Consider the following 55,945-nt stretch of genomic DNA (forward strand, 5'->3'; position numbering starts at 1 on the left):
GGTTCCGGCTCAGCTGCGCCTACGACGCCGCGGGGGACCGCCGTCGGGCGCGCGCCGCGATGCGGGACGCCGTCGGCCTGTTCCGGAAAGGCTGAATCCGCTGGAGGGCGGTGCATGACGCGTCATGCACCGCCGGTTGCAGCCGTATGACGGATTCGCGATAACCTACTTTCATGGCTTCTTCTGTCACGCGCGCCCCTCAGCTCGGAACCCTCCTGACCGCCATGGTCACACCGTTCACCGACGACGGCGCAGTCGACTATCAGAAGGCAGCCGAACTGGCGGAGCACCTGGTCGACAACGGCTGCGACGGCCTGGTCGTCACCGGCACCACCGGCGAGACCTCCACGCTGACCGACGAGGAGAACCTCGGCATGTTCCGGGCGGTCAAGGAGGCCGTGGGAGACCGCGCCGTGATCATCGCGGGTACGGGCACCAATGACACGGCCCACTCGATCCAGCTTTCCCGACGGGCGGCGGACCTGGGCGTGGATGCGCTGCTGGTCGTCACCCCGTACTACAACAAGCCCAGCCAGGCCGGCATCCGGGCCCACTTCGAAGCCGTGGCCGACTCCACCGACCTGCCGGTGATGCTCTACGACATCCCGGGCCGCTCCTCCGTGGAGATCGCCCCCGAGACCATGATCCGGCTGTCCGAGCACCGGAACATCGTCGCGGTGAAGGACGCCAAGGCCAATTTCGCGTCGGCCACCCGCGTCATGCGTGAGACCGATCTGGTCTTCTACTCCGGCGACGACGGGCTGACTCTGGAATGGATGGCACTGGGCGCCGTCGGTCTCGTAGGTGTTACCACGCACGTGGCCACTGCCAAGTTCCGGGCCCTCGTCGACGCGGTCGCAGCGAACGACCTTGCGACGGCCCGTGCGCTCAACTTCGAGTTGGAGCCCGTGGTCCGCGCCACCATGACCCGCGCCCAGGGCGCGGTATCGGCCAAACAGATTCTTCAGTGGCAGAACGTCCTGCCCAACTCGCGTGTCCGGCTGCCCTTGGTGCAGCTGGACGATGCCGAGCAAGCCATCATCCGTGAAGACTTGGCGGAGGCCACATGGGTCCTGGGGTAGAACATCCTGGAATCCGTGCGGTTGCCGCCGGAAAGTAGCCTGAAATGACCCAACTTGCTTTTGACCACCTCACCACGCCTCCGGCCCTGGCGAAGGACACCCTTCGCATCGTGCCGCTCGGCGGACTCGGTGAGGTGGGTCGGAACATGGCCGTCTTCGAGATCGGCGGCAAGCTCCTCATCGTGGATTGCGGTGTGCTCTTCCCGGAGGAGACCCAGCCCGGTGTCGATCTCATCCTCCCGGACTTCAGCTACATCGAAGACCGTGTGGATGACATCCTCGCCGTCGTGCTCACCCACGGTCACGAGGACCACATCGGTGCCGTGCCGTATCTCCTGCGCCTGCGCAAGGACATCCCCCTGGTCGGTTCTCAGCTGACGCTGGCGCTCGTCGAGGCCAAGCTGGTCGAGCACCGCATCCGCCCTTACACCTTGGTGGTGGAAGAAGGCCAGGTAGAGCAGTTCGGACCGTTCAACTGCGAGTTCGTGGCCGTGAACCACTCCATTCCGGACGCCCTGGCGGTGTTCATCCGCACCGCGGGCGGCACCGTGCTGCACACCGGCGACTTCAAGATGGATCAGCTGCCGATGGACGGCCGCATCACGGACCTCCGTCACTTCGCCCGCCTCGGCGAGGAGGGCGTGGACCTGTTCATGTCCGACTCCACCAACGCGGAGGTCCCCGGTTTCACCACCGCGGAGAAGGAGATCGGCCCCACCCTGGACCGGGTCTTCGGCCAGGCCAAGAAGCGCATCATCGTCGCATCCTTCTCCTCGCACGTGCATCGCGTGCAGCAGGTGCTCGACGCCGCGGCCAAACACGGGCGCTCCGTGGCCTTCGTGGGCCGCTCCATGGTGCGCAACATGCAGATCGCCGCGAAGCTCGGCTACCTGGAGGTGCCAGAGGGCATCCTGGTGGACATCAAGAACATCGACAAGGTGCCGGACGAGAAGATCGTCCTGATGTCGACAGGTTCGCAGGGCGAGCCGATGGCCGCACTGTCGCGCATGGCGAACGGCGACCACCGCGTCTCCGTCGGCCAGGGCGACACGGTGATCCTGGCCTCCAGCCTCATCCCGGGCAATGAGAACTCCGTGTTCCGTGTCATCAACGGCCTGCTGAAGCTCGGCGCGGATGTGATCCACAAGGGCAACGCCAAGGTGCACGTCTCCGGCCACGCCGCCGCGGGCGAGCTGCTGTACTGCTACAACATCCTCGAGCCGGTGAACGCGATGCCGGTGCACGGCGAGACCCGGCACCTGATCGCCAACGGCAAGATCGCGGAGGAGTCCGGCGTCCCCACGGAGAACATCGTCCTGGCCGACAACGGCACGGTCGTGGATCTGCACGACGGCCTCGCGAACATCGTGGGCCAGGTCGAGGTCGGGTTCGTCTACGTCGACGGCTCCAGTGTCGGCGAGATCACGGATGCCGATCTGAAGGATCGCCGAGTCCTCGGCGACGAAGGATTCATCTCCATCATCACGGTCATCAACCGCAGCACCGGCAAGGTGGTCTCGGGCCCCGAGATCCATGCCCGCGGCGTCGCCGAGGATGATGACGTGTTCAAGGAGATCATTCCCAAGATCAACGCAGCACTGGAAGAGGCAGTGGCGGACCGCAAGGACCACACCACCCACCAGTTGCAGCAGGTGGTACGCCGGGTCATCGGCACCTGGGTGAACCGTAAGCTGCGCCGTCGCCCGATGATCATCCCGGTGGTCCTGGAAGCCTGAGTCTCAGACGTTCTTCCGGTCAGCCGGATTGAGGTGGACCCTGCCGATTCCGGCGGGGTCCACCGTCGTTTAACGTGGATTTCGCCGGTCATGGCGCCCAGGAGAGCCGACGAGGTCCTGGAAGAGCCGGAAATCCGCGGTTTGGAGACCCTTCTGCGTTAGCGTTGGAGCATGGCGACTCGTACCCCTTCTGCGCCAAAAGGCACCACGAAAAGCAAAAGCACCGGTTCTTCGGGCCGTTCCACCACCAGTCGGAGCGGAACCTCGAAGTCGGCAGCGGCCCGGCATCAGAACGCCGGAGCCGCTGAGCAGCCCTGGCTGATCCGTGCCCTGGCGGGAGCATATCTGGGCCTGGCCCATGCCGTCGGCGCGGGGGTGCGCAGGATCGGACGGGACGTCAGCGGGATGGACCCGGACCTCCGGCGCGACGGCGCCGCGCTCTTCAATCTTCTGCTGGCGGTCTTCATCGCCACCTTCGCCTGGTGGGGTCTGAGCGGTTGGCTGCCGACGATCGTCTCTTCCGTGGTCAACGGCACCTTCGGCTGGATGACGTACCTTCTGCCGCTCATGCTGGCGGTCTGCGGCGTCAGGCTTTTCCGCCACCCGGAGGACACTCGCGGCAACAACCGGATCGGCATCGGGTTCATCATCATGACCGTGGCCGGTTCCGGTCTGGCCCACGTGATCGGTGGGCAGCCCAGTCCGTTCGACGGTTTCGACGGTGTGCGTCGCGCGGGCGGCATGGTCGGGTTCCTGGTGGCCTCTCCCTTGGCGGCTGTGCATGCCGCACTTCCCCTGGTGCTGTACGCGTTCCTGGCCTTCACCTCGCTCCTCATCGTGACCGCGACGCCGTTCACCGCCATTCCGCGCAGGATCCGCGACGCCTATGAGCATCTGATGGGCATGGACCTGCGGCAGGACGAGGGGGCGGACGCCCACGACCGCAGCTACCTGTACGAACACGACCGGAAGCCGGTCAAGGCCGCACGTAAGAAGCGGCTGTTCGGCAAGGACAAGGATGAGGACGGGCGCTCCGTGGACGGCTACGCGGGCGACGAGGCCTTCGAGCATGCGGTGGTCGACGACGCCGAGGCCGCGACCGCCGTCGTCGAGGCGCTTCCCAAAGCACTCGCGGCCCCTGTCGTCCCGCCGGGCGTGCGGCGCCCCACTCAGGCGGAGGTGGCACGGGAGAAGATCAAGGAGCGCCAGGGCCTGGGTCAGGAGCCGAACCCTGACGACACGGCGACGCAGGCTCTGCCCGCCGTCCAGGCGGCTCCTGTCTTCAATGTGGAGGCCCAGAAGGCCCCCATGCCGGCCCCGATTCCGCAGCGCACGGAGCAGCTCTCCCTGGCAGGGGACGTGACGTACACCCTGCCCAACGCCGACTCCCTGGTGGCCGGCACCGTTCCGAAGGAGCGCACCGAGGCCAACGACGCCGTCGTCGCCGCTCTCACCGACACGCTTCAGCAGTTCAATGTGGATGCGGCCGTGACCGGATTCAGCCGTGGGCCGACCGTCACCCGCTATGAGATCGAGCTCGCCCCGGGCACCAAGGTGGAGCGCGTCACGGCGCTGTCGAAGAACATCTCCTACGCAGTGGCGAGTTCCGATGTGCGCATCCTGAGCCCCATTCCGGGCAAGAGCGCGATCGGCATCGAGATCCCGAACACGGACCGCGAGACGGTTTCGCTGGGCGATGTACTCCGGAGCCAGAACGCACGACGCACGGAGCACCCGATGGTCATGGGTGTCGGCAAGGATGTCGAGGGCGGGTTCGTGGTGGCCAACCTCGCCAAGATGCCTCACATGCTGGTCGCCGGTGCCACGGGTGCCGGTAAATCGTCCTTCGTGAACTCGATGATCACCTCGATCCTCATGCGTTCCACTCCCGACGAAGTCCGCATGGTCATGGTGGACCCGAAGCGCGTGGAGCTCACCGCCTATGAAGGCGTGCCCCACCTGATCACCCCGATCATCACGAACCCCAAGAAGGCTGCGGAGGCCCTCCAGTGGGTGGTCCGGGAGATGGATGCCCGCTACGACGATCTGGCCAACTACGGGTACAAGCACATCGATGACTTCAACAAGGCCGTCCGTGCCGGCAAGGTGGTGCCTCCACCGGATTCCAAGCGCGTCATCAAGCCGTACCCCTATCTGCTGGTGATCGTGGACGAGCTGGCCGACCTCATGATGGTCGCCCCCCGCGACGTCGAGGACTCGATCGTCCGCATCACGCAGCTGGCCCGTGCGGCCGGCATCCACTTGGTGCTGGCCACCCAGCGGCCCTCCGTGGACGTGGTGACGGGTCTGATCAAGGCCAACGTGCCGTCCCGTATGGCGTTCGCGACCTCCTCGGTGACCGATTCCCGCGTGGTCCTGGACCAGCCGGGGGCCGAAAAGCTCATCGGACAGGGTGACGCGCTCTTCCTGCCCATGGGCGCTTCCAAGCCGATGCGTGTCCAAGGTGCCTGGGTCAGCGAGTCGGAGATCCACAAGGTCGTCGAACACGTCAAGGGCCAGCTGCAGGTCAGCTACCGCGAGGATGTGGCGGTCGAGGCGCCGAAGAAGCAGATCGACGACGACATCGGGGACGATCTGGACCTGCTGCTGCAGGCCACTGAGCTGGTGGTCACGACCCAGTTCGGGTCCACCTCGATGCTGCAGCGTAAGCTCCGCGTGGGTTTCGCCAAGGCAGGTCGCCTGATGGACCTCATGGAGTCGCGTGGCGTTGTCGGCCCGTCTGAGGGTTCCAAGGCACGTGACGTGCTGGTCAAGCCGGACGGGCTCGCCGCAGTGCTGGCCACCATCCGTGGAGACGAGGTCCCGGCGGTGCCGGACGACCAGTCCCAGGCTCTGGCGGACAATGCGAATGCAAACCATCAGATGGGCGACTACGGCGTGGACCTCGTCCAGCAGGATCTGGACTCCCGCGCGCAGGCGTCGGACTACGGCGATGATGACGACGACGAGGGTGGAGAGGACGCCTGGCAGCTCACCGGGCGGTAGCCTTGGGAAGGTGAGCAGCCCCTCCTCCTCGCAGGTCTGGAACCTGCCCAACATCCTGACCATGCTGCGGATCGTCCTGGTCCCTTTCTTCGCCTGGTTCCTCCTGGCCGACGACGGGGCCCAGGGGCCGTGGCGCTGGGCGGCGCTGGCCGTGTTCGTGGTCGCCATGTACACGGACAAGCTGGACGGTGACATCGCGCGGGCCCGAGGCCTGATCACCGACTTCGGCAAGATCGCGGACCCGATCGCCGACAAGCTCCTGACCGGTACGGCGTTCGTGATCCTCTCCGTGCTCGGACAGATCCCGTGGTGGGCGACGCTGATCATCCTGATCCGTGAATGGGGAATCACCCTTTTGCGCCTGGTCGTGATCCGGTACGGAGTCATCCCGGCCTCGAGCGGTGGAAAGATCAAGACGGTCCTGCAGACCGTGGTGCTGTTCCTCTACCTGCTGCCGTTCACGGCGCAGTGGCAGTGGCTCGGAGTGGTCGCTTTCATCCTCCTGCTTGCGACGGTGGCGGTGACCCTGGTGACCGGCCTGCAGTACATCCTGCAATCGATCCGGCTGATCCGGGCGGGTTCCCGTGACTGAGCGGGGGAGTGCTGCAGGCCCTGCCGTGGAGCAGGCGGTTCGCGACGCCGTGGAGTCGGCACTCTCGCTCGGGGTGACGGTGGCGACGGCCGAATCGCTCACCGCAGGTCTGGTAGCGGCGCGGCTGGCCGATGTGCCCGGTGCTTCGGGGACGCTCCGTGGGGGCGTGGTCTCGTACCACAACGACGTCAAACGCGATCTCCTGGGCGTCTCGGCGGAACTTCTGGCGGAGCGGGGTTCGGTGGACGCGGACGTGGCGCGGGCCATGGCGGCGGGAGCGCGGGTCGCGTGCGGCGCGGACCTGGCGGTGAGCACCACGGGGGTGGCCGGCCCGGATGCACACGATGGCAAGCCCGTCGGCACGGTCTACATCGGTGTCGCGGACGCCTCAGGAAGTGTCGCTCATGCCCATCACTTCGTGGGCGGACGCCCGCAGATCCGTGAGGCGGCGGTGCGCGCCGCCGTCGTGCACTTACTGAGTGCTCTCCGTGAGTTGCCTGGGAAATGAGCCCAGGGGAACAAAAGCCGGTGGCCGGAAGTTACTTTAGTGTCGCCACCACACCGGTGGTGGCCATAGGATGAAAACAGACCCAAGGTCTGCATGAAGGAGCAAGCGATACACATGGTGAAGCAGCCCGTATCCGTGAACGGCGTGGTCCGCTGGAAGGATGTGGGCCTCCTCGATCCGGCACAGCACGAAGCGAAGGAGCGCAAGATGGTTGTCCTGCGTCACGAGATCGGTGATGTCCTCCGTGATGTCCGTCAGCGCCAGGGACGCACTTTGCGGGAAGTCTCGCACAGCGCCCGAGTGTCGCTTGGGTACCTGAGCGAGGTCGAACGCGGTCAGAAGGAAGCCTCCTCGGAGTTGCTCTCCTCGATCTGCTCCGCCTTGGATGTTCCCCTTTCCAGCATGCTCCGCGAGGTCAGTGACCGGGTGGCTGTGGCTGAAGGCCTCGCCGTTCCGGATACCCTTCCTCAGGATTTCGCTCAGCGTTACGGACACGGTCTGGGCGACGAACTGGAACTCGTCGGAAGCCGCTGAGAACGGCCCCGGACATCGAGAGGCCCCGGTGGTGCATTCGCACCGCCGGGGCCTCCGCCGTTTCCGGTGCGGCTCAGAGCCCGTCGCGCTCGTAAAGGCTGTTGAGTTTGCCGAGGTTGGCCGCCAGCGCTCCAAGCTCCGTGGTGTCCCATTCGCCCAGGCGCTGCCGGAAGATCTCCCGTCGCGCATCCTGCACCCGGGCCATGGTGGCTTCGCCCTCCGGGGTCAGTTGCAGCAACTGTGCGCGGCCATCGAGCGGGTCGGCATCCTTGGAGACCAGGCCGAGGCCCATGAGGAAGGTGATCTGGCGGCTGACCGTCGGCTTCCCGACCCCGATGAGAGCGGCGAGCTCCGTCAGGCGGATCGGTCCTTGGCGGCGCAGGATCGAGAGCAGCCCGTAGGCCGACGGGTCCATGTCGGGGTGAACCTGCCGGGAGAGCCGCAAGGAGACGGCGCGGCCACGCCGCCACAGCAGGCTCATCTGATGCTCGACGGCGTGGATCGCCTCATCGAGGGAATCGCCGGCCGGGGTGTCCGCTCCGCTCTCGGGGGCGGGCGCTCCCTCGTCTCCGGGACCGGTGGGTGCGGCTGTGCTCATGAGTCCATTCTACGGAGCGGCCCATCCGGTGGATTCCGGACCCACCGGACGGGGCGCGGTCCTCGGGCGTGAGAAGGTGGACGGGTGCGACGATCCCAGTTCTGGCAGTTGATGGAAGACGAGTTCGGCACGGCCTATGCCCATCATCTGGCCGGCAGCCTCGCGCTGCGTGAGCTGGGCAGCCGGACGGCCCAGCAGGCCATTGCCGAAGGCCGTGACCTCCGGTCCGTATGGATCGCCATCTGTGACGCCCAGGACATTCCTCAGGAACGCCGGCTGGGCAAGGATCCCAAGGCCGCCAAACGCGACTGAGCCGACACGAGGGCGGCAACACGCCGTCCGGGTATTCGAATAGTTGTTCGAATGGGGTTACGCTTTTCTCAGAGAAAAACGCGGTCTGATTGTCCACATAGGGTGGCCTGGCGAATTTTTTGTCAGTCCTCGCTCCTATTCTCGACAGTGAAGTCCTCGGGTGACCGCCCGGGGCTGTTCAGGACTCAGGTCATCATCGTCGCGGCCCCGTGGCCGCGCATGAAGCAAGGGGTATGTCATGGCGGCAGCAGCACCGGATCGGGCCAAGGCGCTTGAGGCGGCACTCGCCCAGATCGACAAGCAGTTCGGCAAGGGTTCCATCATGCGTCTGGGTGACGACACCCGGGCGCCCATCGAAGTGATCCCCACGGGTTCCATCGCGATGGATGTGGCTCTGGGTATCGGAGGCCTGCCGCGTGGCAGGGTCGTCGAGATCTACGGTCCGGAGTCCTCGGGTAAGACGACCGTGGCACTGCACGCCGTGGCCAACGCCCAGCGCAGTGGCGGCCTCGCGGCCTTCATCGACGCCGAGCACGCCCTGGATCCCGAGTACGCGGCGAAGCTCGGCGTGGACACCGATGCTCTCCTGGTCTCCCAGCCGGACACCGGTGAACAGGCGCTGGAGATCATGGACATGCTGGTGTCCTCGGGCGCCCTGGACATCATCGTCATCGACTCCGTGGCCGCCCTGGTGCCACGTGCCGAAATCGAAGGCGAGATGGGCGACAGCCATGTCGGTCTCCAGGCGCGCCTCATGAGCCAGGCGCTCCGTAAGATCACGGGCCGTCTGAACCAGACCAAGACCACCGCCATCTTCATCAACCAGCTGCGTGAGAAGATCGGCGTCTTCTTCGGTTCTCCCGAGACCACTACCGGTGGTAAGGCGCTGAAGTTCTACGCTTCCGTGCGCATCGACGTCCGCAGGATCCAGACCCTCAAGGAGGGTGCGGATTCCGTGGGCAACCGGACCAAGGTCAAGATCGTCAAGAACAAGATGGCCCCGCCCTTCAAGACCGCCGAGTTCGACATCATCTACGGTCAGGGCATCTCCCGTGAGGGAGGCATCATCGACATGGGCGTGGAGCACGGCATCGTCAAGAAGTCCGGTTCCTGGTACACCTATGACGGCGATCAGCTCGGCCAGGGCATGGAGAACTCGCGTCGGTTCCTGCGGGACAACCCAGATCTCGCCGATGAGCTGGAGCGTTTGATCAAGGAGAAGCTGGGCGTCGGTCAGAGCGCGATGGCCGCCGAGGACGAAGACCCGAAGCTGAAGGCCGTTGACGGACTCTGACGACCGGTCCGGACCTCAGGACGCGGTATCCAGGAGCCTCGGTATGCAGATACCGGGGCTCCGGCCCGCTTCCGGGCTGAATCGGCCGAGTGGTCCGGCCCGCGAGTCCCTGCCGTGGACCTCAGGGGAAGCGGAAGTTCGGCGGGATGACCGTGAACCCGCCCGGGCTCCCGATAGGGGCAGGGTGCGTGAGGAGACGGTGATCTCTGACGCGGCAGAGGTCGCCGTAGCAGAGGTTCCCGCAGCGGAAGAGGACCGGGACGCTGACCCTGTCTCGGTGGCCCGTACCATCGTGCTCCGGCAGTTGAGTGCGGGGCCGCGGACCCGGCATCAGCTGGCCCGGAAACTCAAGGACCGGGAAGTGTCCGAGGACGCAGCCAAGATCGTTCTGGACCGCTTCGAAGAACTCAAGCTCATCGATGATGCTGAATTCGCCGCGCTGTGGGTACGGAGCCGGGCCGAGAACCGTCACCTCGGCTCAGCCACGCTGCGCCGGGAGCTGCGAGACAAAGGCGTCGCGGAACCGCTGATCGAGCACGCTCTCGAACAACTGAGCGCGGACAGCGAACGTGACTCGGCCCGGTATCTCGTGGCGCGCAAACTCGCCCGTGTGGATTGCGCTGCTCTCGACCGGAAAGAACGCGACAAGCACACCCGCCGGTTGGTGGCCATGCTCGTGCGCAAGGGGCACTCGCCGGGGCAGGCGTTCGGCGTCGTCGCTGAAGCACTCAATGGCGGAAGCGAAAGCTGGGAAGACGAGCGCTGAGGCTGCCCACCCCGCCCTGCGGGCGCCCAGCCGGGCCGGTACCCTTGAAAGGTGAGCATGACCATCCCTTCCCCGTCCTCAGCTGTTCCCGGTGCCCAGGATTCCGACACTTTGGATTCCGACGTCCAGGATCCCGGTGCCGCGCCGTCGTCGAGTCCGCGCACCTATCAGGTGAGGACCTTCGGCTGTCAGATGAACGTTCACGACTCTGAGAGGATGTCGGGCCTTCTGGAGGACGCGGGAATGGTCCCCGTGACGGAGGGGCTGGCCGATGTGATCGTGTTCAACACCTGCGCCGTGCGCGAGAACGCGGACAACAAGCTCTACGGCCACCTCGGCCAGCTTGCGCCCCTCAAGGAGAAGAATCCGGAGCTCCAGATCGCAGTGGGCGGGTGCCTCGCCCAGAAGGACCGCGAGACGATCCTGCAGAAGGCGCCCTGGGTCGACGCGGTGTTCGGAACGCACAACGTCGGTTCTCTGCCGGCGCTGCTCGAAAGGGCCCGGCACAACTCCGCTGCGCAGCTGGAGATCCTCGAATCACTCGACGTCTTTCCATCGACGCTGCCGACGAAACGGGACTCGGTCTACTCCGGGTGGGTGTCCATCAGTGTCGGATGCAACAACACCTGTACTTTCTGCATCGTGCCCTCCCTCAGGGGCAAGGAACGCGACAGGCGACCGGGGGAGATCCTTGCGGAGATCCAGGCTTTGGTGGACGACGGCGCCATCGAGGTCACCTTGCTCGGTCAGAACGTGAACTCCTATGGCGTCGAATTCGGTGACCGGCAGGCGTTCAGCAAGCTGCTGCGGGCCTGTGGCCAGATCGAGGGCCTGGAACGGGTGCGTTTCACCAGTCCGCATCCCGCAGCATTCACCGACGATGTCATCGACGCGATGGCCGAGACACCCAATGTGATGCCCCAGCTGCACATGCCGCTGCAATCCGGCTCCGACAAGGTGCTCAAGGACATGCGCCGTTCCTACCGTTCCACGCGCTTCCTCGGCATTCTGGACAAGGTCCGTGAACGCATCCCGAACGCTGCGATCTCGACAGACATCATCGTCGGCTTCCCCGGGGAGACCGAAGAGGACTTCCAAGCGACCCTCGACGTGGTGGAGCAGTCGCGGTTCGCCACCGCATTCACCTTCCAGTACTCCAAGCGTCCAGGGACCCCGGCGGCGGAGCTCCCGGAACAGCTTCCCAAGGCGGTGGTGCAGGAACGATACGAGCGTCTGGTCGCGTTGCAGGACCGGATCGCTGCCGAGGAGAACGCCAAGCAGGTGGGCCGGGAAGTGGAGGTCCTGGTGACCGCCCAGAGCGGCCGCAAGGCTGAACAGACGCACCGGCTCAGCGGCCGTTCCAAGGACCAGCGCTTGGTCCACTTCAGTGTTCCTGAGGGAGCCGAGACGCCGCGTCCGGGCGATCTCGTGACGGTCACGATCACTGAGGCTGCGGCTTTCCATCTGGTCGCCGACCCGGGGTCGCCGGAGGAGTACACCGTGCGCCGCTCACGGGCAGGAGATGCCTGGGACCGTTCGCAGGCGGAGTCCTGCGGTGTGCCCGGACCGGGCACCGCTGGGACCGTGCCAGGCAAGGGCGTGCTGCTCGGCATGCCCAAGCTGCCGGCCCCCGTTCGATGACCCTGGACACCACGCACGGCAGGGGCAGGGGTGCCTCCGAACCGGATGGCGGTTGCGATGCGTGAGGCTGCGCTGCTCCCGGTGCTCGCCGTCGTCGGAGCTACCGGGACCGGCAAGTCCGAACTGGGCCTGGGGCTCGCAGAGCGCTTGAACGGCGAGATCATCAATGCCGATGCGATGCAGTTCTACCGTGGCATGGACATCGGGACCGCGAAACTGAGTGAGGCCGAAAGGCGGGGCGTCCCGCATCACCTGCTGGATGTCCTGGACGTCACGGAAGAAGCCAGCGTCGCGGACTTCCAGGCCGAGGCGCGCGAGCTCATCAGGCAGATCAGGGACAGAGGACGGGTCCCCATCCTGGTGGGTGGCTCCGGCCTTTACCTCCGTGCCGCGCTGGACGTGCTCGAGTTCCCGGGCACGGACGCCGCGGTCCGCCGACGTCTCGAATCCGAAGCCGCTGAGCGCGGCTTGGCACCGCTACGGGAACGGCTGCACGCTGTCGACCCGATCAGCGCAGAGCGGTTGCAGGATGAACGCCGGGTGATCCGTGCCCTGGAGGTGTGGGAGGTTACGGGTCGTTCTTTCGGTTCTTTCATGCCTCAGCGGCAGTACCTTGAGCCTGCGATCCAGATCGGTCTGGAAGCTGACCGGGAGCTCTTGAAGGAGCGATTGGCGTTGCGTGTGCACCGCATGGTGGATCACGGGCTGGCCGATGAGGTGCGTCGCCTGGACGCTCAGGGACTCAGAGACGGCAAGACCGCGGGACGCGCGATCGGCTATGCGCAGTTCCTTGCGGCCCAGGACGGCCTGATGAGCGAGGCGGAAGCGGTGGCGGACACCGTCGTCGCCACGCGCAAGTTCGCCCGGCGACAGCTCACCTGGTTCCGGGCGGATCCGAGAATCCATTGGCTCGACTGGGCCGACCCGGAATTGCTGGAACACGCGTGCACGATACCCTTGGAGCATGACTGAAACCCTCGCCGCGCAGGCCTCCTCCCTTCTTCCCGGGCTCCGGGGACTGGACTTCGCCAAGGGCCACGGAACGGGCAATGACTTCGTGCTCGTGGCCGACCCCGAAGGTGAGCGGGATTTCAGTGCGGAGCAGGTGGCGGTGCTTTGCGATCGTCACCAGGGGATCGGCTCCGACGGCCTGATCCGGGCCGTACCGTCCCATCTTCTGGCCGAGGGCCGGGTCCTTCAGGAGCTTGAGCCCGAGGCCGAATGGTTCATGGACTACCGCAACAATGACGGCTCGATCGCGGAGATGTGCGGCAACGGGGTGCGGGTCTTCGTCCACTTCCTCCTGGAGTCGTCCCTCGTGGAACTGCCGGAGGGCGGGAGCCTGAAGATCGGCACCAGGGGCGGCGTGAAGGTCGTCACGCGCGTGCCTGGCGGCTACGCCGTCGACATGGGCCCGTGGGGGTTCATCCACCCGGCGGAGGCGGCCGAACGGGCCATGGATTCAATCGTCACCACCCGGGGCCTTGAAGGAGAACGCCCGGCTCTTTCCATCACGATGGGCAATCCGCACACCGTTCTCGCGCTGGCCGGTCTCGATGAACTCGAGGCCCTGCCGCTCACTGAGGTCCCCACGGTCCATCCGCTGCCGCCTAACGGCACCAATGTCGAGTTCGTGGTTCCTTCCGAGCCTCTCGTGCAGGACGGCGTCGGGCACATCACCCTGCGCGTCCATGAGCGCGGCGTGGGGGAGACCCAGTCCTGCGGCACCGGAGCCTGCGCCGCTGCGGCGGCGATCCGCTACTGGGCCGGCACGAGCGCTCCCGCCCAGTGGCAGGTGGCCGTGCCCGGCGGCGTCGTCGGGGTGACCTTCCTTCCGGCCTCCGACGACGGCGAGCACGTCGTCCTCAGCGGCCCCGCCGTCCTGGTCGCGCGGGGCACTCTGGCGTAGCCGGCGCTCAGCGTGCGCGCTGGACGTGCAGGATGCGGAAGGATTTCGCCGTCGAGAAACGGGATACGCCGAAGTCTGCGGGGAGAGCGTCGGCCAGCCACTTCTGCAGCGAATCAGAGCCGAGGTTCTTCTGAACCACCAGGTAGGCCTCGCCGCCCGGAGTGAGCCGGGGAAGCCAGTGCAGCAACAGCTCGTGCAGTTCGTTCTTGCCGATCCGGATCGGTGGGTTGGACCAGATCAGATCGAAACCGAGCGCAGGGTCCACATCCTCGGGACGGACCGCCGTGACGTTGCCCAGGCCGAGCAGGCCGGCGTTCTCCTGGGTCAGGGCCACACAGCGCTGATTGACGTCCACCGCGGTGACGTGTGCGGCCGGTGACTTGAGCGCGAGGGTCAGGGCGATCGGTCCCCATCCGCAGCCGATGTCGAGGAAAGAACCGTCGGCGGCGGGTTCCGGGGCCCCGGCCAGCAGCACGGCCGTGCCCTTGTCGACACCATCAGGGTTGAAGATGCCCGTGGACGTCCGGAGTGAGCGGTCCTGACCGTCGAGATGTACCCGGAGGTCCTTCCGGACGAACTCGCCGGCGGGCTCGCTGCTGAAATAGTGTGCGGACTCCATGGATTCAAGCCTAATGTGTGAGACGCCCGGTGCGAGCCCGGTTGGCCGGGGACCCGGCCTGCCATGGCCGCTCGTCCGAGGGCCTCGTCCCGCCTGCTATCATGGATGGATGCTGTCTTTCCTGTAATCGTGTCCCGGCCCGCGACCGAGAACCTCTGTTGAGGATTCCCGGACCACGCCCCGCGCCGGTAGACCTCCGCAAACCAGACCCTGGCGGTGCGGTATGACAGGAATCCCTCTCTGCGGTGAGATCACCTCGACGCTCCGGAGACGACTTCAGATCCCTGACGCACCCCTTCCCATCCCGTCCCACGATGTCGGAGCAGCCGACTAGCATGGGACTGAACGCTTTGAGGGAGACCATGACTGAAAACACTCATTCCGGTTCCGAGTTGAGCCCGGAGGAGATGCAAGCCGTCATCGAGCGCATCCTGGCCACCGAACAGGCCGACTCCGGGACCGACCGCGGCCGTGTGCTGGGCGGAAAAGCCCAGGCGCTGTCGGTGCTGGAGAAAGAACACAGCGAGTTCGACGGCGAGCAGCAGGAACTGGCGGAACGCCGTGCCCTGCGCCGCACCGCCGGGCTCTCCACGGAGCTCGAAGACGTCACCGAAGTCGAGTACCGGCAGCTGCGCCTGGAGCGCGTGGTGCTTGCAGGGCTCTGGACTGAAGGCACCTTGGCCGATGCGGAGAACTCCCTGCGGGAGCTCGCCGCACTGGCTGAGACGGCCGGTTCCGAAGTTCTGGACGGTCTCGTGCAGAAGCGCGCCAAGCCGGACCCCGGGACCTTCCTGGGTTCGGGCAAGGCTCTGGAGCTTCGGGACATCGTGATGGCCACCGGCGCGGACACCGTGGTGGTGGATTCAGAGCTGGCGCCGTCCCAGCGTCGTGCTCTGGAAGACATCGTCAAGGTGAAGGTCATCGACCGCACCTCGCTGATTCTGGACATCTTCGCCCAGCATGCCAAGAGCCGCGAGGGCAAGGCCCAGGTGGAACTGGCGCAGCTCGAGTACCTGCTGCCGCGCTTGCGCGGCTGGGGCGAATCGATGTCCCGGCAGGCCGGCGGCCAGGTCGGCAGCGGCGGCGCGGGCATGGGGTCTCGTGGTCCCGGCGAGACCAAGATCGAACTGGACCGCCGGAAGATCCGCAACCGCATGGCCAAGCTCCGCAAGGAGATCGAGGGCATGAAACCCGCCCGGGAGGCCAAACGCGCCAATCGCAAGCGGAACGAGGTGCCGTCGGTCGCGATCGCCGGTTACACCAACGCCGGGAAGTCGTCCTTGCTCAACCGTCTGACGGATGCGGGCGTCCTGGTGGAGAACGCGCTGTTCGCCACCCTGGATCCCACGGTCCGCCGGGCTCAGACGCCTGACGGCATCACCTACACGCTCGCGGATACCGTGGGCTTCGTCCGTTCGCTGCCGACGCAGTTGGTGGAAGCATTCCGTTCGACGCTGGAAGAGGTCGCGGACGCTGATCTGATCCTTCACGTCGTCGATGCCTCCCACCCGGATCCGGAAGGCCAGATCGCCGCCGTCCGGACCGTGTTCACCGAGGTGGACGCACGAAAGGTGCCGGAGATCATCGTGCTGAACAAGGCCGATGCCGCGGATCCCTTCGTGCTGGAGAGGATCCGTCAGCGGGAGCCGCGCACCATGGTCGTCTCCGCTCGCACGGGTGCCGGGATCCCGGAACTGCTGGAAGAGGTCAGCCGTTCCATTCCGCGGCCCGATGTCCGGCTGGAGATTCTGGTCCCGTACCAGCGTGGCGATGTGCTGAGCAAGCTGCACGAGGGGGAGTCGGAGATTCTTTCGATCGAACATCTCGGAGAAGGAAGCCGAGTGAGCGTCATCGTCCGTAAGTCCCTGGCAGCAGAACTGGAGCAGTTCGTCATCCATGAGTGAGGCGTCCAAAGAGCAGGAGACCGGGAGGGACACGCCCGCCGTCGAGCGGGCGCTGTCCCTCCTGGACACCGCCGTCGGCGGGATGGGTGGCCAGAGCCGCCCCGGTCAGCACGAGATGGTCCGGCAGGTCGCCACCGCCCTGGAGGAGCAGCGTCATCTGCTGGTCCAGGCCGGGACGGGGACGGGCAAGTCACTGGGGTATCTGGTGCCGGTGCTCGATGATGCGATGCGCAATGGCAACCGTGCCGTGATTTCGACGGCCACGCTCGCCCTCCAGGCGCAGATCATGGGCCGGGATCTGCCACGCCTGCTCAAGGCGCTCGACCCCGAACTCCCGCGTCCGGTCCGTACGGCGCTGGTCAAGGGCCGTTCCAACTATCTCTGCATGCACAAGGTGGCCGGAGGATTCCCGGAGGAGGATCCGGCCGAGGACCAGCTCTTCGGCATGGGCGGTGACGGGGCGCTTTTCAGTTCCAGCACCGGCCCGAGCCTGGGCAGCGGGCCGGGCACTCAGCTGGGCCGTGAAATCCTGCGACTGCGTGAGTGGGCTCAGGAAACCGATTCGGGGGACCGGGACGAATTGACCCCCGGTGTCTCCGAACGGGCCTGGCGTCAGGTCTCGGTGACCGCTCTCGAATGCCTCGGCCCGCAGAAGTGCCCCATGTCGGAGGAGTGTTTCAGCGAGCGTGCGCGCGCGGTCGCGGCGGAGTCCGATGTCATCGTCACCAATCACGCCATGCTGGCGATCAACGCCTTCGAAGGTGTCGCCGTGCTGCCCGAGTACGACGTCGTGGTGGTCGACGAGGCGCATGAGCTTCAGGACCGGGTGACGGGCGCCGTCACCGGACAGCTGTCGGAGGCCATGGTGACCGCGGCGGCACGGGCCGCGCGGCGTCACGCCCATATCGACGTCGATGCCCTGGATGCGTCCGCACGGGGTCTGGAGGCCGAGCTCGGGTTACTGTCCACGGGTCTTCTGCCGCGCGGGCCTGAGGAGCCTTTGGCTCTGGCGATCGACGCCGTGCGCGAGGCGTGCCGAGCCGCCTTGTCGGATTCGAAGCCCGAGCAGGGGCAGTCTCCGGATGGTGCGCTCCAGGCCGCCAGGTCCCGTCTGACACAGCTTCTCGAGGTCAGCGAGCGGCTCCTGGTCGCGGCCGAACGCCAGGAGGTGGTCTGGCTGACCCGCAGCGGCACGTTCGAACCCGGCGCCGGTTACCGGCCGGCCGAGGACGATGCGCCGGCCACTGTAACGGTCGCCCCGTTGAGTGTGGCGATGAAGCTGCGTGATGGACTGTTCGACGGGCATACCGCGATCCTGACCTCGGCGACCCTCGCGATCGGCGCCGCGTTCGAGCAGGCGGCCGGTGAGGTCGGGCTCAGGGGTCCTGGGGCACCCGATTGGACCGGGGTGGATGTGGGTTCCCCGTTCGACTACCCGCGCCAGGGCATGCTGTATGTGGCACGTCACCTGCCCAAACCCGGCCGCGGCATCTCGTCGGAAGCGTTGGATGAGGTCGTGGATCTCATCAAGGCGTCCAATGGGGGAGCGCTGGGGCTTTTCTCCTCGCGGCGTGCGGCGGAGGAAGCGGCGGAATATGTGCGGGAGCGCGTGGACGTGCCGGTGCTCTGCCAAGGGGAGGCGACCATGAGCTCCCTGATCGACGAATTCGCGCAGGACCGGGACAGCTGTCTCTTCGGCACCCTCACACTCTGGCAGGGTGTCGACGTACCGGGCGACTCCTGCCGTCTGGTCATCATGGACAGGATTCCGTTCCCTCGTCCTGACGACCCGCTCAACACCGCACGGTCCCGGGCCGTGGCGCAGAACGGGGGCAATGGCTTCATGGCCGTTTCCGCCAGCAGCGCGGCCATCAAGATGGCCCAGGGGGCCGGCCGCCTGATCCGCTCCACTGCGGACAAGGGGGTCGTGGCTGTTCTGGATTCCCGGCTCGCCACCGAACGTTATGGCGGGTTCATCCGGTCCACGCTCCCGCCGTTCTGGGCGACCGTGGACCGTGCCGTGGTGCTGTCCGCACTCAGCAGGCTGGCGACCGCGTCGACCTCGTGACGCGAAACGACCGGGTGGCGAGAGCCACCCGGTCGTTCTGATTCCCGGTGAAACCGGCTGATGCACCTCTGAGAGGGTGCCTGCTCAGAGGGAGCGCAGCACCGATACCACCTTGCCCATGACGGTCGCGTGATCGCCGAGGATGGGCTCGTACTGGGTGTTCTGCGGCAGAAGCCAGGTGTGGCCGTCGCGTTGCCGGAAGGTCTTCACGGTCGCCTCGTCGTCGAGGAGAGCGGCCACGATGTCGCCGTTCTCCGCCGTGTTCTGCCGCCGGACGACCACCCAGTCGCCGTCACAGATGGCGGCGTCGATCATGGAGTCACCGGCCACCTTGAGCATGAAGAGCTCGCCGTGGCCCACGAGTTGCCGGGGCAGCGGCATGACGTCCTCCACCTGCTGATCGGCGAGGATGGGACCGCCGGCCGCGATCCGGCCGACGAGCGGCACCATCGCCGCATCCGAGGCCGTGCTCAACTCTGCGACGACCGAGAGGGATCTTTCGGGCGACGGCGCTTGCGGCCGCGCCGAGGTCTCCAACGTGAGCGGGATCAGGATCTCCATGGCGCGGGGCCGCTTGGGGTCCCTGCGGATGTACCCGAGGCGTTCCAGCTGACTGAGCTGATGGGTCACGCTGGACAGGCTGGCGAGTCCGACGGTGTCGCCGATCTCCCGCATGGACGGCGGATAGCCATTGGACTCCACCGAGCGCTGGATGGTCTCGAGGATCTTCTTCTGCCGAGGAGTGAGGCCGCGGCTGACTGTCGGCTTGGTCTGTGCGGGCCCGTTCGATGAGGTCCTGGCCATTCTCACTCCCTTGCGTCGCCGGTCCGGACCCCGAGGGCCGGAACCGATTGCGTCCCTTGTCATTCCCGCATCGCGTCACTCCGGCGCGCCTTCGGCGTCGGAATCCCGCGGTGCCGGGTGCTCGTCTGCTGCCTGCCGGGCCGCTGGAAGGCGGTCCGGAACCGAGTTCCCTGGGACTTTCCCCAGGGACTGAAATTTTTGTCAGTCCCGTTTGATGTGCTTGGTCCAGCAGCGAACATCCTGATCCCAACGCTAGGCGAGCGGGGCGTTCGAATCAAACATTTGTTCTAGCGAGTCTTGACAGTGTTCGTAGCTGTGTCCTAATAATAGATTCAACAGGGTTCGAATACATGTTCGAACACGGCTGGATGAACGGCATCGGGTGATCGAACGAAGATCCACTGATGGCGGGATGGAAGCCCGCAGGGCGGGTGGAAGCGAGGAAGAGAAATGTCTGCACAGGTTGTCATGCCGAACGTGGCCCAGCTTGCTCCGCGTATGCGTCTGACCCGACGCGGAAGGTTCGTATTCTTCGGGCTCCCCGCTGCGCTGCTGCTCGCCACGCTGCTCACCCTCGCGCTGGGAGCGCTTCTGTCGCCGGCCAAGGCGAGTGACTCCTCCGATTCCACTCGGCAGATGGCAACCATCGTCGTTCAGCCGGGGGACACGCTGTGGAACATCGCCGAGCGCGTCGCACCGGGCAGGGATCCTCGCGACGTCGTCGGGGAGATCGCCAGCCTCAACGGTCTGGACGCCTCGCAGCTGAAGGCCGGTCAGGATCTGTTCATTCCGTCCAAGTGATCGGTCCGTGGCGCTGAACCGCCCCGGTTCGTTGACGGGCTTCTTCGGCGGCCGGCTTAGAGCTTGACCAGCTTCTTCGGCACTCTTCTTCGGCGATGTGCCGCGAAGCAGTCCGGCGGTCCGCTCCGACGCTGCGGCAGCGGGCTGTGACATTCCGAGCGGGGGCCGAGCGCCGCTGAGTGCTTTGTGATGGCGGGGGAGCAACAATTCCAGGCATCGGAACTGCTCAAACTAGACTGTATGGGTGAGCGAACAACTGGAACGCCTGGCAAAGCTCCCCTTGCGTGAGAATCTCAGGGGGATCAGCCCTTACGGTGCACCGCAGATCGATGTGCCCGTTCTTCTGAACGTCAATGAGAACACCCATGGCGTGCCTGCTCCCGTTGTCGAGGCGATCAGTGCAGCGGTGACCGAGGCGGCCACCACTCTCAATCGGTATCCGGACCGGGAGTTCACCCGTCTGCGTTCCGCTCTCGCCGAGTATCTCGGGCATGGCCTGACTCCGGAGAACATCTGGGCTGCCAATGGCTCCAATGAAGTGCTCCAGCAGATTCTCCAGGCGTTCGGCGGTCCCGGTCGGACCGCGCTCGGATTCCCTCCCACCTACTCGATGTACCCGCTGCTGGCCAGCGGGACCGACACGGGCTACCTCAAGGGGGAACGTGACGGGGATTTCGAGCTGGCCGCGGAGTCGGCCGCCCGACAGGTCCGGGACCTCGCGCCTCAGCTGGTCTTCCTCTGCTCGCCCAACAACCCGACCGGCACCAAGCTCGAGCTGGACGTGGTGGAAGCCGTCTACGAAGCCGGTGAGGCGAGCCAGACGATAGTCATCGTGGATGAGGCCTACCACGAGTTCGCTCACGAGGGCACGCCGAGCGCCCTGAGCCTTCTTCCCGGGCGGGAACGCCTGGTCGTCAGCCGAACCATGAGCAAGGCGTTTGCCCTGGCCGGTGCACGGCTCGGCTATCTTGCGGCCGCCCCGGAGGTGACCGATGCTCTCCGTCTGGTTCGCCTCCCGTATCACCTCTCCGCCATCACCCAGGCGACGGCATTGGCGGCTCTGGAGAACCGGGAGCTTCTGATGGCGGATGTCGAAGACATCAAGGTCCAGAGGGACAGGATCGTGACGGAGCTGCAGGCTCTGGGACTGAAACCGGCGGCCTCGGATTCCAACTATGTATTCTTCGGGGGGCTGGATGACCCGGCCGCGATCTGGCAGGGCCTGCTCGACGCCGGGGTCCTGATCCGCGATGTCGGAATCCCGGGGCATCTGCGGGTCACCGCAGGTACCGAAGCAGAGACGACCGCCTTCCTGAACCGCCTGCGGGAACTGCTGGGCCGGAGCTGATCCGGGTCGGTCCCTCGTGCCCGGCGGCACACTTGAATTTCATCAGCGCGAACACCAAGGAGCATCAGCATGAGCGCAGCGGCCACGCCCCGCACCGCCACCATGGAGCGGACGACGAGTGAGTCGAGCGTCTTCGTCAGTATCGATCTGGACGGCACCGGTGTCGCCGACATCAGCACCACCGTGCCCTTCTACGACCATATGCTGAACGCATTGTGCAAGCACTCGCTCATCGACCTCACGGTCCGGGCCACCGGAGACACCCACATCGATGCCCACCACACGGTGGAGGATGTGGCGATCACTTTCGGTGAGGTGCTCAAGCGCGCGCTCGGGGACAAGGCCGGGATCCGTCGCTTCGGCGACGCCACGGTGCCGCTCGACGAGGCGCTGGCGCGCGCCGTCGTCGACGTTTCCGGCCGCCCGTATCTGGTGCACGACGGTGAGCCGGCCGGTCAGGAGTACCACCTGATCGGTGGACACTTCACCGGCTCCCTGACCCGGCACGTCTTCGAGGCCATCACCCTGCACGCGGGAATCTGCCTGCACATGGACGTCCTGCGTGGCAGGGATCCGCACCACATCGTGGAGGCCCAGTTCAAGGCTTTCGCCAGGGCCTTGCGCGCGGCAGTCGAACCGGACCCCCGGGTTGAAGGCATTCCCTCCACCAAGGGTGCGCTGTGAGCGCCGAGCGCACTCCGGCTCAGTCCGTGGACCAGGGTGCGGTCCGGGACGCCCACACGGGCCTGAGGCCGGACAGCCCCGAGGGCAAACCGACCGTCACGGTGCTGGACTACGGTTCAGGGAATGTCCGTTCGGCCGTCCGCGCCCTCGAGGCCGCCGGCGCAGAGGTGATCCTCAGTTCGAAGACTGAAGATGTTCTGAATGCGGACGGACTCGTGGTGCCCGGGGTCGGTGCCTATGCCACCGTGATGAAGGAGCTCAAGGACGTCGACGCGATCCGTCTGATCGGACGTCGCGTCGCCGGTGGACGCCCTGTGCTGGCCATCTGCGTCGGACTGCAGGTCCTCTTCGAGAAGGGCGTGGAGCACGGCGTCGAGTCCGAAGGCATGGGGGAGTGGCCGGGCACGGTCGAACTCCTTCCCGCGGAGGTGGTGCCCCATATGGGCTGGAACACCGTGAAAGCCCCGGAGGGCAGTGTGCTCTTCGACGGGGTGGAGGAGGAACGTTTCTACTTCGTGCATTCCTACGGCGTGCAGCAGTGGGACTTCGACGTCACGCAGCCTCATATGACGCCGCCGAAGGTCACCTGGTCCGAACACGGTGCCCCCTTCATCGCCGCTGTGGAGAACGGGCCGTTGTGCGCCACGCAGTTCCACCCCGAAAAGTCCGGTGAGGCCGGGGCGCGGCTGCTGCGCAATTGGGTCTCCTCGTTGCGCCCGGTTGCAGGAAGGACGGTCGCCTGATGTGGTCGATTCTCCTGATGGGCCTCGGCGGACTGCTGATCGGTGGAGGCATCTCCTTCATTCAGCAGAAGAAGCCGCGCTGGCTGATCATCGCTTTCTTCGTGCTGGCCGCCATGGCATTGGTGGCCGCGTTCCTGTTCACTTTCGACGCCAAATAGGCGCACCGTCCCTGGAGGGATCATGACTCAGACCGAGGCCCCTATCCTCGAACTCCTGCCCGCCGTCGACGTCGTCAACGGTCAGGCCGTGCGCCTGGTTCAAGGCGAAGCCGGCAGCGAGACGAGCTATGGCACGCCGTTGGAAGCGGCGCTCAACTGGCAGCAGCAGGGTGCCGAATGGGTGCATCTGGTGGATCTCGATGCGGCATTCGGCCGGGGGGACAACGCGGCCATCCTCAAGGAGGTCGTCGACTCCCTCGAACTCAAGGTGGAGCTCTCTGGCGGTCTGCGGGATGACGCGAGCCTGGAGCGAGCCCTGGTGGACCTCGGCGTCGCCCGGGTCAACCTGGGTACGGCCGCCCTGGAGGATCCCGAGTGGACCGCCCGCGCGATCGAGCGCTTCGGCGACCGTATCGCCGTCGGACTCGATGTCCGGGGAACCACCCTGGCCGGCCGCGGCTGGACCAAAGAGGGCGGCGATCTCTGGGAGGTGCTGGCGCGGCTCGAGGATGCCGGATGCGCGCGGTACGTCGTCACCGACGTGACCAAGGACGGGACCCTGCAGGGGCCGAACGTCGAACTGCTGCGCCAAATGGTCGACAAGACCGGGAAGCCGGTCGTGGCGTCCGGAGGAATCTCCAGCCTTGAGGATCTGTCCGCTCTGCGTGCTCTGGTTCCTCTGGGAGTCGAAGGCGCGATCGTGGGGAAGGCGCTCTACTCGGGTGCATTCACTCTTCCCGAGGCCCTCGACGTGGCCGGACGGCGCTGAGGCAAGGATGACGGAAAAGCGCGAGCTTCCCGGTCATATCGCGGCGGCACTGGCCGGAGCGGGCGGTTCCACCGATTCAGCGGGCACGCCCTGGGCGGGGCGGTCGCTGGAAGGCGATGACGCCCACATCCACAACTTCGAGCACGACGACGGCGAGGCGAACCCGGAACTGGCGGGCGCTCTCCGTGCGCTGAGGGACGGTGTCGGGGGAGAGGACGCGGTGCTGGCGGCCTTGTCCAAAGCCCGCGTCTTCATCCCGATCGTTGCTCAGCTGGCGGAGGAAGCCGAAGGCCACGACGGCCTGCACGCGGACAAGCAGGCCGACATGGCCCTGGTCACCATCAAGGCTCCCGACGGCCGGATGGCGCTCCCCGTCTTCAGCTCGGCCGCCGCCCTGGAGGCCTGGCACCCGGAAGCCCGTCCGGTGGCGAGTTATGCGGCCCGGGCGGCCCTGTCTGCCGTATCGGAGCGGGCGCAGCTCATGGTGCTGGATCCGGCCGGGGAGTTCACGTTCGTGGTCCGCAGGGCCCCACTGTGGGCTCTGGCCCAGCAGAAACGCTGGATTCCGTCCTACCAGGATCCGGAGGTTGCGCAGGCATTCCGGGCCAGCGCCGCGGGCCACCCGGAAGTGGGCGACATCAGGGTGCGCCGTGGCTCGGGGGTTCACTCCCAGGACGCGCAGGGTCTCGAGGTGCCGGGCGGCGGTATCGGCCCAGAGCTCTGTGTCGAGCTGGCTCTGCGACCCGGCCTGGAATCGGCCCAGCTCAGTGCATTGGTGTCCACCTTGCAGCAGGACTGGGCCGGAAATGAAAGACTTGCTGAGGGCGTTGACTCGATCGAGGTCAAAGTGACCCTTTTCCATGACTGATTCCCCGTCGGCGTCCGTGTTTCCCTAGCCAGAACCGGGCCCTCGCCGACGTGGGACGGGCGTTCCGCAGGGGACGTCCGGACACGACTCGCACGAAGGACCAGGCCGGTGAATTTCACCCGATACAAGGAACTGTTGGCGGAGCGGGATGTCCGTTGGCTGTTGCTGGTGGGCATGATCGCCCGTATCCCGCACTCGGCGTCCGGCATCCTGCTGACATTGCACATCGTGCTGACTCTCGGCAAGGGCTTCGCCGCAGCCGGGACCGCGGCAGCTCTCTTCACCATCGGCATCGCGGTGGGTGCGCCATGGCGTGGGCGACGTGTGGATATCGCCGGCCTGAGGGTGGCCTTGATCCCCTCGATCATCTCTGAGGCGATCATCTGGTCGGTGCTGCCGCATGTGTCCTATGAATGGATTCTGCCGCTGGCCTTGGTGGGTGGCGCTTTCAGCCTGCCGATCTTCAGTGTCATCCGGCAGTCCCTCGGGGTGCTGGTCCACGACGACCGGATGCGCACCGCCTACGCACTGGATTCCATCGCCACCGAACTGGTCTTCATGATCGGCCCGGCGGTGGCCGCGGTGCTCGCGACCACCTGGTCCACCGTCTGGGGACTCACCCTGGTCGGCTGGCTGACGGCCGGAGCAGGGCTCTTCCTGGTGTGGATGAACCCGCCGACCCGGAGCCCCGCTGAGGAGAGCCGACAAGAGGAGCAGGACCGCCTGACCGCCGAGTGCGAGGCGGCCGAGCATGCCGTCGCGGACACGGCGGCCGGCAATCCGCAGGGTGCTGCGGGTGAGCTCCTGGAGACGGTTTCTCTGCAGTCCAGCGCCACCACAGTGGCATCGCCGTCGCGCCTGCGCGCGACCTTCTCGTGGCTCAATGGGACGTTGCTGGCGGTGTTCCTGACCGCTGCGGGTGCGGGCCTGGTGCTGAGCGGGACGGACGTCTCCGTGGTGGGTCTGCTCCGGGGGCACGGCCATGAAGCGGAGCTCGGCATCGTGTTCTTCTTCTGGTGCGCTTCCTCGATGGTGGGAGGCCTGGTCTACGGCGCCATGAAGCGCAAGGTCTCTCCGATGCTCTTACTGCTGGCGATGGCCCTGCTGACCATTCCGATGGGGTTCGCGCAGGACACCTGGTCTCTGGCGCTGCTGTCCAATCTCCCAGGGTTCCTGTGCGCGCCGGTGTTGTCCTCGGCGTCGGAGTACGTCGCGGAACTGGTCGACGAACGGCGGCGCGGCGAGGCGATGGGCTGGTACGGCTCATTCCTGACGGCCGGAACGGCGCTCGGCTCGCCTCTGACAGGAGTCTTCATCGACGTGATCGGCCCCTGGGCGGGTTTCGTCGCGATCGGCGTCGCCGGGGTGCTCCTGGTACTTGTCGCGATGGGCGCCAGAGCCTTGAAGCGGCGTCTCACCGCGGCCTAGGAACCGTCCCGGAAGCCCCTCCCGGCGGTTGCAGGCCGGCCAACGTCATCTGCACACGTACCGGCCCGCCGAGTCCGCTATTGGGGGTGTGAGTCAGCTACCCGGGATAGCTGACTCACGCCCCCAATAGCGGACTCGGCGTGGGGTGGGCCCGGTGTGGGGGATGGGTGGGGAGTGGGCTGGGAGATCTGGCCGGCCTGGACGGGTGTTGTCAGCTGATTGAATCCTCGTCAGTGGCTCGACGGGCGGCTACCGCGTTGTCGGCCCACCCCGATCTGGAATGGACTTGTGCGGCAGCGACGACGCCGACCAGGGCGCACAGGAGGAACCCGGTCGTGCGAGGCAGCCCGTGGATGCCTTCGACGAGGAGACTGACCATGAGCGGGCCGAAGGCGAGTCCGATGGTCCATTGCCCTTGGACGACCCTCAGGGCGAACGTCTGAGTCGGTCCGGCGAAGCACGACGCCGTTTGGTTCATGACCGTGGAGTAGAGCACCGACCCGAAGAATGAGGGCAGAACGCACAGGGCCATCAGAGAAATCGCGCCGTCGGCGAAGATCAGAGGGATGTTCAGCAACCCCAGGCCCAGCAGTAGCACCGGAAGCGGAATCTGGCGGGTCATGAACCGGTAACTGAGGGACCCGAGCACCGCTGAAGCGGTCCAGCAGATCAGGACGAGGCCAAGGCTCAGGATGTGATCGCCGGACACGAGCACCGCCACTATCGTCAGCTCGGTGCCGTTGAGCAGCAGGCCTCCGATCAGAACAGCCGTGCCCAGGACAGCCGTTCTCGGATACGACGGGTGCGCCCGGAACTGCTCCCTCTCCGATGCGTCATCGAGGCCGGGCTTTTCCTCTGCAGCGGTTCCGAAATCCGGGTGCTTCCGTCCAAGGATGGTCGACCCTGCCACGAGCAGCAATGAGCCCGTGATGAAGGAGAGTCCGGCGACGCACTGGAGCACGGTTGCCGTGCTGCTGGAAGCGATGAGCAGTGGTACTCCGATCGATCCCAGGATCGCACCCAGCCCGCCCACGAGGGTCTGCCGATGGTGCGACTCCAAGAGTCGCTCCTGACCCGCGATGAGATCCAGAGATCGATGAGCGGTGTGAAGCAAGGGGATACCGGTGAATCCGGCTACCGCGACGAGCGGGAGGAACCAGAATCCCGGGAACAGCGGGGAGACGCCCCAGATGGCGGCTTGGCTGATAGTGGAGATGATGACCAAGGCTCGTAGGCTCCGCTTGCTGCTGAAGCGACTGAGCACAATGCCGGACAGTGTGGAGCCGACGGAGTAAAGCAGGAACGCCGAAGCCGCGATGACGAACCCCTGGTGCAGGCTCAGGACCAGGTGCAACGGGATGATGAGGGTGGCCGAGTACTGCTGGCACTGCCCGAGGAATTCGGCACCGAGGAGGAGCCGCGCCCTGGCCCCCGGATAGAGCTTCTGTCCTCGGAGTGCACTCATGTCAGGTCCTCACGGTATGGCGATTTCGGGTGACGACGTGTTCCCCGCACGTCGTGGACCGGACCGTCGCTGTCCGACCGGATCCGGTGCACGTGATGAGTATGTCCCATTTCGCCGGGCGGCAAGGGCTTGGCTGCTCCTGTGCGTGTTCCGTGTTTGCCGAGTCCGCTATTGGGGGTGTGAGTCAGCTACCCCGGGTAGCTGACTCACACCCCCAATAGCGGACTCGGCGTGGGGCGGGCCCGGTGTGAGGGATGGGCGGGGACTGGCTGGGGCGGCTTGCTTCGGGAGTGGTGCGGGTGAGCCGGGTACGACGACGGCGGGGCGTCACCGGTGAAGGTGACGCCCCGCCGTCGTCGTATGGGTCGATGTGGTCAGCTGACCGGGCCGGTGAACTTCTCACCGGGGCCCTTGCCCGGCTCGTCCTTGATGCTCGAGGCTTCGCGGAAGGCGAGCTGCAGGGTGCGCAGGCCGTCGCGCAACGGGCCGGCGTGCTGCGAGCCGATTTCCGGGGCCGCGGCGGTGATGAAACCCGCCAGGGCGGTGATGAGCTTACGCGCCTCATCAAGGTCCTTCAGCTCTTCGGCGTCGGGGCCGTCGGCCAGCCCCAGCTTGACGGCTGCGGCGCTCATGAGGTGCACCGCGGCGGTGGAGATGACCTCCACCGCGGGAACCTCTGCGATGTCACGGGTGTGGTCCGTGCTGATGTTCTCCTGGGCGGTGCTGCCGTCCGTCTGTTCAAAGCTACTCACAATGTTTAAGCTTGGCACAGACTCACTGGCAGTCGTAACACGGCGCCGCGCCGACGCAGGCACGGCGTGTGGCGTTGCTGTGCCGATGTCGTGTAAGATTTATTCCTAGTTTGCAAGTGGAGCTTTCTCCCACCCGCGTCGACCGCCGTCCGTGTCAGGTTTTCAGCCTGATGCACCAGGACACCAAAGGTCGCCGGGTCAGAATCGGACGCTGGTCCTGGAACCGGAGCGCCTCATGGCGTCACGGATACAGGGATGCGTACCCGGCTCAGTCCTTCTGAGGCCTCCACTTGCGCTGGCAAGAGGAGGCCTTTCTCATTGCCAGTGGACCAAGGCAACGAGCAACAGGAGCTACAACATTAGCGATCCACGTATCAATGAGCGTATCCGCGTCCCCGAGGTGCGGTTGGTCGGCCCTGCAGGTGAGCAGGTGGGTATCGTCCGTATCGAGGACGCCCTCCGTCTGGCCGCGGAATCCGACCTTGATCTCGTTGAGGTTGCGCCTCAGGCCAAACCGCCTGTCTGCAAGCTGATGGACTTCGGCAAGTACAAGTACGAAGCCGCCGTCAAGGCTCGCGAGGCCCGGAAGAACCAGACCAACACGGTTCTGAAGGAAATCCGTTTCCGCCTGAAGATCGACAAGCACGACTACGAGACCAAGCGAGGCCATGCGCTGCGCTTCCTCGGAGCGGGTGACAAGGTCAAGGCCATGATCCAGTTCCGCGGTCGTGAGCAGCAGCGTCCCGAGATGGGTATCCGTCTCCTGCAGCGTTTCGCTGAGGACGTCGCCGAGGTCGGTGTCGTGGAGTCCACTCCTCGCATCGACGGCCGAAACATGGTCATGGTGATCGGTCCGCTCAAGAACAAGGCTGAAGCCAAGGCAGAGGCGCGTCGTGCGGCACAGCGTGCCGAAGCGAAGGCCCAGAACGAGGCCAAGGCCCGCGCCGAAGGCGATCGGGTCGATACCGACAGCGCGACCCCGCTGAGCAACAATCTGGGGGAGCAGCTGGCTGAGGCTCTGAAGCAGAGCGAAGCCATGTCGGCCGACGTCGTTTCGGTTGAGGAGGCTCCTGCCGAGGCTCCTCAGGACAACGAGGTGACCGCGCCGGAGGCTCCCGCAGCCCCCGAGGCCGAGGCGCCCGTCGTCGAGCAGGCACCTGAAGCGAAGCAGGAGAGCGCACCCGCTTCGGCTGCGGCGCCCAAGGCCGCACCGAAAGCTGCGCCTGCACCGAAGGCCGCGGCTGCCCCGAAAGCGGCAGCTGCTCCGAAGCCGGCTGCGGCCCCTAAGGCTGCGGCGGCGCCGAAGCCTGCTGGAGCACCGAAGCCTGCCGTGCCGAAGGCGGCCCCCAAGCCGGGTGCCCCCAAGCCGGCGGCACGCAAGGCCAACTAGACCACCACTCGTTCGTCCGGGTGGACCTCCTGCGGGAGGGGCGTCCGGACGGCAAGCCCCATGGCGTCCCGTCAGGGACGTCGGAATGTGATTCGCAGGCCCGTAAGAGCCTGTGGCAACGTAAGGAGATCGGTTCCCATGCCGAAGATGAAGACCCACAGTGGTGCCAAGAAGCGCTTCAAGCTCACCGGTACCGGCAAGCTGAAGCGCCAGCAGGCCAACCGTCGCCACTACCTGGAGCACAAGCCCAGCACCCTGACCCGCCGTCTGGCTGGCGACAAGATCGTCAGCAAGGGCGAAGCCAAGGTCATCAAGAAGATGCTGGGCATCTAAGTTCCACTTCCCGGCCGGACGGCCAACCACTTAGAGCCTGCGCCTCCAGGAGGAGCGCAGCGGGCCATGATTGAAGGAGTACGCACGTGGCACGTGTGAAGCGGGCGGTCAACGCCCAGAAGAAGCGTCGGGTTGTTCTTGAGCGCGCCAAGGGTTACCGCGGGCAGCGTTCGCGCCTGTACCGCAAGGCCAAGGAGCAGCTGCTCCACTCGTTCGTCTACAGCTACGGCGACCGCCGCAAGCGTAAGGGCGACTTCCGCCGCCTGTGGATCCAGCGCATCAACGCTGCGTCCCGCGCTAACGGCCTGACCTACAACCGTCTGATCCAGGGCCTGAAGGCCGCTGAGGTCGAGGTCGACCGCCGCATGCTCGCCGAGCTGGCCGTTTCCGACGCCGCCACCTTCGCCGCTCTGGTGAAGCTCGCCAAGGACGCCCTGCCGGCTGACACCTCCGCCCCGAAGAACTAAGTCCTTCACAGCGTGAGTTTTTCTGAGCGCCCCCAAGCCTTCCTCATGTCCAATCCCCGGGCCGACCGGGTGAGAGACGTGGCCCGGCTTGCGGGGCGCTCGGCGCGTCTGAAGCGGGGAATGTTCCTTGCTGAGGGGCCACAATCCGTCCGCGAAGCCCTGGTGGCTCATCGCGAGCGGCTCTCGCGCGGTGAGGAGGGGCTGGTCACCGAGCTGTACGCCAGTCAGGCCTGTCTGGATCGGTACCCGGAGCTCGCCGAGGGCGCTCCAGGCGTGCAGACCCGGCTCGCCACCGATGAGGTGCTCTCCGCGATGGCGGACACAGTCAACCCGCAGGGCGTTGTGGCCGTGTGCCGTTTTCTGCACCGCCCGCTGAGCGAGGTGCTCGACGCCGGCCCGCGGCTTCTCGCGGTGCTGTGCCAGGTCCGAGACCCCGGCAATGCCGGAACCGTGCTGCGTGCCGCCGATGCGGCCGGCGCGGATGCCGTGATCTACTCGGGTTCCAGCGTGGACATCTACAACCCCAAGGCTGTGCGGTCCACGGCGGGCTCACTGTTCCATCTTCCGGTGGTGACCGGCGTGGACGTCGCCGAACTCGCTGCTGAATGCGCCGGGCGGGGCATCGGCATTCTGGCTGCAGACGGATACGGCACTCTGGACCTGGATGCTCTGCAGGACGCCAGCGCGGGCCGGAGGCTCGGCGCAGCTGAGAAATCGACGACCGACGACGCCGCCGGCTCGGCGACGGGGAGCGGCGATTCATATGATCTTGCGGCAGCAACCGCCTGGTTCTTCGGGAACGAAGCTCAAGGGCTCTCCGAGGAGGAGATCTCCTTGGCCGATCACCGTGTGGCCGTCCCCGTCTACGGCTCCGCTGAGAGCCTGAATCTCGGCACCGCGGCAACTGTCTGCCTCTACGCCAGCGCCCGGGCCCAGCGACGCTGAACAGCGCGGTGAACACCTGATTCCGAGGTACGTCCGCCGCTGCGACATCAACGCCCCGCGGACGGCTCCGGTGGGCATTACCCTTGGACGTGACAACGTCTCACTTCTGTGTTTTCAAGGGGAATCATGTCCGCAAGTGGCGGAACCAAAGCCGTAGTGGCCGCATTGACGGCCAATCTGTCCATCGCTGCGATGAAGTTCGTGGCCTACGCCTTCACCTTCAGCAGCTCGATGCTCGCCGAGGCCATCCACTCCGTGGCGGATTCCGGCAATCAGATCCTTCTGCTGCTCGGAGGGAAACGTTCACGGCGGGCGGCGGACTCCGAACATCCCTTCGGCTACGGGAGGGAACGATACATCTACGCCTTCATCGTTTCGATCGTGCTGTTCAGCGTGGGTGGGCTGTTCGCCCTCTATGAGGCGTACGAGAAGTTCCATGATCCGCACGGCATCGAAGGTCCCTTCTGGTGGGTTCCCCTGGCCGTGTTGCTCGGGGCGATCGTCGCTGAAGGGTTCTCCTTCCGTACGGCCATCCGCGAGGCCAATCACACGCGAGGCAAGCAGGGATGGATCCCGTTCGTCCGCAATGCCAAGCAGCCAGAGCTCCCGGTGATCCTTCTGGAGGACTTCGGTGCGCTGATCGGTCTGGTCTTCGCCCTCTTCGGTGTCTCCATGACCCTTGTGACGGGGAACGGCATCTGGGACGCGTTCGGCACCGCGATGATCGGGCTCCTCCTGGTGGCGATCGCCATCATCCTGGCGCTGGAGACCAAGTCTCTCTTGATCGGCGAGTCGGCCACCAAAGCCGATATCGCTGCGATCGAGACGGCGATTCAGGAGGACGGCACCAGGATCATCCACCTCAAGACGCTGCACCTGGGACCCGAAGAGCTTCTTGTGGCGGCGAAGTTCAGTGTCCCGGAGGGGGCCACGGGCCGGGCCATCGCAGAAGCCATCGACAGCGCCGAGGTGCGGATCCGCGACGCCGTCCCGTCGGCCAGGGTCATCTACCTGGAGCCGGACATCTATCGCGGCTGAGCAGCGAGAAACTGCGGCGGCGCAGTGAGACGAAGGAGGGGACGACCATCAGGTCTTCCCCTCCTTCCGTTCATCCGATGCCGGACATCAGTGCTGAACGACGTCGTGGTGCGGCGCAGGGTTCACCGGGAACCGGCGCTCGAGACGGCCACTCAGCAAGGCGATGGCGAGGCCGAGGAGCGCCAGTACGGCGCCGACCAGAGCGGGCGCCGCATAGCCGAAGCCGAGGGCGATGACGACGCCGCCGAGGAACGCGCCGATGGCATTGCCCACGTTGAGTGCGGCGTGGTTCAGGGACGAGGCCAGGCTGGGAGCATCCGGTGACGCGTCCAGGAGGCGGGTCTGCAGGGGCGTGGTCAGCAGGGATCCGATGCCCCCGACGACGAAGACCATGAGCAGTGCGGTCGGCGCCCACTGCACGGCGAAGAAGTAGACCGCGAGAGCGATCGCGATCAGAACCAAGGCGCGATAGATGGCGCCCATGACTGACTTGTCTGCGAGACGTCCGCCGATCAGGGTACCGACCACCATGCCCAGGCCGTAGATCGCCACCACCAAGGGGATGAACACCTCGGGAAGGTGGGTCACCTCGGTCATGGTGTGAGAGATGTACGTGTACGTCGCGAAGAAGCCGCCGAAGCCGATCATGCCCGTCAGGAGGGCCATCCAGACCTGGATGCGCTTGAGGGCGCCGAGCTCACGTCGGATGCTGGCACCCGGGGTGGCCGGCTCGAAGGGGACGAAGAGGATGATGGCCACGGCACTCAGGAGGGCGATCCCGGAGACGAGGGCGAAGAGGAGCTGCCAGCCGAAGTTCTGCCCGAGCCAGGTGGCGAAGGGCACGCCGATGACGTTGGCGACGGTCAGTCCCGTCATCACCATGGAGATGGCCCAGCCGCGCTTGGTGGCCGGAACCAGGGATGCCGCGATCACCGCCGCGATGCCGAAGTAGGCGCCGTGCGGCAGGCCGGAGATGAAGCGGGAAAGCGCCATGGCCCCGTAGCTGGAGGCCAGCATGCTTGAGGCGTTGGCCAGTGCGTAGAAGACCATGAGCCCGATGGCCAGTCGCTTCCGGGGAAGACGTGCGCCGAAGGCCGCGAGCAGTGGAGCACCCACGCAGACGCCGAGGGCGTACGCCGAAATCAAGGTGCCCGCTTGCGGCGTCGTGAGGTGGAGGCCGTGCTCGACCTCTTTCAGCAGACCCATCATGGCGAACTCGACCGTGCCGATCGCGAATCCGCCCAGGGCCAGCGAGACGACGGCCAGGGTGAGTGCGCGGGTGGAGATCGGGGTGCGGGCAGCCGCGGTACCGGTCGATTCGGTGGTGGTCACAGAGAGAGTCCTTGGCTGGGGTTTGAGGGGGAGTGATCACGACATCGGGACCATGCGTTGTCCATTGTCTCAACGTCAGAGGCTTTTGTGCTATTTCCGGTGAAAGAACCGCTCGGAAAGCCGTCGGAGACGTTCACCGGGTCGCTCGCCACCGTGGGCCCACGTCCGGGCCCCTCGCCACCTAGACTTAGGACCCATGAGTTCTGTGCAGCGCCTGGTCGTGGGAGCGGCCATCCTTGATTCCCTGGAGCGCCCTCGCAAACTGCTCTGCGCGCGGCGGACCGCACCAGAGGCTCTTGCCGGTCTTTGGGAGTTCCCTGGTGGCAAGGTCGAGGAGGGTGAACAGGCGGAAAGCGCCTTGCATCGAGAACTGAGTGAGGAACTCGGAGTGTCGGTGCGCCTCGGCGCAGAAGTGCGATCCGGTACAGCGGATGGCTGGGTTCTGAACGAGAAGGCCGTCATGAGGGTCTGGCTCGCCGAGCTGGTCAGCGGCACGCCTCAGCCTCTGGAAGACCACGACGAACTTCGCTGGGTGAGCCTAGAAGAGAGCGCCCTGAACGCCTTGCCGTGGATTCCTGCGGACTTCCCGATCGTGGCCGCCGTCGTGAAGGCGGCGAGCGGATCCTGACAAGCGGTGCCCGCTCTCCGAGGTGAACTTGCGGGGCTCCGCGCCCTCAGGGCCTCGCCGGTCGGGCATGCTCCCTTGCGGATAGCGGGCCTCTTCGACGCGAGGGTCAGGATGGAACTCGGTACCGGAATCCCGCTGCAGCTCCTCATGAGCGAAAGCAGCGGACGGCGGGAAGCCGTGCCGTCGTTTGAAGAACGCCACCCGCTGGGCCAGCCACTTCCGGTATCCCGGGTCAGCGTAGGAACCGGGGCCCTTGGGGCCGTTGTAGAGCCGCCGGTACTTTCCGACCAACGCCGGGTGATTCCGGGCCAGCCATGCCATGAACCATTCCCGGGTCCCCGGGCGCAGGTACAGGGCCCCAGCCGTCACACCGGTGGCTCCCGCCGCCGCGAGCGAAGCGAAGAGGGAATCCAGCGCCTCATCGGAATCGCTCAGATACGGCAGAATGGGCATCGCCATGACGCCGCACGGCAGGCCCGCCTCGCGGAGCCGGGACACCAGACGCAGCCGGGCTCGCGGCCCCGGAGTCCCGGGTTCGATGGCCGCTTGGAGATCCTCGTCCATCATGGCCAGCGAGATGCCCAGCCCGACCGGCACCGACTGGGCCGCCTCCTGGAGCAGGGGGATGTCCCGGGACAGAAGTGTCCCCTTGGTCAGGATGGAGAAAGGCGTGCCGGAGGAGGCAAGCGCTTCGATGATGCCCGGCATGAGCTGATATCGGCCTTCAGCCCTCTGATACGGGTCGGTGTTGGTGCCCAGCGCCACGTGTTCGTGTCTCCACGATGCCCGGCCGAGCTCGGCCCGCAGCACCTGTGCCGCGTTGACCTTGACGACCACCTGCGAATCGAAGTCGAGGCCCGAGTCGAAGTCCAGATAGCTGTGGCTCTTCCTCGCGAAGCAATACACGCAGGCGTGACTGCAACCCCGGTAAGGGTTGATGGTCCAGCCGAACGGCATGGTCGACTGAGGCGGGACCTTGTTGAGCACCGATTTCGCGGTGACCTCATGAAAGGTGATTCCCGCAAACTCGGGCGTTGAGATGGAACGCAGCAGGCCTGCCATCGGCAGTAGCGGGGCGGCAGCCGGGGCAGTGGCATCATCCACCAATGCCGGTTGGAGTGCCTGTGCGTCCCATCTCATGCAAGTATTCGAACATATGTTCGAATCAACTTCAAGGGGGTGGTGCGAAACGGTTCAGGCGATGGCCCAGCGGACCGCCACCGATACCGTCACTTCCTCCTCGCCTGGCTGCACTCCGGCCCCGCCACCGGCCAGGGCCGCCCGCGCGAACACCGGCGATGGCAGGGGAGAGGGCAACGATCCTTCGTCCACCGAGAGCACCTCGCCCAGCCGGGTGCCGGAGGCCTCGGCAAGCTGCCGGGCCCGGTCCACTGCATCCGTCCACGCCGCGTCGCGTGCTCGTCGGACGGCCTCGGCAGGGTCGGACACCGAGAGGGAGAAGCTTTCCAGGCGCAGCTGCTCACCGCCGGCGTCCATCGCCTCCTGGAGGACCGACGCGGCCTGCGGGAGCGAACGGATCACCACACGGAGGCCTCCCTGTGCCACGTAGCCGAGAAGGCCGGCGTCGTTGCCGTCCTTCCAGCGCCGTTCCGCACGCAATGAGCGGCCTGAGGTTGCGACGTCGACAGGCTGGACCCCGGCCGCATGCAGGGCGTTGACGACGGCGGTGAGCCGGTCCTCGGACCCGCGGAACGCGCCTGCCACGGTTGGTTCCAGGCATTCGACACTCACGTGGGCCACCGCCGTGTCCGGGGCGGTCAGGGCACTGCCGTGCCCCGTGACGGAAATACTGCGTGCTGATGATTCCATGGGTTCCTCCGGATCACTCGTGCGCTGTGTGATGATCGCGGCCGGGATGACCGGCCGTCTGGGGCCCAATATAGCCGCCGGCCTCCAAACCTGCGCCCCGTTCGAACGGGTTGGCCAGCGCCGGGCTCCCGGTGCGCACCTGAGACCAGGCTGCGCACAGGCCGTAGAGCGGGAGGAAAGGCAGCCCGAGGCAGAAGGCGTACTGCCAGGAATGTGTCGCCTCGTGTCCCAGGAGTACCGGATCTGCGCTCAGGTCAAGGCCTGGTCGGGAAAGGATCACCGAGCCCAGAGTGAACGCGCCGGACGGAGGATATCCCCAGGAGTAATCCTGCGCGAGCCAAAGCCCTTCGGGGGCCCGTGCGAGACGGCAGCCGGCCGCGCGGGCGACGGCGAGGCCCAGGGGAGTGCTCAGGTTCAGCCAGTTCAAGGCCATGCGCAACCGCCACCATCCGGACATGCGCCCAGCCTAGTCGGCAGCGTCGTTCCGCCCTGCGGACCACCGCGAGAGGACACTCAAGGACCCTCTAGACTTGTCAATAGGGTGTTCACGCGCCCGCCACCAACCCCTGCGATGTGAGAACACGGTACATGTCTGAGACCACGAAGGAAGTCATGGCTCCCAGCCCGCTCGACGAACAGGCTCTTCAGGGAGCCGTCGCCGAGGCGCTTGAGGCCTTCGCCGCAGCCGCCGATCTGGAACAGCTCAAGGCTGCACGGCTGGCCCACACCGGTGAGAAGTCGCCGTTGAGCCAGGCCAACGCCGCCATCCGAGAGCTGTCCAAGGAACAGAAGAGTGCCGCCGGCAAGCTGATCGGTGCCGCCCGCGGCCAGGTGAACAAGGCCCTCGCCGCCCGCGCACGCGTGCTGGAGGAGGAGAACGACGCGCGGATCCTCCTCGAGGAGACCGTCGACGTCACAGCCGCCCCGCGCCGTCGTCGCGCCGGTGCACGCCACCCGCTGTCCACGCTGCAGGAACAGGTCAGCGACATCTTCGTGGGCATGGGCTGGGAGATCGCCGAAGGCCCCGAACTCGAGTCCGAGTGGTTCAACTTCGACGCCCTGAACTTCCAGCCGGACCACCCGGCGCGCGAAATGCAGGACACCTTCTTCGTCGAGCCTCCCGAAGCCCATCTCCTGCTGCGCACTCACACCTCGCCGGTCCAGGTCCGTTCCATGCTGGAGCGGGAGCTGCCTGTCTACGTGTTGTGCCCCGGGAAGGTCTTCCGCACCGACGAGATCGACGCCACGCACACCCCGGTGTTCCACCAGTTCGAGGGCCTCGCCATCGACAAGGGCCTCTCCATGGCCGATCTGCGCGGCACGTTGGAGCACTTCGCCCGGCAGATGTTCGGCGCGGAGGCGAAGATCCGGCTGCGCCCGAACTACTTCCCCTTCACCGAGCCGAGCGCGGAGCTTGACATCTGGCACCCGGGTGCCAAGGGCGGCCCGCAATGGATCGAGTGGGGCGGCTGCGGCATGGTCAACCCGAATGTGCTCCGCGCGGCCGGGATCGACCCGGAGGAATACTCCGGCTTCGCGTTCGGCATGGGCATTGAACGCACCCTCATGTTCCGCAATGAAGTGCCTGATATGCGGGACATGATCGAGGGCGATATTCGTTTCAGCGAGCACTTCGGGATGGAGATCTAAGCGTGCGCATTCCACTTTCCTGGCTCCGTGAGTACACGGAGCTTCCTGCAGACGCGTCGTCCGAGGACCTTATGGCGGATCTGGTCCGCGTCGGCTTCGAAGAGGAGGACGTGCACCGTCCTGCCGACTCGATCTCCGGCCCGGTCGTGGTGGGCCAGGTCCTGTCCCTGGTCAAGGAACCCCAGAGCAACGGCAAGACCATCAACTGGTGCCAGGTCCGTGTGGTCCCGGAAGGCCGGGAGCAGACCCTGGAGGGCAAGGGCATCGAGCCTTCCGGCATTCAGGGCATCGTCTGCGGAGCCCACAACTTCGTGGAGGGCGACAAGGTCGTAGTGACCCTCCCGGGTGCCGTGCTGCCGGGCGACTTCCACATCTCGCCCCGCAAGACCTACGGTCACGTCTCCGCGGGCATGATCGCTTCGGCCCGCGAACTGGGGCTGGGTGACGAGCATGACGGCATCATCGTGCTCTCCACCCTGGGCCTCGACCCGGAGCTCGGCACTGACGCTCTGGAACTCTTCGGTCTGAACGACGAGGCCGCGGAGATCAACGTGACGCCGGACCGCAGCTACGCGTTCAGCCTCCGTGGCGTGGCCCGCGAGTATGCGCATGCCACGGGCACCCCCTTCACCGATCCGGCCTCCACGGTCGTCGTGCCCGCCGGTCTCGGCGACGGGTTCCCCGTCACCCTGTCCGACGACGCCCCCATCTACGGTGTCCCCGGTTGCGATCGCTTCGTGGCCCGCGTGGTCCGGGGCGTCGACGCGAGCCGTCCTACCCCGCAGTGGATGGTCTCCCGGCTGCGCCTGGCTGGCGTCCGCTCGATCAGCCTCCCGGTGGACATCTCCAACTACGTCATGCTGGAGCTCGGTCAGCCGAACCACTGCTACGACCTCGCGACCCTCGACGGCGGCATCACGGTGCGCCGCGCGCTCCCCGGCGAGCGGATCCTGACGCTGGACGACAAGGACCGGGAACTGGTCCTCGAAGACCTGGTGATCGCTGACGACTCCGGAGCCATCGGCATCGCGGGCGTCATGGGCGGGGCCCGCACCGAGGTCTCCGACGCCACCACCGACATCCTGGTGGAGGCCGCCCACTTCGACACCATCACCGTGGCGCGGTCCCGCCGTCGTCATAAGCTCCCGAGCGAGGCGTCCAAGCGCTTCGAGCGCGGCGTCGACTGGGCGTTGGCCCCCATCGCGGCGCAGCGCGTCGTGGACCTGCTGGTCGAACTCGCCGGTGGCACCGTGGACGACGCCGGCACGGACGTGGGCACGGCCCCCGAGATCGTGCGCATCTTCCTTCCGGCCGGATTCGCCGCCGCGCGCATCGGCGTGGACTACAGCACCGAGCAGATCGTCGGCAGCCTCGGCGACCTGGGTGCTGCCGTGGAGGACGCCGAGGGAGGCTGGAACGTCACGGTGCCGTCCTGGCGCAACGATCTGGAGACCAAGGAGGACCTCTCCGAGGAGATCGCCCGCCTGGTCGGTTACGACACCATTCCGGCGACCCTGCCGGTGGCCCCTCCGGGACGCGGCCTCAGCCGGGTCCAGCAGCAGCGCCGTCGCGTGCTGCAGGCGCTCGCCGATGCCGGCCTGGTGGAGGTTCTGGCGTACCCCTTCGTCACGAAGACCTCCAACGATGTGTTCGGCACCCCCGAGCCCGGTGCCGCCGTGCAGGCGGTCAAGCTGGCCAACCCGCTGAGCGAGGAGTTCGGCTGGCTGCGCACCTCCCTGCTGCCGGGCCTGGTCGAGGTGGCCAAGCGCAACATCTCGCGTGGCTTCCGTGATCTTGCCCTGTATGAGGCCGGCCTGGTGTTCCTGCCGTCGGGCGAACTGGGCACCGCATCCATTCCTCCGTTGGGAGCCAAGCCGTCCGAGGACGTGCTGGATTCCCTCTACAACGGAATCCCGGCCCAGCCGCTGCACATCGGCGGTCTGCTGGTGGGCAAGGACAGCCCTGCGGCCCCGGGCAACAGCCCGCGTGCCTGGGACTGGGCGGACGCGCTCGACGCGGCCCGTCTGGTCGCGGACGTCCTCGGGGTCGAGGTGACGGTCGAGCAGGGAGCCCATCAGGCGTTCCACCCGGGCCGTGCCGCGGTGCTGCGCTTGCGCGGTGGCGAACTGGTCGGCTACGCGGGTGAGCTTCACCCGAAGCTGCTGGCCTCGCTGGATCTGCCGGCCCGGACGGTGGCCTTCGAAGTGGACGGCGACATCCTTTTCCAGGCGGCGGCCGACGTCGTCGTGGCCAAGGACATGTCCACCTACCCGGTGGCGACGCAGGACGTGGCGCTCATCGTCGACGGTGGCCTGCCTGCAGCCCAGGTGCAGGACGCCCTGCGCGAAGGTGCGGGTGAGCTGCTGGAGGACGTCGCCCTGTTCGATGTGTACGAGGGCACGGGCATTCCGGAGGGTAAGAAGTCCCTGGCCTTCGGCCTGCGCTTCCGTGCCGAGGACCGGACGCTGACCGCGGACGAAGCCTCTGAGGCCCGCGCAGCAGCGGTGGCCGTTGCTGCCGAGCGTTTCGGAGCCGTCCAGCGCTGACCCGCTCCACCCCCATCGACTGCTCCGTAGGTGTCGTTTTGACCGTTCAGAACGACACCTACGGAGCAGTCGATGCGTTTAAGAACCGAACACCTCAATCGGACGACGATGCTCCCAAACTGTCAGGACATGGCGAACGTGTTCAAGGTGACACGGTATTCCGGGCCCAGCTCTTGCTGAACGGAACGAAGCAATCTCAGCCCTTCAGTCCGGAACCGTGCGTGCGCCTCGTCTGAACTCCATCCTCGTTCCCCGTCGAAGTGTTCGGAGAGCAGCTTTGCCCAGGCCAGGAGATCGGAGCGCAGTTCGCGGCTGAGCCGGCCATCGTCAAGGCCGAATTCATAGTTGAGGTCCTCGCGTACCGGCCACGCCAGGTACGGGACGCCTAGTTCAACGTCAGTTTGTCTCGAAGTCTGCATCTCTTGAACACGCCTCGCTCGTCTAGTCACTCGATTATCGGCCGGGCTCCACCCATCCGCTGCTCCGTAGGTGTCGTTTTGACCGTTCAGAACGACACCTACGGAGCAGTCGATGCGTTTAAAGCGCTTGGATGCTCATCCGTACGCAGACGATCTCGGTTTCGTCGGTCACGTGGAATCCGGGGTCTCCGAGGGCCTCCCGGAACTCCTGCGAGTGCCAGAATCCCTCGTGGGCGTGACGCCACTCGCGGACGGTGCCGAATCCTTCTCCCTCGGCCAGAGCATGATCGAGCGGGACGTCAGACAGGGCGTGGATCTCCACCCGTGTCACGGTCTCCACGGCCACCGGCTGTCCAGCGGAATCGACGACGACGGCGCGCTCGCCCACTTTCGGAAGAGGTTCATTCTCCCTGTACTCACTGAGGAGGGAAGAGGTGGAAGTCTTGCTCCCGTCGAGCAGCGCGGCCACCAGGCGGTCCCGCAGAGGGCCGGGGAAGGCGTACTCCGAGAGGGGCAAAGCGGGGTCGGCCGAGTTCATCCGACCAGTCTAGAAGGCGGGCGTTCCTCGGCCGGGGCTTCCCTCCATCGACTGCTCCGTAAGTGTCGTTTTGACCGTTCAGAACGACACTTACGGAGCAGTCGATGGAGGAAAACCGGACCCGGAGGCTTCACGCGCTCCGGGAGGCGGTGCTGGTTCAGCGTCCCGGATGTTCCCCGTCCTCGAAAATGCGCGAGGCCGGGCCCACGATGAGCGGATCCGGGGCGGTGGCCAGCTCGGGATCCTTGCCGTCGTAGTCGAAGAGGTTCAGCACATGGCGCATGGCCGCCAGCCGGGCCCGCTTCTTGTCGTTGCTCTTCACGACAGTCCATGGGGCATGAACTCGGTCTGTGGCCAGGAACATGGCCTCCTTGGCCCGGGTGTAGGAGTCCCACTTGTCCAGGGACGCCAGATCCATGGGGGAGAGCTTCCACTGCCGGACCGGATCCACCTGGCGGATCGTGAAGCGGGTCAGCTGCTCGCTCCGGGACACCGAGAACCAGAACTTGACCACATCGATCCCGTCCTGGACCAGCAGCTCCTCGAACAGCGGGACCTGCCGCAGGAAGCGGCTGTACTGCTCATCGCTGCAAAAACCCATGACCCTCTCCACCCCGGCCCGGTTGTACCAGGAGCGATCGAACAGGACCATCTCCCCAGCGGCCGGCAGGTGTTTCACATAGCGCTGGAAGTACCACTGGCTCTGTTCAGTGCTGCTGGGTTTCTCCAGGGCGACCACCCGGGCACCGCGCGGATTCAGATGCTCGGTGAACCGCTTGATCGTGCCGCCCTTGCCGGCCGCGTCGCGACCCTCGAAGACCACCACCAGGCGCCGCCCATTGCTTTTGACCCACTTCTGGAGCTTCAGAAGCTCGATCTGCAGCAGGCGCTTCTCCAGCTCGTACTGCGGACGGGACAGGCGTTCCTCATACGGGTAGCCTTCCCGCCAGGTGTCGACGGGCGTGCCGAGCGCGTCCAGCAGGACAGGATCATCGTCGTCGTTGTCCAGGACGGTGAAGCCGTCCGGCGGCTGGATGTCCGGGAGCGAGTGGTTCAGAAAGCTCATGCGGACAGGCTAGAAGAGGCTGGTGAACAGGGATTGAACACCGGGCCATGTGAACAGACCGGTGACCGGGGCGTCCGGTCATCAGGGCAGGAGCGCCTTCACCATCCGGGCGTTGCTCAGCTCGACGCCCGCGATCACGGGCCTCTGCACGCCGACGACGGAGAAGCCCTGCCGTTCGAACACCGGTTGCGCCGTGAGACTCACCGAAGCGCTGAGCTCGGGCATGCCTGCCGCCCGGGCCTGGGACTCCACGAAACACAAGAGGTGCGTCGCCACCCCTCGGCCTCCCTGCTCCGGCGAGACGAACAACATGTCGATGTATCCGTCGTCGGCGAGGTCCGAGAACCCGGCGACGCGGCTTCCGAGAACGGCCACGAAGCTGTTCCGACGCTGCATGGCCTGGTCCCATTCGTCGAGCGATCGTTCCTCTGGCCGGGCCCAGGCCGCGATCTGCGCGGCGGAGTAGTGCTGAGCGGCCGTGACGGTCACAGCCTGGAGGAAGATCTCCAGGGTCGTCGCGGCGTCGGTCTCCCGGTACGGCCGGATCCGCGGCTGTTCACCGGCTTGCTGAGCGGACAAAGGCGGGTCTCCTTCCAGCCCTGGCGGGCGTTCCGTGGCGGCGGATGGCACATCGAAACCCTACAGCGGGAAGAATGGGGACATGCGCGTGATCCCCTGGCTCGGTTCCCTCGACGCGATGGCGCACGGCCGAGCGGACCTCCCGGCCCTGGACCGGCAGGAGCGGGAGCGGATGCGGGCCTTCACCGACCACGCTGCGGCGACGCGCTTCGCAGCCTTGCGCCGCGTCCAGCGGGTCCTGGTGGCCGAGGCCCTGGGCGAGACTCCGGACCGCCTGCTCAGCTCCTACGAATGCCCGGAGTGCGGCCCGGACGCCGGCCATGGCAGGCCGGGGTACCGGCTCCTCGGGGCGAAGCAGAACACAGCACATTCGACGACGACGGCGGCCTCCTGCACACTGTCCGCAAGCCGGGCAGGGGAGTGGGGCGCCGTCGTCGTGGTCACCGATGCGCCGCCGCGTTTCCGTCTGGGGATCGATCTGACCCTCGAACGGGAGCTGTTCGATGGCTTCGACGAGGTGGCGCTCAGTACTGCGGAACGGGACTGGATCCGTTCCCAGCCGGGGCCGGAGCGCCTGGGTGCCCGCGCCGGGCTGTGGGCGGCCAAAGAGGCCCTGTCCAAACGCGATGGTCACGGTCTCCGGCGCGAACCCTCGCAGATCTCCGTCCTGGGCCGGGCCGGGCTTGTGGATCTCAGCCTCGCGACGGACGTCCCGATCCCACGGCACCGGCTCATCGCTGCGGTGCCGGAAGAGGCGGAAGCCGCTTTTCGTAGAGCCACGGCCTGAGCAGTCCTGCGGCATCGAGACCCGGAACCAGTGAGTCGGCCAGGGCGAAGAATTCCTGGGAGGTCACCGAGGAGTGCCGATGCTTCCTCGTCCATTCGTGAAGCAGGGCGAAGAACGCCTCCGAGCCCATGGTGGTGCGCAGGGCGTGAAGGGCCAGAGCGCCGCGCTTGTAGACACGGTCGTCGAACATGTCCTTCGGGCCGGGCTCACCCACCAGCAGATCCTGCGGTGAATCGGCCAGCTTGCGCCACGCGGCCAGCGCGCGGAGCTGTGCGTTCATGGTTGCGCTCGCCTCACTCCAGAGCCATTCGGCGTAGCAGGCGAAGCCTTCGTGGAGCCAGATGTCGTTCCAGGAGGCCACAGTGAGTGAATTGCCGAACCACTGGTGACTCAGCTCGTGTGCCACGAGCCGCTGGGCTTCCCAGTCCTTGGCCAGATGGTTCCTGCCGATGATGGAGAGGCCCTGAGCCTCCAGAGGGATCTCGAGTTCGTCCTCGGTGACCACGACGCTGTACTCCCCGAACGGGTACGGCCCGAAGAGGTCCTGGAAGACCTCCATCATGCGCCGCTGCTGTTCCAGCCCGTCCGTGGCCTGGGCCTTCAGCTGCGGCGGGACGGCGACATGGATCGGCACGGAGGCCACAGGGCCCGCGATGTCGAAGCGGTGGTAGCGGCCGATCTGGAGCGTGGCGAGGTAGCTCGCCATCGGCTCTTTCTGCTCGAAGATCCACGTCTCCCGGCTCGACTTGCGGCGGTGCTCCACGAGGCGGCCATTGCAGACCACCCGGTAGTCGGCGTCGGTGGTCACGGTGAAGCGATAGGACGCCTTCTGGCTGGGGTGGTCGTTGCAGGGGAACCACGACGGCGCGCCGTCGGGCTGGCCTGCCACCAGGACGCCGTCGTCCAGCTCCTCCCAGCCCACTTCACCCCAGGTTCCCCGGCGCGGCCGGGGATTGCCGTCATAACGCACCTCGAGAAGGAAGTCCTCGCCCTTGGCGATCGCATGAGGGACGTTCACCACGAGCTTCTCACCGCGCTGGGTGAACTTGGCCACGCGTGAGCCGTTCAGCTGGACCTTGCCCACCTTGAGACCGGCCAGATCCAGGGCGATCTGGTGCAGGCGGGTGGTGGCCCGTCCGCGGATGACGGCGACGCCCTGGAGCCGGTTGCTCGCCAAACGGATGTCGAGCTCCAGATCGTAGTGCCGGACGTTGTAGTCCGGACTTCCGTGGCCAGGGGTGTACGGGTCCGGGATGCGGGCCGTCGAGGACTTCTTGCCGTGCTGGTGCTCAGACATGGTGGGGTTCGGGTTACCTGGGGTTCGGGGACGGGGGACAGGAGGAGGCGGATCAGGGGCCGCGCCAGGGGCTGACGGGATTGCCCATCCAGTAACTTCCGGCGGGGACGGCCTCGCCGCGCATCACGAGCGAAGCGGGGCCGACCGTGGCTCCCGCACCCAGTGAAGCCTGGGGCAGGATCACACCGTGGGGGCCCATGGTCGATCCGTCCTCCAGAGTCACCGTATCAATCGCCATGATCCGGTCGTGGAACAAGTGGGTCTGGACGACGCAGCCGCGGTTGACCGTGGAGCCGTCTCCCAGGGTGACGAGGTCCGCCTCCGGCAGCCAGTAGCTCTCACACCAGACGCCGTGGCCGATCTTCGCACCGAGGGCACGAAGCCACCAGACGAGTGCCGGAGTACCGGCCGCGGCCCGGGCGAACCAGGGGGCGGACACCATTTCGATGAAGGTGTCCACCACCTCATTGCGCCAGATGAACGAACTCCACAGGGGGTGTTCGCCTTCCTTGATACGGCCCACGAGCACCCACTTGGCCAGGACCGCACTGCCGGCGGCCACGGCGCCTGCGATGAGCACCACCACGCCGCCCAGGAGCGCGGCGAGCCAGTATCCCGCCCAGTGGCTGACGGCGTCGAGCGCCACCATGACGCCGACGGCGAGATAGCCCGTCAGCAGCACCGGCAGGACCCGGCAGAGTTCCCAGAGGGTGCGCGCGACCTTGAGCCGGGTGGGCGGGTCGAACGTGCGGCTGGAATCGCTGCTCTGGGCCACCCGGCGCAGACGGACCGGGGGACTGCCGAGCCATGAGGTTCCGGACTTCGCCTTGCGAGGCGTGGCGGAGAGGACCGCGACGAGTGAGTTCTTCGGCACGCTGCGGCCCGCCGCGGTCATTCCGGAGTTCCCGAGGAAGGCACGTTTGCCCACCTTCGCCGGGGCGATCCGGAGCCAGCCGCCACCGAGTTCGTAGGAGGCCACCATGGTGTCGTCGGCCAGGAAGGCGCCATCACCCACGGTGGTCATCTTGGGAACCAGGAGCACTGTGGAGGCCTCGACGTTCTTTCCGATGTTGGCCCCGAGCAGTCTGAGCCACACCGGCGTGAAAAGGCTGGCGTACAGGGGGAACAGGAGGTCCCGGGCCATGTCCAGAACGCGTTCGGTCGCCCACACCTGCCAGCCGATCCGGCTGCGGACCGGGTAGTGGCCCTCCGTCAGCCCTGCGCCGAGAGCCCGCGTGGTGAGCAGGATGAGCACGGCGTTGCCGAGGAACCAGACCAGTGTGCCGAGTGGTACGGACCAGGCCAGCGAGCCGAGCGCCGTGCTGAGGCTGTCCGCGCCACGCAATGAGACGGCCACCAGAAGTCCGGCACCGGCCGCCGTGATGAAGGGGATGCAGGCGAGGAGCCCGGAGGCGGCGGCAAAGGCGCTGAGCCAGCCGATCTCCAGCACGCCGTGACGGAGCGTGCCACGTTCCGGCCAGTCCGGTTTGGCCTTGCCGATGCGTTCCGCCGGCGAACCCGCGACAGTCACGCCGGTCTTGACCTTGCCGGTGACCGCGGAGCCGGGCTCGACGATGGCGTCGGCCCCGATCCGGGTGCCGGGCATCAGGGTGCTGCGTGCCCCGATGGTGGCACCGGGACCGATCGTGATCGCGCCGATGTGAACCTTGTCGCCGTCGACCCACCAGCCGGAGAGATCGACTTCCGGCTCCACGCTGGCCCCGCGGCCGATGGAGAGCAGGCCCGTCACCGGGGGGACGGAGTGGAGGTTCACGTCCGGACCCACCTTCGCACCCAGGGCGCGGGCGTAGTACGGGACCCAGGGGGCACTGGCGAGACTGACCGCGTTGGCCGCATCCTGAATCTGCTCCGCGAGCCAGAGCCGCAGGTGAACGCGTCCGGCCCTCGGGTAGACGCCGGGACGGACTCCGCGCAGCAAGGTCCTGGAGGCGAGGACCGCGAGGCCCATGCGGCCGAGGGGGCTGACGAACACGGCCCAGGAGAGCAGCACCCACCACCACGAGACGGTGGGTGCGGCGCGCAGGATGTCCCAGGAGGAGAGGATGTTGTTGGCGGCCATGAGGTAGGTCAGCCAGCGCATGCCCACCAGGATGAACAAGGGGACGCCCATGAGCGTCTGGAAGGTCTGGGTCTTGCGCGACGTCCGGCGCACGAGCCGTTCCTTCGGGACTACGGCTTCGCCGTCCGGGACGGACGCGCGGCACGCCTCCACCAGGGCGCCCACGCGCGGGTTCGCGTAGATGTCAGCCACCGTGACGGTCGGGTAACGACGGCGGAGCGCTGAGACCAATTGGGCCGCCGCCAGCGATCCGCCGCCGTGAGCGAAGAAGTCGGCATCCAGGCCCGCCGCGGGCGTTCCGAGCACCGAGCCCCAGGAGTCCACGATCCATTGGGCGTCATCCGGCAGGTTGAGGGGTGCGGCGTCGGCTGCGTCCGCTGAACCACCGGCCAGAGGCCAGGGGAGCGCCTTGCGGTCCACCTTGCCACTGGTCTTGGTGGGCAGGGTGTCCGTGACGGTGAGCAGGGGGATGAGAGGGGCAGGCAAGGTGGCGGTGAGCAGCTCACGCAGCGCCGTCAGGTCCGGCTCAGCCTCACCGCCGGGCACGAGATAACCGACCAGCACCTGGTTCCCGGCCGCGGTGGTCTGCACCGCGGCTGCGGCCCCCGCCACCCCGGGCAGCGCCTGGAGAGCAGCGTCGACTTCGCCGAGCTCGATCCGGCGGCCGCCGAGTTTGACCTGTTCGTCCGCCCGGCCCTGGAAGACCAGGCCGGCCGCCTCGTAGCGCACCAGGTCACCGGAACGATAGGCGCGGTCCCAGCCGAGACTCGGCATGGGTGCGTACTTCTCGCCGTCCTTCTCCGGATCCAGGTAGCGGGCCAGGCCGACCCCGCCGATGATCAGCTCGCCCACTTCACCCTCGGCCACGGGAACACCCTGCCCGTCCACCACGGCCAGGTCCCAGCCGTCCAGGGGCAGGCCGATCCGGACGGGTCCGGGACCTCCCAGCGGTGCGCCGCAGGCGACCACGGTGGCTTCGGTGGGCCCATAGGTGTTCCACACTTCGCGGCCGTCCACGGCGAGTCGTTCGGCCAGTTCCGGAGGGCATGCCTCGCCGCCGAAGATCAGCAGTCTGACGTTCTCCAGGGCCTCGGACGGCCAGAGAGCGGCCAGCGTCGGCACGGTGGAGACCACGGTGATGCCGTGGTTGATGAGCCACGGTCCGAGGTCCATGCCGGTGCGGACGAGGGCGCGGGGTGCCGGGACGAGGCAGGCGCCGTAGCGCCACGCGAGCCACATCTCTTCGCATGACGCGTCGAAAGCGACTGAGAGGCCGGCCAGCACACGGTCGTCCGGTCCGATCGGTTCCTCCTGCAGGAAGAGCCGGGCCTCGGCATCGACGAAGGCTGCGGAGTTGCGGTGGCGCACCGCGACGCCTTTGGGGGTTCCCGTTGAACCCGAGGTGAAGATGACCCAGGAGTCATCGTCCGGGCCCGGGAGGCGAGGGGCCGGGAACGGTTTGGGGCGGCTCTTGTCCACCACGATCTCGCCCTTGGCTTTGAGGATGCCGGCCACCTTGGCCTCACTGAACACCAGCTTGGCCCGCTCGTCCGGGTCGTCTGCATCCACGGGGACGTAGGCGGCTCCCACCAGCAGCGTCGCGAGGATGGCGATGTAGAGCTCATTGGTGCCGGAGGGGATCCGGATGCCGATCTTGTCCCCGGCCCCCAGGCCGTGGCGATGCAGCTTCCGGGCGTAGGAGCGCACCTCATCGGCGAGTTCGGCGTAACTGAGCGACTTCTTCCCGTCATCGAGGGCGGAAGCCTCGGGGAACGCATCCACGGTGCCCAGGAAGATGTCCACGAGGGTGCGCTCCGGGGGAGTCAGCGTGCTTCCGGGCATCTGGGGTGCATGCACGAGCGACGACGGCGCTTGGGCGGCCTCGTCCTGGGCGGAATTCACGGCGGGCGGGCCGGCCGTGCCCGGGGTGGGGTCCGGCTGTTGTCCGGAAGGGGAAGAGGGATGCTCGATCACGCCAGCATCCTTTCTGTCGCGGGTGAACCTGTGGTGACGTTTTGCCGACGGGACGGTGCCCGGCGCGCGGATGACGGCTCAGGAACGGTCCGGCACCAGGAGGACCTTGCCTGTGGTCCGGCGACCGGCGAGGTCGCGGTGCGCCTCGGCGGCCTCGGAAAGCGGATACCGGGCGCCGATGCGGACGGACAGCCGTCCTTCGGACGCCGCCCCGAACACTTCCGAGGAGCGCCAGCGGCGCTCCTCGGCGTCGAGCAGGTGATGTCCGAGCGTCGGACGGGTGAGGAACAGCGAACCGGCGGAGTTCAGGCGCTGGGGATCCACTGGGGGAACCGGGCCCGAGGCGGCGCCGAAGAGCACGAGCGAACCGCGGATCCGCAGGCTCTCCAGGGAACGGTCGAAGGTGTCCTTGCCGACGCCGTCGTACACGACGTCCACGCCGCGGCCGTCGGTGAACTGGCGCGCTTGAGTGGCGAAGTCCGAGTAGTCGATCACGAGGTCGGCGCCCGCGCCGCGGGCCAGCTCGGCCTTTCCGGTGGTTGAAACAGTGGTGATCACGCGCGCGCCCCGGGCCTTGAGAAGCTGGGTCAGCAGCAGGCCGACCCCACCGGCTCCGGCATGGACGAGTGCGGTGCTGCCTGCGCCGGCGGGGAAGCTGGAGGTGGCCAGATAGTGGGCTGTCATGCCTTGAAGGGGAAGGGCCGCCGCGGTCTCCAGATCGAGTTCCTTCGGCACGGGCAGGGCCTTGTCGGCGTCCACCACGGCGTACTCGGCGTAGCAGGCGGAACCTTCCGCGGTGGCGACCCTGTCGCCGACGGCGAATCCGGTGACCTCCGGCCCGACCGCGTCGACCACGCCGGAGGCTTCGGCGCCAGGGGTCCAGGGGAACGGCATGGGGTAGATGCCCTGCCGTTGATAGGTCTCGATGAAATTGACGCCGGTGGCGGCCACCCGGAAGCGGAGCTGGCCGGGTCCGGGCTGCGGGACGGCGGTCTCGGCGTATTCCAGGACTTCGGGGCCACCCGTATGAGGGGCGATGATGGCGTGCATCGATATGCCTTCCTGTTCCGTGTTTCGCGCGTTCCAGCCCATCTTATGCAACCCCGGTGACGGCAGTTCCGCGCCATGCCGGTGCATAAATATTTGCAACGGTGAATATTTTTGCTTCGAGGTGTAGAGTGTGCCCATGAGCATATCCGTCGCCGTTTCCGGGGCCAGTGGCTACGCCGGGGGTGAGGTGCTGCGCCTGCTGGCCACCCACCCCGAAGTGACCATCGGTGCCATCACCGCCCACAGCAACGCGGGGGCCCGGCTGGGCAGCGTCCAGCCTCAGCTCCACACCCTGGGTGACCGCATCCTGGAAGAGACCAGCGTGGAGAATCTCGCCGGGCACGACGTCGTCTTCCTCGCCCTGCCGCATGGGGCCTCCGCAGCCATCGCCGCGCAGCTGCCGGACGGCACCCTGGTGATCGACGCCGGTGCGGACCACCGGCTTGAAGATGCCGCGGCGTGGGAGAAGTTCTACGGTTCGGCCCACGCCGGCACCTGGCCCTACGGTCTGCCGGAACTGCCCGGACAGCGGGAGAAACTGAAGGGCTCCAAGCGCATTGCGGTGCCCGGCTGCTACCCCACGTCATCCTTGCTGGCCCTGGCCCCCGGCTTCGCGGCCGGCCTGCTGGAGCCTCAGGACGTCGTCATCGTCTCCGCCTCGGGCACCTCCGGGGCGGGCAAGGCAGCCAAAGTCAATCTGATCGGCTCGGAGGTCATGGGGTCGATGTCCCCGTACGGCGTCGGCGGCGGACACCGGCACACCCCGGAGATCGAGCAGGGGCTCAGTAACGCCGCCGGTGTTGGCGTCACGGTCTCCTTCACCCCGACGCTCGCCCCGATGAGCCGCGGCATCCTCACGACGGCGACGGCGCGGGTCAAGGAGGGTGTCGGCATCGAGGAACTGCGGGCGGCCTGGCAGGACGCCTACGAGAACGAGACCTTCGTGCACCTGCTCCCCGAGGGGCAATGGCCCACGACCAAGTCGGTGCAGGGATCCAACCACGCGGTCGTCCAGCTGGCCCACGACGAACACACGGGGCGCGTGATCGTCAGCGCGGCGATCGATAATCTGACCAAGGGCACGGCCGGTGGAGCCGTGCAGTCCATGAACATCGCCCTGGGGCTCGAGGAGAGCCTGGGCCTGAAGCAACTGGGAGTTGCCCCGTGAGTGTCACCCTTCCCCTTGGATTCCGTGCCGCCGGCGTGACGGCGGGTCTGAAGGCCAGCGGCAAGCCGGACATGGCCCTGATCATCAACGACGGCCCGATCAAGCATGCGGCGGGAGTCTTCACGTCCAACCGTGTGGCGGCGGCCCCGGTCCACTGGTCGCGTCAGGTCCTGGCGGATGGCCGGGTGGACGCCGTCGTCCTCAATTCCGGAGGGGCGAACGCCTGCACCGGACCCGAAGGCTTCCAGAACACTCACGCCACCGCGGAGCGGATGGCCGCCCTGCTCAATCTTTCCGCAGGGGATGTGGCGATCTGCTCCACCGGCTTGATCGGTGAGCAATTGCCGATGGACAAGATCCTGCCCGGCCTCGAACTGCTGGTGGACAACGCCGGCCCGGACGCGGGATCCGCCGCGGCCGAGGCCATCATGACCACCGACACCGTGAGCAAGGAATCCAGTTACATCGGCGTCGACTACCTCGGGACGGGCTACACCATCGGCGGCATGGCCAAGGGGGCGGGGATGCTCGCCCCGGGCCTGGCCACCATGCTCGTGGTCATCACGACGGACGCCGTCATCGATCCGGAACTCCTGGATGCCGAGCTCCGCGAAGCCGTGCGTCTGACGTTCAACCGGGCGGATTCGGACGGCTGCATGTCCACCAACGACACCGTGCTCCTGCTGGCCTCCGGCGCTTCGGGTTCTTACCCGAACGGCGAGGAGTTCGCCAAGGGGCTGCAGCAGGTCTGCGGAGAACTGGCGCGCAAGCTGATCGGCGACGCCGAGGGTGCGGCCCACGACATCTCGATCCGGACGTTCAACGCCGCCAGCGAATTCGATGCTGAGACGGTGGGCCGGGCGGTGGCGCGCTCCAACCTCTTCAAGACAGCCATCTTCGGCAAGGACCCCAATTGGGGGCGCGTGCTCTCCGCGGTCGGAACCACTGATGCCGCCTTCGAAGCGGACCGGCTCAATGTGGCCATCAACGGCGTGCAGATCTGCCGTGACGGGGGGATCGGCGATGACCGATCGCTCGTGAGCCTGGAGGGGCGCGAGGTCCTCGTTGAGATCGATCTGAACGCCGGTGAGGAAGAGGCGACGATCTGGACCAATGACCTCACGCACGACTACGTCCACGAGAACAGCGCCTACTCCAGCTGAGTCGGGCCATTCCACCACCCATCGTTCAAGGAGAGAGATGAGCTCCATCAGCGCGAGGGACTTCAGCCAGGCCCAGGCCAAGGCTGAGACCCTCATCGAGGCTCTGCCGTGGATCCAGCGCTTCGCCGGCAACACCATGGTCATCAAGTACGGCGGCAACGCCATGATCAATGACGAACTGCGCCGCGCCTTCGCGGAGGACATCGTCTTCCTGCACCATGTGGGCGTCCGTCCGGTGGTGGTGCACGGGGGAGGCCCCCAGATCAATTCCATGCTGGAGCGCCTCGGGATCGAGAGCGAGTTCAAGGGTGGTCTGCGCGTGACCACGCCGGAGGCCATGGATGTGGTCCGTATGGTCCTCACCGGCCAGGTGGGCCGGGAACTGGTGGGCCTGGTCAACAATCACGGCCCGTACGCTGTGGGTCTCTCGGGCGAGGACGGCGGCCTGCTGCAGGCCGTGCGGACCGGCACCGAGGTCGACGGAGAGGCTGTTGACCTCGGCCTGGTCGGTGAAGTCGTCGGGGTGAACCCCCGTGCCATCCATGACCTCCTCGAAGCCGGGCGAATTCCCGTCATCTCCACGGTCGCCCCGGAGATCGACGTGAACGGTTCTCCCACCGGAGACGTGCTCAACGTGAATGCGGACACCGCCGCCGCGGCCCTGGCCGAGGCGCTGGGGGCCAGCAAGCTGGTCATCCTGACCGACGTCGAGGGCCTGTACGCGAACTGGCCGGACAAGGATTCGCTCATCTCCTCGATGAGCGCCGCCCAGTTGAGGGACCTTCTGCCGAGCCTGCAGTCCGGCATGATTCCCAAGATGGCGGCCTGCCTGAAGGCGGTCGACGGCGGGGTGCCGCAGGCGCACATCGTCGACGGGCGTCTGCCGCACTCGATGCTGCTGGAGGTCTTCACCACCGCGGGCATCGGCACGCAGGTGGTCCAGGATGCCGCGGAGGTGAATGCATGAGCCGCCATGCACTGGAACCGCGCGAGGAAGGCCTGCTGGAAACCCAGTCCGCGAGCGGTGCCGAGTGGCTCGCACGGTACTCGGGGTCCATGCTGAACGTCTTCGGAACGCCACAGCGGGTACTCGTCCGTGGTGCCGGAGCCCTTGTTTGGGACGCGGACGGCACGGAGTACCTGGACCTCCTCGGCGGTATCGCGGTCAACGCCCTGGGGCACGCCCATCCGTTCGTGACCTCGGTGATCTCCAGCCAGCTCGCGACCCTGGGCCATGTGTCCAACTTCTTCGCCTCGCCGCCTCAGATCGCCCTCGCGGAGAAGCTGCTCCAGCTCTCGGGTGCCCCGGAAGGGTCGAAGGTCTTCTTCACCAACTCCGGCACCGAATCCAATGAGGCCGCGTTCAAGCTCGCCCGCCGGAACTCCGACGGTCCGGACGGTCCGCGCCGCAAGATCGTGGCCCTCGAAGGGGCGTTCCACGGCCGGACCATGGGCGCCCTCGCCCTGACCGCCAAGCAGGCCTACCGGGAGCCCTTCGAGCCGCTGCCGGGCGGCGTCGTGCACATTCCGTTCAACGACCAGGACGCGCTTCGCGCCGCCGTCGATTCCGGGACCGCCGCCGTCTTCCTCGAGCCGATCCAGGGTGAGGCGGGCGTCCGCCCGCTGGATGCGGAGTACCTGCGCCTGGCGCGGGAGCTGTGCACCGAGCACGGTGCGCTGCTCATCCTCGACGAGGTGCAGACGGGCGTCGGGCGCACCGGGGAGTGGTTCGCCTTCCAGGACAGCGGTGTGCTCCCAGACGCCATGACCCTGGCCAAGGGGCTGGGGGGAGGGTTCCCGATCGGAGCCCTCGTGACGTTCGGAGAGAGGGCATCGGCCCTTCTGAACCCGGGCCAGCACGGCACCACTTTCGGCGGCAACCCGGTCGGGACCGCCGCAGCGCTCGCCACCCTTCACGTGATCGAGCAGCAAGGCCTGCTGGCGCAGGTGCGCGCCACGGGTGAGCGCCTGCGAGACGGCCTCGCCGCACTGGACGGGGTCACGGAGGTCCGTCAGTGCGGACTGCTGATCGGGCTGGACCTGGACTCCGACGTCGCGCCCGCGTTCATCACGGCCGCGCTCGACGCCGGGTTCATTCTCAACGCACCCGGGCCGCGCACGCTGCGCCTGGCCCCGCCGCTCATCCTGAGCGCGGAGCAAGCGGACCGCTTCCTGGCCGCTTTCCCCGCCATCCTGTCCACCGCGCTGACTTCCCAGACAGCCCAGGCCGCCGCCGCGGCAGAGTAGGTTCCCATGACTTCCGTACGCCATTTCCTCAAGGACACCGACCTCAGCCCCTCGGAGCTGAACGAGGTGCTCGATCTCGCCGTGCGTCTCAAGGCCGCGCCGGACTCCCTGGATGTCTATGCGGGCGAGGGCCGGGCCCGCAAGACCGTCGCGGTCATCTTCGACAAGACCTCCACCCGGACCCGGGTCTCCTTCAGCGCGGGCGTCTCGGCGCTGGGCGGCAACCCGCTGATCATCAACCCGGGGGAGGCTCAGATCGGGCACAAGGAGTCCGTGGAGGACACCGCCCGCGTGCTGGAACGCATGGTCTCCACCATCGTCTGGCGGACCGGTGCCCATCAGGGTCTGGTGGACATGGCCTCGAACTCGAAGGTGCCGGTCATCAACGCCTTGTGCGATGACTACCACCCGTGCCAGCTGCTCGCCGATCTGCTCACCATCCGGGAGCACAAGGGTTCCCTGGCCGGTCTCACCCTGACGTATTTGGGTGACTCCGCCAACAACATGGCCAATTCGTATCTGCTGGCCGCCGTGAACGCCGGGATGCACGTGCGGATCGCCGGCCCCGAGGGGTACTTGCCCGCGCCGGAGATCGTGGCCGCGGGTGAGGAACGTGCGGCGCAGACCGGTGGCAGCGTCCTGGTCACCACGGATGCGGCGGAGGCGCTCGCGGGTGCGGACGTCGTCGCGACCGATACCTGGGTCTCCATGGGGCAGGAGTCGGAGAAGGAAGCGCGTCTGCAGCTCTTCCGCGACTACTCGGTGACCTCCGGGGCCATGGCACAGGCCGCTCCGGGCGCCATCGTGCTGCACTGTCTGCCGGCTTACCGAGGCTACGAGATCGACGCTGACGTCATCGACGGGCCGCAGTCCGTGGTGTGGGATGAGGCGGAGAACCGCCTGCACGCCCAGAAGGCCCTGATGGCCTGGCTCATGCACCGTTCCGGGCTCGCCGTGGTGCCCGGTCTTTCCGAATGAGAGGTCTGGACTGATGACCGCCGCCAATGCCGGGGCTGCGAGCCCCGCCAC

At 66.7% G+C, this 55,945-nt stretch carries 54 protein-coding genes (2 of these 54 only partly in view); 38 read left to right on the forward strand and 16 right to left on the reverse strand.

Features of this window, described 5'->3' with window-relative positions:
• The 7 genes from ACIPXZ_RS13840 to ACIPXZ_RS13870 form a co-directional block, all read left to right on the forward strand.
• A protein-coding gene (locus ACIPXZ_RS13840) for a hypothetical protein (RefSeq protein ID WP_400595263.1) crosses the window boundary here: on the forward strand, window positions 1-95 show its final stretch. 367 nt of this gene lie to the left of the window's left edge; only the last 95 of its 462 coding nucleotides appear in the window; the start codon falls outside the window, past its left edge; it ends in the stop codon at window positions 93-95.
• 78 nt (window positions 96-173) lie between these two features.
• Window positions 174-1,082, forward strand: a complete 909-nt coding sequence (gene dapA, locus ACIPXZ_RS13845) for a 4-hydroxy-tetrahydrodipicolinate synthase (protein ID WP_400595265.1) — start codon at window positions 174-176, stop codon at window positions 1,080-1,082.
• Window positions 1,083-1,126: 44 nt separating this feature from the next.
• Window positions 1,127-2,818 (forward strand): ribonuclease J, encoded by a 1,692-nt coding sequence (locus ACIPXZ_RS13850; protein WP_400595267.1) that lies wholly within the window; start codon window positions 1,127-1,129, stop codon window positions 2,816-2,818.
• Between the two features lie 171 nt (window positions 2,819-2,989).
• Window positions 2,990-5,824 (forward strand): DNA translocase FtsK 4TM domain-containing protein, encoded by a 2,835-nt coding sequence (locus ACIPXZ_RS13855; RefSeq protein WP_400595269.1) that lies wholly within the window; start codon window positions 2,990-2,992, stop codon window positions 5,822-5,824.
• Window positions 5,775-6,416, forward strand: coding sequence for a CDP-diacylglycerol--glycerol-3-phosphate 3-phosphatidyltransferase (gene pgsA / locus ACIPXZ_RS13860; protein WP_400595385.1), 642 nt, complete (start codon window positions 5,775-5,777; stop codon window positions 6,414-6,416). The genes ACIPXZ_RS13855 and pgsA overlap by 50 nt, the downstream gene beginning before the upstream one ends.
• Window positions 6,409-6,924 (forward strand): CinA family protein, encoded by a 516-nt coding sequence (locus ACIPXZ_RS13865; RefSeq protein ID WP_400595271.1) that lies wholly within the window; start codon window positions 6,409-6,411, stop codon window positions 6,922-6,924. Before pgsA ends, ACIPXZ_RS13865 begins: the two co-directional genes overlap by 8 nt.
• Window positions 6,925-7,038: 114 nt before the next feature.
• Window positions 7,039-7,458, forward strand: a complete 420-nt coding sequence (locus tag ACIPXZ_RS13870) for a helix-turn-helix domain-containing protein (protein ID WP_400595273.1) — start codon at window positions 7,039-7,041, stop codon at window positions 7,456-7,458.
• 73 nt (window positions 7,459-7,531) lie between these two features.
• Here the strand turns inward: ACIPXZ_RS13870 and ACIPXZ_RS13875 are convergent, their stop codons facing one another.
• Window positions 7,532-8,056, reverse strand: coding sequence for a MarR family winged helix-turn-helix transcriptional regulator (locus ACIPXZ_RS13875; protein ID WP_400595275.1), 525 nt, complete (start codon window positions 8,054-8,056; stop codon window positions 7,532-7,534).
• Between the two features lie 84 nt (window positions 8,057-8,140).
• Between ACIPXZ_RS13875 and ACIPXZ_RS13880 the strand changes: the two genes are divergently transcribed.
• From ACIPXZ_RS13880 to dapF, 6 genes are all read left to right on the forward strand, one after another.
• Window positions 8,141-8,368, forward strand: coding sequence for a DUF3046 domain-containing protein (locus ACIPXZ_RS13880; RefSeq protein ID WP_400595277.1), 228 nt, complete (start codon window positions 8,141-8,143; stop codon window positions 8,366-8,368).
• A gap of 238 nt (window positions 8,369-8,606) precedes the next feature.
• The gene (gene recA / locus ACIPXZ_RS13885; protein ID WP_400595279.1) at window positions 8,607-9,662 is read left to right on the forward strand and encodes a recombinase RecA; all 1,056 of its coding nucleotides are present in this window, start codon (window positions 8,607-8,609) and stop codon (window positions 9,660-9,662) included.
• A 199-nt stretch (window positions 9,663-9,861) separates the two neighbouring features.
• Window positions 9,862-10,428: a regulatory protein RecX gene (locus ACIPXZ_RS13890; protein WP_400595281.1), complete on the forward strand. Its 567-nt coding sequence runs from the start codon at window positions 9,862-9,864 to the stop codon at window positions 10,426-10,428.
• 51 nt (window positions 10,429-10,479) lie between these two features.
• Window positions 10,480-12,069, forward strand: coding sequence for a tRNA (N6-isopentenyl adenosine(37)-C2)-methylthiotransferase MiaB (gene miaB / locus ACIPXZ_RS13895; protein WP_400595283.1), 1,590 nt, complete (start codon window positions 10,480-10,482; stop codon window positions 12,067-12,069).
• 57 nt (window positions 12,070-12,126) lie between these two features.
• Window positions 12,127-13,041, forward strand: coding sequence for a tRNA (adenosine(37)-N6)-dimethylallyltransferase MiaA (gene miaA / locus ACIPXZ_RS13900; RefSeq protein WP_400595387.1), 915 nt, complete (start codon window positions 12,127-12,129; stop codon window positions 13,039-13,041).
• Entirely contained in the window at window positions 13,034-13,978 is a 945-nt protein-coding gene (dapF, locus tag ACIPXZ_RS13905) for a diaminopimelate epimerase (protein WP_400595285.1), read from the forward strand. Before miaA ends, dapF begins: the two co-directional genes overlap by 8 nt.
• 7 nt (window positions 13,979-13,985) lie before the next feature.
• Here dapF and ACIPXZ_RS13910 read toward each other — a convergent pair whose 3' ends face one another.
• Window positions 13,986-14,597, reverse strand: coding sequence for a class I SAM-dependent methyltransferase (locus ACIPXZ_RS13910; protein ID WP_400595287.1), 612 nt, complete (start codon window positions 14,595-14,597; stop codon window positions 13,986-13,988).
• A gap of 362 nt (window positions 14,598-14,959) precedes the next feature.
• Between ACIPXZ_RS13910 and hflX the strand changes: the two genes are divergently transcribed.
• Entirely contained in the window at window positions 14,960-16,501 is a 1,542-nt protein-coding gene (gene hflX, locus ACIPXZ_RS13915; protein WP_400595289.1) for a GTPase HflX, read from the forward strand.
• Window positions 16,494-18,569 carry an ATP-dependent DNA helicase gene (locus tag ACIPXZ_RS13920; RefSeq protein ID WP_400595291.1) on the forward strand — a complete coding sequence of 692 codons (2,076 nt, stop codon included), beginning with the start codon at window positions 16,494-16,496 and terminating at the stop codon, window positions 18,567-18,569. Before hflX ends, ACIPXZ_RS13920 begins: the two co-directional genes overlap by 8 nt.
• 84 nt (window positions 18,570-18,653) lie before the next feature.
• On the opposite strand, the gene lexA is transcribed toward ACIPXZ_RS13920, so the two are convergent.
• Window positions 18,654-19,373: a transcriptional repressor LexA gene (gene lexA / locus ACIPXZ_RS13925; protein ID WP_400595293.1), complete on the reverse strand. Its 720-nt coding sequence runs from the start codon at window positions 19,371-19,373 to the stop codon at window positions 18,654-18,656.
• A 450-nt stretch (window positions 19,374-19,823) separates the two neighbouring features.
• Here lexA and ACIPXZ_RS13930 point away from each other — a divergent pair, with 450 nt between their 5' ends.
• The 8 genes from ACIPXZ_RS13930 (at window position 19,824) to ACIPXZ_RS13965 (ending at window position 26,172) form a co-directional block, all read left to right on the forward strand.
• Window positions 19,824-20,174, forward strand: a complete 351-nt coding sequence (locus tag ACIPXZ_RS13930) for a LysM peptidoglycan-binding domain-containing protein (protein ID WP_400595295.1) — start codon at window positions 19,824-19,826, stop codon at window positions 20,172-20,174.
• 244 nt (window positions 20,175-20,418) lie between these two features.
• Complete coding sequence (locus ACIPXZ_RS13935) at window positions 20,419-21,522, forward strand: histidinol-phosphate transaminase (protein WP_400595297.1); 1,104 nt, start codon at window positions 20,419-20,421, stop codon at window positions 21,520-21,522.
• A gap of 69 nt (window positions 21,523-21,591) precedes the next feature.
• On the forward strand, window positions 21,592-22,206 hold the full coding sequence (gene hisB / locus ACIPXZ_RS13940) for an imidazoleglycerol-phosphate dehydratase HisB (RefSeq protein WP_400595299.1): 615 nt from the start codon (window positions 21,592-21,594) through the stop codon (window positions 22,204-22,206).
• A 26-nt stretch (window positions 22,207-22,232) separates the two neighbouring features.
• Window positions 22,233-22,949: an imidazole glycerol phosphate synthase subunit HisH gene (gene hisH / locus ACIPXZ_RS13945; protein WP_400595389.1), complete on the forward strand. Its 717-nt coding sequence runs from the start codon at window positions 22,233-22,235 to the stop codon at window positions 22,947-22,949.
• Window positions 22,949-23,107 (forward strand): hypothetical protein, encoded by a 159-nt coding sequence (locus ACIPXZ_RS13950; protein WP_400595301.1) that lies wholly within the window; start codon window positions 22,949-22,951, stop codon window positions 23,105-23,107. The genes hisH and ACIPXZ_RS13950 overlap by 1 nt, the downstream gene beginning before the upstream one ends.
• A 22-nt stretch (window positions 23,108-23,129) precedes the next feature.
• A complete protein-coding gene (gene priA / locus ACIPXZ_RS13955; protein WP_400595303.1) occupies window positions 23,130-23,876 on the forward strand; it encodes a bifunctional 1-(5-phosphoribosyl)-5-((5-phosphoribosylamino)methylideneamino)imidazole-4-carboxamide isomerase/phosphoribosylanthranilate isomerase PriA in 747 nt (248 codons plus the stop codon).
• Between the two features lie 7 nt (window positions 23,877-23,883).
• Window positions 23,884-24,744, forward strand: coding sequence for an SseB family protein (locus tag ACIPXZ_RS13960; RefSeq protein ID WP_400595305.1), 861 nt, complete (start codon window positions 23,884-23,886; stop codon window positions 24,742-24,744).
• Between the two features lie 108 nt (window positions 24,745-24,852).
• The gene (locus ACIPXZ_RS13965) at window positions 24,853-26,172 is read left to right on the forward strand and encodes an MFS transporter (RefSeq protein WP_400595307.1); all 1,320 of its coding nucleotides are present in this window, start codon (window positions 24,853-24,855) and stop codon (window positions 26,170-26,172) included.
• A gap of 211 nt (window positions 26,173-26,383) precedes the next feature.
• Here the strand turns inward: ACIPXZ_RS13965 and ACIPXZ_RS13970 are convergent, their stop codons facing one another.
• The gene (locus tag ACIPXZ_RS13970) at window positions 26,384-27,637 is read right to left on the reverse strand and encodes a hypothetical protein (RefSeq protein WP_400595309.1); all 1,254 of its coding nucleotides are present in this window, start codon (window positions 27,635-27,637) and stop codon (window positions 26,384-26,386) included.
• A 374-nt stretch (window positions 27,638-28,011) separates the two neighbouring features.
• Window positions 28,012-28,389 carry a DUF1844 domain-containing protein gene (locus ACIPXZ_RS13975; RefSeq protein WP_400595311.1) on the reverse strand — a complete coding sequence of 126 codons (378 nt, stop codon included), beginning with the start codon at window positions 28,387-28,389 and terminating at the stop codon, window positions 28,012-28,014.
• Window positions 28,390-28,624: 235 nt separating this feature from the next.
• On the opposite strand from ACIPXZ_RS13975, the gene infC reads away from it, so the two are divergent.
• The 5 genes from infC to ACIPXZ_RS14000 all read left to right on the forward strand — a co-directional run bounded on the left by infC (window position 28,625) and on the right by ACIPXZ_RS14000 (window position 32,562).
• A complete protein-coding gene (infC, locus tag ACIPXZ_RS13980; RefSeq protein ID WP_400595313.1) occupies window positions 28,625-29,779 on the forward strand; it encodes a translation initiation factor IF-3 in 1,155 nt (384 codons plus the stop codon).
• A gap of 138 nt (window positions 29,780-29,917) precedes the next feature.
• Complete coding sequence (rpmI, locus tag ACIPXZ_RS13985) at window positions 29,918-30,112, forward strand: 50S ribosomal protein L35 (RefSeq protein WP_400595315.1); 195 nt, start codon at window positions 29,918-29,920, stop codon at window positions 30,110-30,112.
• Between the two features lie 86 nt (window positions 30,113-30,198).
• Entirely contained in the window at window positions 30,199-30,579 is a 381-nt protein-coding gene (gene rplT, locus ACIPXZ_RS13990) for a 50S ribosomal protein L20 (protein ID WP_305996923.1), read from the forward strand.
• Window positions 30,580-30,624: 45 nt separating this feature from the next.
• Window positions 30,625-31,524, forward strand: a complete 900-nt coding sequence (locus tag ACIPXZ_RS13995) for a TrmH family RNA methyltransferase (RefSeq protein WP_400595317.1) — start codon at window positions 30,625-30,627, stop codon at window positions 31,522-31,524.
• Between the two features lie 126 nt (window positions 31,525-31,650).
• Window positions 31,651-32,562, forward strand: coding sequence for a cation diffusion facilitator family transporter (locus ACIPXZ_RS14000; RefSeq protein ID WP_400595319.1), 912 nt, complete (start codon window positions 31,651-31,653; stop codon window positions 32,560-32,562).
• An 87-nt stretch (window positions 32,563-32,649) separates the two neighbouring features.
• Here the strand turns inward: ACIPXZ_RS14000 and ACIPXZ_RS14005 are convergent, their stop codons facing one another.
• The gene (locus tag ACIPXZ_RS14005; protein WP_400595321.1) at window positions 32,650-33,894 is read right to left on the reverse strand and encodes an MFS transporter; all 1,245 of its coding nucleotides are present in this window, start codon (window positions 33,892-33,894) and stop codon (window positions 32,650-32,652) included.
• A gap of 196 nt (window positions 33,895-34,090) precedes the next feature.
• Between ACIPXZ_RS14005 and ACIPXZ_RS14010 the strand changes: the two genes are divergently transcribed.
• Complete coding sequence (locus ACIPXZ_RS14010; RefSeq protein ID WP_400595323.1) at window positions 34,091-34,522, forward strand: (deoxy)nucleoside triphosphate pyrophosphohydrolase; 432 nt, start codon at window positions 34,091-34,093, stop codon at window positions 34,520-34,522.
• Here the strand turns inward: ACIPXZ_RS14010 and ACIPXZ_RS14015 are convergent.
• The 3 genes from ACIPXZ_RS14015 to ACIPXZ_RS14025 are packed head-to-tail and all read right to left on the reverse strand — an operon-like array spanning window position 34,433 to window position 36,809.
• The gene (locus ACIPXZ_RS14015) at window positions 34,433-35,662 is read right to left on the reverse strand and encodes an Rv2578c family radical SAM protein (RefSeq protein WP_400595325.1); all 1,230 of its coding nucleotides are present in this window, start codon (window positions 35,660-35,662) and stop codon (window positions 34,433-34,435) included. The two genes, ACIPXZ_RS14010 and ACIPXZ_RS14015, sit on opposite strands and share 90 nt — an antisense overlap.
• 54 nt (window positions 35,663-35,716) lie before the next feature.
• Window positions 35,717-36,352 carry an SIMPL domain-containing protein gene (locus ACIPXZ_RS14020; protein WP_400595327.1) on the reverse strand — a complete coding sequence of 212 codons (636 nt, stop codon included), beginning with the start codon at window positions 36,350-36,352 and terminating at the stop codon, window positions 35,717-35,719.
• A gap of 13 nt (window positions 36,353-36,365) precedes the next feature.
• On the reverse strand, window positions 36,366-36,809 hold the full coding sequence (locus tag ACIPXZ_RS14025) for a hypothetical protein (RefSeq protein WP_400595329.1): 444 nt from the start codon (window positions 36,807-36,809) through the stop codon (window positions 36,366-36,368).
• A gap of 131 nt (window positions 36,810-36,940) precedes the next feature.
• On the opposite strand from ACIPXZ_RS14025, the gene pheS reads away from it, so the two are divergent.
• Window positions 36,941-38,002, forward strand: coding sequence for a phenylalanine--tRNA ligase subunit alpha (pheS, locus tag ACIPXZ_RS14030; protein ID WP_400595331.1), 1,062 nt, complete (start codon window positions 36,941-36,943; stop codon window positions 38,000-38,002).
• Window positions 38,003-38,004: 2 nt separating this feature from the next.
• Window positions 38,005-40,548 (forward strand): phenylalanine--tRNA ligase subunit beta, encoded by a 2,544-nt coding sequence (gene pheT, locus ACIPXZ_RS14035; RefSeq protein ID WP_400595333.1) that lies wholly within the window; start codon window positions 38,005-38,007, stop codon window positions 40,546-40,548.
• 122 nt (window positions 40,549-40,670) lie between these two features.
• Here the strand turns inward: pheT and ACIPXZ_RS14040 are convergent, their stop codons facing one another.
• From ACIPXZ_RS14040 to ACIPXZ_RS14055, 4 genes are all read right to left on the reverse strand, one after another.
• Entirely contained in the window at window positions 40,671-40,967 is a 297-nt protein-coding gene (locus ACIPXZ_RS14040) for a hypothetical protein (protein ID WP_400595335.1), read from the reverse strand.
• A 118-nt stretch (window positions 40,968-41,085) separates the two neighbouring features.
• Window positions 41,086-41,505: an ASCH domain-containing protein gene (locus tag ACIPXZ_RS14045; RefSeq protein WP_400595337.1), complete on the reverse strand. Its 420-nt coding sequence runs from the start codon at window positions 41,503-41,505 to the stop codon at window positions 41,086-41,088.
• Between the two features lie 157 nt (window positions 41,506-41,662).
• A complete protein-coding gene (ppk2, locus tag ACIPXZ_RS14050; RefSeq protein ID WP_400595339.1) occupies window positions 41,663-42,571 on the reverse strand; it encodes a polyphosphate kinase 2 in 909 nt (302 codons plus the stop codon).
• 81 nt (window positions 42,572-42,652) lie between these two features.
• Window positions 42,653-43,150, reverse strand: coding sequence for a GNAT family N-acetyltransferase (locus ACIPXZ_RS14055; protein ID WP_400595341.1), 498 nt, complete (start codon window positions 43,148-43,150; stop codon window positions 42,653-42,655).
• A gap of 82 nt (window positions 43,151-43,232) precedes the next feature.
• Between ACIPXZ_RS14055 and ACIPXZ_RS14060 the strand changes: the two genes are divergently transcribed.
• On the forward strand, window positions 43,233-43,937 hold the full coding sequence (locus ACIPXZ_RS14060) for a 4'-phosphopantetheinyl transferase family protein (RefSeq protein WP_400595343.1): 705 nt from the start codon (window positions 43,233-43,235) through the stop codon (window positions 43,935-43,937).
• Here the strand turns inward: ACIPXZ_RS14060 and ACIPXZ_RS14065 are convergent.
• The 3 genes from ACIPXZ_RS14065 to ACIPXZ_RS14075 form a co-directional block, all read right to left on the reverse strand.
• Window positions 43,882-45,234, reverse strand: coding sequence for a M1 family metallopeptidase (locus ACIPXZ_RS14065; protein ID WP_400595345.1), 1,353 nt, complete (start codon window positions 45,232-45,234; stop codon window positions 43,882-43,884). The genes ACIPXZ_RS14060 and ACIPXZ_RS14065 overlap by 56 nt on opposite strands.
• Window positions 45,235-45,286: 52 nt before the next feature.
• Window positions 45,287-49,156, reverse strand: a complete 3,870-nt coding sequence (locus ACIPXZ_RS14070) for a Pls/PosA family non-ribosomal peptide synthetase (RefSeq protein ID WP_400595391.1) — start codon at window positions 49,154-49,156, stop codon at window positions 45,287-45,289.
• Between the two features lie 210 nt (window positions 49,157-49,366).
• Window positions 49,367-50,338 carry a quinone oxidoreductase family protein gene (locus ACIPXZ_RS14075; protein ID WP_400595347.1) on the reverse strand — a complete coding sequence of 324 codons (972 nt, stop codon included), beginning with the start codon at window positions 50,336-50,338 and terminating at the stop codon, window positions 49,367-49,369.
• A gap of 136 nt (window positions 50,339-50,474) precedes the next feature.
• On the opposite strand from ACIPXZ_RS14075, the gene argC reads away from it, so the two are divergent.
• The 6 genes in view from argC to ACIPXZ_RS14105 are tightly spaced (at most 37 nt apart) and all read left to right on the forward strand, a layout consistent with a single transcriptional unit that may run on beyond the window.
• Window positions 50,475-51,506, forward strand: a complete 1,032-nt coding sequence (gene argC / locus ACIPXZ_RS14080; protein ID WP_400595349.1) for an N-acetyl-gamma-glutamyl-phosphate reductase — start codon at window positions 50,475-50,477, stop codon at window positions 51,504-51,506.
• Window positions 51,503-52,669: a bifunctional glutamate N-acetyltransferase/amino-acid acetyltransferase ArgJ gene (gene argJ / locus ACIPXZ_RS14085; protein ID WP_400595351.1), complete on the forward strand. Its 1,167-nt coding sequence runs from the start codon at window positions 51,503-51,505 to the stop codon at window positions 52,667-52,669. Before argC ends, argJ begins: the two co-directional genes overlap by 4 nt.
• A gap of 37 nt (window positions 52,670-52,706) precedes the next feature.
• A complete protein-coding gene (gene argB / locus ACIPXZ_RS14090) occupies window positions 52,707-53,636 on the forward strand; it encodes an acetylglutamate kinase (protein WP_400595353.1) in 930 nt (309 codons plus the stop codon).
• Complete coding sequence (locus tag ACIPXZ_RS14095) at window positions 53,633-54,916, forward strand: acetylornithine transaminase (RefSeq protein WP_400595355.1); 1,284 nt, start codon at window positions 53,633-53,635, stop codon at window positions 54,914-54,916. The genes argB and ACIPXZ_RS14095 overlap by 4 nt, the downstream gene beginning before the upstream one ends.
• A 6-nt stretch (window positions 54,917-54,922) precedes the next feature.
• Entirely contained in the window at window positions 54,923-55,894 is a 972-nt protein-coding gene (gene argF / locus ACIPXZ_RS14100; protein WP_400595357.1) for an ornithine carbamoyltransferase, read from the forward strand.
• A 13-nt stretch (window positions 55,895-55,907) separates the two neighbouring features.
• On the forward strand, window positions 55,908-55,945 hold the beginning of the coding sequence (locus ACIPXZ_RS14105; RefSeq protein WP_400595359.1) for an arginine repressor. 490 nt of this gene lie beyond the right edge of the window; 38 of the gene's 528 nt are visible here — the first part of the coding sequence; the start codon lies at window positions 55,908-55,910; its stop codon lies beyond the right edge, outside the window.

The organism is Arthrobacter sp. NPDC090010 (assembly GCF_044748305.1).
Taxonomy (GTDB): domain Bacteria; phylum Actinomycetota; class Actinomycetes; order Actinomycetales; family Micrococcaceae; genus Arthrobacter_E.

What these genes read in the sequence shown, in the direction of transcription:
- dapA (WP_400595265.1), top strand. Translation starts at nt 174, where the DNA reads ATGGCTTCTTCTGTCACGCGCGCCCCTCAGCTCGGAACCCTCCTGACC.
- ACIPXZ_RS13850 (WP_400595267.1), top strand. Translation starts at nt 1,127, where the DNA reads ATGACCCAACTTGCTTTTGACCACCTCACCACGCCTCCGGCCCTGGCG.
- ACIPXZ_RS13855 (WP_400595269.1), top strand. Translation starts at nt 2,990, where the DNA reads ATGGCGACTCGTACCCCTTCTGCGCCAAAAGGCACCACGAAAAGCAAA.
- pgsA (WP_400595385.1), top strand. Translation starts at nt 5,775, where the DNA reads ATGACGACGACGAGGGTGGAGAGGACGCCTGGCAGCTCACCGGGCGGT.
- ACIPXZ_RS13870 (WP_400595273.1), top strand. Translation starts at nt 7,039, where the DNA reads ATGGTGAAGCAGCCCGTATCCGTGAACGGCGTGGTCCGCTGGAAGGAT.
- ACIPXZ_RS13875 (WP_400595275.1), bottom strand. Translation starts at nt 8,056, where the DNA reads ATGAGCACAGCCGCACCCACCGGTCCCGGAGACGAGGGAGCGCCCGCC.
- recA (WP_400595279.1), top strand. Translation starts at nt 8,607, where the DNA reads ATGGCGGCAGCAGCACCGGATCGGGCCAAGGCGCTTGAGGCGGCACTC.
- miaA (WP_400595387.1), top strand. Translation starts at nt 12,127, where the DNA reads ATGCGTGAGGCTGCGCTGCTCCCGGTGCTCGCCGTCGTCGGAGCTACC.
- dapF (WP_400595285.1), top strand. Translation starts at nt 13,034, where the DNA reads ATGACTGAAACCCTCGCCGCGCAGGCCTCCTCCCTTCTTCCCGGGCTC.
- ACIPXZ_RS13910 (WP_400595287.1), bottom strand. Translation starts at nt 14,597, where the DNA reads ATGGAGTCCGCACACTATTTCAGCAGCGAGCCCGCCGGCGAGTTCGTC.
- hflX (WP_400595289.1), top strand. Translation starts at nt 14,960, where the DNA reads ATGACTGAAAACACTCATTCCGGTTCCGAGTTGAGCCCGGAGGAGATG.
- ACIPXZ_RS13920 (WP_400595291.1), top strand. Translation starts at nt 16,494, where the DNA reads ATGAGTGAGGCGTCCAAAGAGCAGGAGACCGGGAGGGACACGCCCGCC.
- lexA (WP_400595293.1), bottom strand. Translation starts at nt 19,373, where the DNA reads ATGGCCAGGACCTCATCGAACGGGCCCGCACAGACCAAGCCGACAGTC.
- ACIPXZ_RS13930 (WP_400595295.1), top strand. Translation starts at nt 19,824, where the DNA reads ATGTCTGCACAGGTTGTCATGCCGAACGTGGCCCAGCTTGCTCCGCGT.
- hisB (WP_400595299.1), top strand. Translation starts at nt 21,592, where the DNA reads ATGAGCGCAGCGGCCACGCCCCGCACCGCCACCATGGAGCGGACGACG.
- ACIPXZ_RS13950 (WP_400595301.1), top strand. Translation starts at nt 22,949, where the DNA reads ATGTGGTCGATTCTCCTGATGGGCCTCGGCGGACTGCTGATCGGTGGA.
- priA (WP_400595303.1), top strand. Translation starts at nt 23,130, where the DNA reads ATGACTCAGACCGAGGCCCCTATCCTCGAACTCCTGCCCGCCGTCGAC.
- ACIPXZ_RS13960 (WP_400595305.1), top strand. Translation starts at nt 23,884, where the DNA reads ATGACGGAAAAGCGCGAGCTTCCCGGTCATATCGCGGCGGCACTGGCC.
- ACIPXZ_RS13970 (WP_400595309.1), bottom strand. Translation starts at nt 27,637, where the DNA reads ATGAGTGCACTCCGAGGACAGAAGCTCTATCCGGGGGCCAGGGCGCGG.
- infC (WP_400595313.1), top strand. Translation starts at nt 28,625, where the DNA reads ATGGCGTCACGGATACAGGGATGCGTACCCGGCTCAGTCCTTCTGAGG.
- rpmI (WP_400595315.1), top strand. Translation starts at nt 29,918, where the DNA reads ATGCCGAAGATGAAGACCCACAGTGGTGCCAAGAAGCGCTTCAAGCTC.
- ACIPXZ_RS13995 (WP_400595317.1), top strand. Translation starts at nt 30,625, where the DNA reads ATGTCCAATCCCCGGGCCGACCGGGTGAGAGACGTGGCCCGGCTTGCG.
- ACIPXZ_RS14000 (WP_400595319.1), top strand. Translation starts at nt 31,651, where the DNA reads ATGTCCGCAAGTGGCGGAACCAAAGCCGTAGTGGCCGCATTGACGGCC.
- ACIPXZ_RS14010 (WP_400595323.1), top strand. Translation starts at nt 34,091, where the DNA reads ATGAGTTCTGTGCAGCGCCTGGTCGTGGGAGCGGCCATCCTTGATTCC.
- ACIPXZ_RS14015 (WP_400595325.1), bottom strand. Translation starts at nt 35,662, where the DNA reads ATGAGATGGGACGCACAGGCACTCCAACCGGCATTGGTGGATGATGCC.
- ACIPXZ_RS14020 (WP_400595327.1), bottom strand. Translation starts at nt 36,352, where the DNA reads ATGGAATCATCAGCACGCAGTATTTCCGTCACGGGGCACGGCAGTGCC.
- ACIPXZ_RS14025 (WP_400595329.1), bottom strand. Translation starts at nt 36,809, where the DNA reads ATGTCCGGATGGTGGCGGTTGCGCATGGCCTTGAACTGGCTGAACCTG.
- pheS (WP_400595331.1), top strand. Translation starts at nt 36,941, where the DNA reads ATGTCTGAGACCACGAAGGAAGTCATGGCTCCCAGCCCGCTCGACGAA.
- ACIPXZ_RS14040 (WP_400595335.1), bottom strand. Translation starts at nt 40,967, where the DNA reads ATGCAGACTTCGAGACAAACTGACGTTGAACTAGGCGTCCCGTACCTG.
- ACIPXZ_RS14045 (WP_400595337.1), bottom strand. Translation starts at nt 41,505, where the DNA reads ATGAACTCGGCCGACCCCGCTTTGCCCCTCTCGGAGTACGCCTTCCCC.
- ppk2 (WP_400595339.1), bottom strand. Translation starts at nt 42,571, where the DNA reads ATGAGCTTTCTGAACCACTCGCTCCCGGACATCCAGCCGCCGGACGGC.
- ACIPXZ_RS14060 (WP_400595343.1), top strand. Translation starts at nt 43,233, where the DNA reads ATGCGCGTGATCCCCTGGCTCGGTTCCCTCGACGCGATGGCGCACGGC.
- ACIPXZ_RS14065 (WP_400595345.1), bottom strand. Translation starts at nt 45,234, where the DNA reads ATGTCTGAGCACCAGCACGGCAAGAAGTCCTCGACGGCCCGCATCCCG.
- ACIPXZ_RS14070 (WP_400595391.1), bottom strand. Translation starts at nt 49,156, where the DNA reads ATGCCCGGAAGCACGCTGACTCCCCCGGAGCGCACCCTCGTGGACATC.
- ACIPXZ_RS14075 (WP_400595347.1), bottom strand. Translation starts at nt 50,338, where the DNA reads ATGCACGCCATCATCGCCCCTCATACGGGTGGCCCCGAAGTCCTGGAA.
- argC (WP_400595349.1), top strand. Translation starts at nt 50,475, where the DNA reads ATGAGCATATCCGTCGCCGTTTCCGGGGCCAGTGGCTACGCCGGGGGT.
- argB (WP_400595353.1), top strand. Translation starts at nt 52,707, where the DNA reads ATGAGCTCCATCAGCGCGAGGGACTTCAGCCAGGCCCAGGCCAAGGCT.
- ACIPXZ_RS14095 (WP_400595355.1), top strand. Translation starts at nt 53,633, where the DNA reads ATGAGCCGCCATGCACTGGAACCGCGCGAGGAAGGCCTGCTGGAAACC.
- argF (WP_400595357.1), top strand. Translation starts at nt 54,923, where the DNA reads ATGACTTCCGTACGCCATTTCCTCAAGGACACCGACCTCAGCCCCTCG.